The sequence below is a fragment of the Comamonas sp. C24C genome (assembly GCF_053345995.1).
Genome location: NZ_JBKFBC010000005.1, coordinates 172,174 through 229,188 on the forward strand (window position 1 = coordinate 172,174; position 57,015 = coordinate 229,188).

Genomic DNA, 57,015 nt, shown 5'->3' on the forward strand with positions numbered 1-57,015 from the left:
AGCTCATCACCGAGGACGCGCTGCGCATGGCAGCCAGGCTGCGCTATGAAAGCCTGGGCACGTTCGAGTTTCTGGTCGATCTGCAGTCCGAGTCCCTGCCCTATGTGTTCATCGAAGCCAACCCGCGTCTGCAGGTGGAGCACACGATTACCGAGGAGGTCTTTGGCGTCGATCTGGTGCAGGCCCAGATCCGCATTGCGGCGGGCGAGCATTTTGCCGACCTGGGCCTGAATGTGAATGCCCCGCCCCGGCCGCGCGGCTATGCCATGCAGTGGCGCATCAATGCCGAAACCCTGGATGCCCAGGGCAACTCCCGCCCCGGCGGCGGCCGCATTGCCGAGCTGCACTGGCCGCAAGGGCCGGGCATACGCCTGGACGGTCATGCGCAGCAGGGGGGCAGTCCGTCGCCGCACTACGACACCTTGCTGGCCAAGCTCGTCGTGCACAGTCACGCGCCGCGTTTCGAGGATGTGCTGCGCCGCTCCCGGCGCGCGCTGGCCGACTGCCGCATTGCGGGCCTTGCCACCAATCTGCCGCTGCTGCAGGCCCTGGCCCAGCGGCCCGAGATGCTGGAGCAGACCGTGCACACGCGCTGGCTCGAAGAGGTCTTGCCGCAGCTGGTGGAGGCCGCAGAAAAGATAGCTTCAAGCGCAAGTCATTCAAAGAATTCAGATACTTTTGATTCTGAAAACAATGTATACCAAGCGCAGCAAGCTCCTGAAAATGCAGTGCTGGCCCCCATGCCCGCAAGGGTCGTGCAGTGGTCTGTTGCGGTGGGCGAGACGGTGGCCAAGGGTGCCGAGCTGGGCATTCTCGAAGCCATGAAAATGCAGCATGTGTTGTTCGCGCAGGCTGCTGGCCGGGTTCAGGCGCTGCTCGCGGAGGCCGGCAGCTATGTGGCGCAGGACCAGGCCTTGCTGGTGCTCGCGCCCGTCCAGGGCGATGCGGCGCATGCCGAGGTGGTACCGCAGCGGCAGGACCCGGGCCACATCCGGGCCGATCTGCAGCGCGTCAAGGATCGCCATGCCTTCACGCTCGATGCAGCTCGGCCCGAGGCCATGGCCAGGCGCCACGGCCAGGGCAGCCGCAGCGCGCGCGAGAACATTGCCGATCTCTGTGATGAAGGCAGCTTTATCGAGTACGGGGCGCTGGCGATTGCCGCGCAGACCCGCAGGCGCAGCCTTGACGATCTGGTGGCCAACACGCCGGCCGACGGCATGGTGACGGGCATGGGCTCCATCAATGCCGCGCAGTTCGGTGCAGAGCGCTCGCGCGCCGTGGTCATGTCCTATGACGCCACGGTGCTGGCCGGCACCCAGGGCGCGCGCAATCACGCCAAGACCGACCGCATGCTGGGTATAGCTCTGCAGCAGAAGCTGCCCGTGGTGCTGTTTGCCGAAGGCGGCGGCGGCCGGCCTGGCGATACCGACACACCCGTGGTCGCGGGCCTGCATGTGCATACCTTCGCGGCCTATGCGGCGCTCTCGGGTCAGGTGCCCGTGGTGGGCATCACCCACGGCCGCTGCTTTGCAGGCAATGCCGCGCTGCTGGGTTGCAGCGACGTGATCATCGCCACGCGCAGCAGCAATATCGGCATGGGCGGACCGGCCATGATCGAGGGCGGCGGCCTGGGTGTCTTCCGGCCCGAGGAAGTCGGCCCCGCCAGCGCGCAGCATGCGAATGGCGTGATCGACATCCTGGTCGACGACGAGACCCAGGCCGTGGCCGCGGCCAGGCACTATCTGTCCTTCTTCCAGGGGCGCATCGACCAATGGTCCGAGCCCGACCAGCGCCTGCTGCGCCAGGTCGTTCCCGAGAACCGCCTGCGTGCCTACGACACCCGCGCCGCCATGGCCGGGCTGGTGGACGAGGGCAGTCTGCTGATGCTGAGAACCGGCTTCGGCGCCGGCATCCACACGGCGCTGGCGCGCATCGAGGGGCGGCCTGTGGGGCTGATGGCCAACAACCCGGGCCATCTGGGCGGCGCCATCGATGCCGATGCGGCGGACAAGGCGGCGCGCTTCATGCAACTGTGCAATGCCCACGGCATCGCCATCGTCAGCCTGGTCGACACGCCCGGCTTCATGGTGGGGCCGGAGATCGAGAAAACCGCCCAGGTGCGCCATGTCAGCCGGCTGTTCGTCATGGCGGCCAAGCTGCGTGTCCCGTACTTCAGCGTGGTGCTGCGCAAGGGCTACGGCCTGGGCGCCATGGGCATGACGGCGGGCAGCTTTCATGCGCCCATCTTCAATGTGGCCTGGCCCACGGGCGAGTTCGGCGCCATGGGTCTGGAAGGGGCAGTGCGGCTGGGCTTTCGCAAGGAGCTCGAAGCCCTGCCCGAGGGCGCGCAGCGCGAGGCGCTGTTTGAGAAGCTGCTGGCCCAGCAATACGCACATGGCGAGGCCATGCACATGGCGGCCACGCTGGAAGTCGATGCCGTCATCGACCCCGCGGAGACCCGCGCCTGGCTGGTGCGCGGCCTGGCCGGTGCGCGCCTGCGCGAGGGTGAAGGCCGCTTCGTGGACACATGGTAAACGCTGATGGAGATTTCGCATTTGCAGCGTTTAATCGGCCGGAATCTTCGATGTGCAAAGCGCTTGCAGCTCATGTTTTTGATATGAACTGCATACGCAAAACCATATTCCGGCTCATGCTAAGCTGAATGTCTTGCACCTGCGCCCCGGCGGCCCCGGGGTGTTTTTGACTGCTCAGCTTTTGCGATTGGAGATACCCCATGCCCGGACTTTTGCCCGACGTCGACCCCGATGGCCTGCTTGAATTTTCGGTGGTCTACACCGACCGAGCGCTCAACCACATGTCCAAGAAGTTCGTGGGTGTGATGCAGGACATCCTGGGCATGCTCAAGGATGTCTATCACGCCAACACGGCCGTTCTGATTCCGGGCAGCGGCACTTTCGGCATGGAGGCTGTGGCGCGCCAGTTCGCCAACCGCGAGCGGGTGCTGATCGTGCGCAACGGCTGGTTCAGCTACCGCTGGACGCAGATCTTCGATGCCGATGCGGGCCTGGGCGGCGGCTCCGTGGTCTGCAAGGCGCGCAAGCAGGGCGAGGGCAGCCAGGACCCCTGGGCGCCATGTCCGGCCGAGGATGTGGCCGAGACCATTCGCGTGGAGCGCCCCAAGGTGGTGTTTGCCCCGCATGTTGAAACGGCCAGCGGCATCATGCTGCCCGACGAATACCTGCGCACCGTCGCCGATGCCGCACACGAGGTCGGCGCGCTGTTCGTGCTGGATTGCGTGGCCTCGGGCGCCATGTGGGTCGATATGGAAAAAACCGGCGTGGATGTGCTGATCTCTGCGCCGCAAAAGGGCTGGAGCAGCTCGCCTTGCTGCGCCATGGTCATGCTCTCGGCTCGTGCCCGCGAAGCCATAGAGCACACGCAAAGCTCCAGCTTCTCCTGCGATCTGAAGAAGTGGATGCAGATTGCCGAGGGTTACGAAAAAGGCCAGCATGCCTATCACACCACCATGCCCACGGATGCGCTGCTGCGCCTGCGCGACGTGATGCTGGAGACGCGCGAGTACGGCTTTGCCAAGGTGCGCGAAGAACAGATGGAGCTGGGGCGCAAGGTGCGCGGGCTGCTGCAGTCGCGCGGCTTTCCCAGCGTGGCCGCCGAGGGCTACAAGGCTCCCGGCGTGGTCGTGAGCTACACCACGGACACGGAAATCCAGAGCGGTCGCGCCTTTCTCAAGGTCGGCCTGCAGACCGCTTCGGGCGTGCCGCTGCAATGCGATGAAGGCCCGGACTTCAAGACCTTCCGCATCGGCCTGTTCGGCCTGGACAAATGGCATGACTCGGATCGCTCCGTGGCGCATCTGTCCAAGGCGCTGGACGATATCGGCATTGCCCTGATCTGAGTCAATGCAGCCGGCAGCATGGCTGCCGTGACATTTTTCCGACCCGACTTCGTACTAAAGTCGGGTTTTGTTCATTCAGCGCATCCGATATGAAAAAAGCAATCACCGTGATCGGGCTTGTATGGGCCATGGGTGCTGGCGCAGCGGTTCATGCTGCGCCGGTCACCACCGCCAGCGGGCTGGTCTATGAAAGCCAGGTCGAAGGCACGGGCCCCAGCCCCAAGGCGACTGACACCGTCAAGGTGCACTATCGCGGCTACTTCCCCGATACCGGCAAGGAGTTCGACAGCTCTTACGCCCGCAAGCAACCCATCGAGTTCCCGCTCAATGGCGTGATCCCCTGCTGGACCGAGGGCGTGCAGAAGATGAAGGTCGGCGGCAAGGCCAAGTTCACCTGCCCGCCGGCCATTGCCTACGGCTCACGCGGCGCGGGCCGTGCCGTACCGCCCAATGCCACGCTGAACTTCGACGTGGAGCTGCTGGGCATCCAGGGCCGCTGATCAAGGCCTGTCTATCTCCAGCCGCTTGGCCAGGCGCTGCAGATTGGCGCGATCGAGCTGCAGCTCGCGCGCTGCAGCGGCCCAGCTGCCCCGGTGGCGGGCCAGGCTGGCGCTGACCAGCTGGCGCTCATAGGCGCTGACGGCGGCGCGCAGGCCGGCCTCGGGCGCCGCTGCCGGTGTGGCCGGGTCGCTGGCGGCTGCAGTCTGTTCGGTGGCAGCTGCCTCGGTCCGCTCCCAGAGATCGGCAACCCCCAGCGTCACGATGCGCAACCTGGCACCGGCGCGGCTGGCGCTGCCATCATGGCGGCTCAGGGCCCTGAGCACGGCACGGCTGATGCAGTGCTCAAGCTCGCGCACATTGCCGGGCCAGCCGCGATTGAGCAAGGCTGCCTGTGCGGCCGCATCCAGGCGCAGGCCGCCCAGCCTGAGCCTGGAGCGGTTCTCCTCGAGGAAATAGCCCGCCAGCTGCAGCACATCGCTGTCGCGCTCGCGCAGCGGCGGCACGTTGAGCGGATAGACGTTGAGGCGGTGATAGAAGTCCGCGCGCATGCGCCCGGCGCCGACTTCCGCAGCCAAGTCGCGGTTGGTTGCGGCGATCACGCGCACATCCACATGATGCTCCCGGTCCGAACCCAGGCGCTGCAGCTGGCCGCTTTGCAGCACGCGCAGCAGCTTGGCCTGCACGGGCAGCGAGAGTTCGCCGACCTCGTCCAGAAACAGCGTGCCCTGATGCGCCTGCTCGAACTTGCCGCTGCGCTCGCTCAGCGCTCCCGTGAAGGCACCGCGCACATGGCCGAACAGCTCGCTCTCGACCAGGTTGTCGGGCAGGGCCGCGCAGTTGATGCTGATCATGGGCTTGCCGGCCCGGCCCGACTGCGCATGCACGGCCTGGGCCACCAGTTCCTTGCCGGTGCCGGTTTCGCCGGTGATGAGTACGCACAGATCGCTGGCGGCGACCAGGGCAATGTCTTTCTGCAGCTGGCGCATGACGGGGCTTGCGCCCTGCAGTCCGCGCTCCGGCGGCGCGGCTGGACTAGTCGAGCCGGTGGCACCGCGCGCGAGTTGCGACAGCTGCTGCACGCGCTCGGCAGTGGCCACGGTGGCTGCAGCCAGATTGCTGAAGGCCTGCAGCATGGCCAGCGCCGCAGGGTCGGCAAAGCGGCCCGGCTCCATTGCGTCCAGCGTCAGCAGGCCCCAGGGCAGGCCGCCCAGCTGCAGCACGCAGCCCATGCAGTCATGCACATGCAGCTCGTTGATGGCCTGGCCCTTGTGCGCTACCAGCCCGTCATAGGGGTCGGGCAGGGGGCTGTCGGGCTCGAAGCGCATGGCCTGGCCGGCCGCCAGCAACTGGGCAAAGCGCGGGTGCTCGGCCAGGCGAAAGCGTCTGCCCAGCGTGTCCGGCATCAGGCCGTCGATCGCCATGGGGCGCAGCCATTCGCCTTCCAGCTTCAGCAGGGCGACGGCATCGGCGGGCAGCAGATTGCGCAGCGCGGCCAGCAGGCGGCGCAGGCGTTCGCGCTCGGGCAGGTCCTGGGCCAGATCGGCGATCAGCGGGCTGACAGCGTTGAGAATGTGGGAGGTTGTCATAACGACAGCGTTTGGTGTCAATAAGACATCAATTGAGCAATGTCATATTGACGCATATTTCCGCAAGCCATTGTTTTGCAGTGGTATTGAGGCTGGCACGCTGCTTGCACTCACTGGTACAAGCCTTGCAGCTGGCAAGGCAGCAACCAGGAGATTTGCATGCTTACCGAACGTCAACGCGAGATCGTCAAGGCCACCGTGCCGCTGCTGGAAACCGGCGGCGAGGCGCTGATCACGCATTTCTACCAGACCATGCTGGGCGAATACCCCGAGGTGCGCCCGCTGTTCAACCAGGCGCACCAGCAAAGCGGTGCCCAGCCGCGTGCTCTGGCGCACAGCGTGCTGATGTATGCCAAGAACATCGACCGCCTGGAAAACCTGGGCAATCTGCCCGCGCAAATCATCAACAAGCATGTGGCGCTGCAGGTGCAGGCCGAGCATTACCCCATCGTGGGTGCCTGCCTGCTGCGTGCCATTCGCGAAGTGCTGGGCGCCGAGATTGCCACGGACGAGGTGATCGCAGCCTGGGCGGCGGCCTATCAACAGCTGGCCGATATCCTGATCGCGGCCGAGCGCAGCGTGTACGAGCAGACGGCGGCAGCCGAAGGCGGCTGGCGCGGTGCGCGCGCCTTCAAGCTGGTGCGCAAAGAGGCCGAAAGCGCTGAGATCACGTCCTTCTATCTGGAACCCGTGGACGGCGGCGCGGTGATTGCCCACCAGCCCGGCCAGTACATCGGCCTGCGCGTGGTGGTCGACGGCCTGGAGCAGCGCCGCAACTATTCGCTGTCGGCACCTGCCAACGGCAGGAGCTATCGCATCAGCGTCAAGCGCGAGGCCGGCGGCAAGGTCTCCAACCATCTGCACGACCAGCTACAAGTGGGCGACACGCTGGAGCTGTTCCCGCCCGCTGGCCATTTCACCTTGCAGGCCGGCGCCAGGCCCCTGGTGCTGATCAGCGGCGGAGTAGGCATCACGCCCACGCTGCCCATGCTGCAGGCGGCGCTGCCCACGGGTCGCGAGATCACCTTCATCCACTGCGCGCGCGATCGCGGCGTGCATGCCTTTCGCGAGAAGATCGACGCGCTGGCCAGCCGCCACGAGCAGCTCACGCGCCGCTATTGCTACGACCAGGCGGACGCGGGCGACGAGGTCGATGCCCAGGGCCTGCTGAGCACCGAGCGACTGGCCCAGTGGCTGCCCGAGTCGCGCGATGCCGATGTCTACTTCCTGGGCCCGCGCGGCTTCATGCGCAGCGTCAAGCAGTCGCTGCGCGAGCTGGGCGTGCCCGACGCCCAGGTGCATTACGAGTTCTTCGGTCCGGCGGAAGCGCTGACTACCCCCTGAGCGGCTTTGCCGCTTCCCCCTCTCTCTACGCGCTGCGCGCTAGGGGAGGGGGACGACACCGTCGCTGCGGGGCGGCCCTTGCTCGGTGTCCCTCGCTTTGGGGCGCGCCGGTTTTGAGCGCTGTGACCTGCAAACAAATGGATGCTCATTAAAAAAGAGCTTCTTGCGCTTGATATACAAGAGTTTCAAGGTGTTTTTTCATTGAAAATCATATGTAGAAAGTGCAAGCAGCTCTTTTATTTGATAGCTGACTCGTGAACCGTGCGCGGCCCAGGCCGGAGGCAGCGAGCAAGGGCCGCCCCGCAGCGAGGCTGCCGTCCCCCTCGGGGGGAAGCCGCGTAGCGGCTCAGGGGGTTATCGGTAATACGCTTCGACCGTGCCCTTGAGCTTGATCAGCAGGGGCTTGCCCTTGCGGTCCAGGGTCTTGCCGGCGGGCACCTTGACCCAGCCTTCGCTGACGCAGTATTCCTCGACGTCAAAGCGATCCTTGCCGTTGAAGCGGATGCCGATGTCGTGCTCGAACACGGAGGCCACATGGTGGGGGCTGCGAGGGTCAACGGACAGACGGTCGGGCAGTTCGGGGCGGGTGGCTTCGGTCATGATTTCTCGAGAGTCAGGGAATACAGGAGCGCTATTTTCGGTGCAATTGCAAAAGCCTGCCGCCTGTCGCTGCAATGGCGCAGCGCAGGCCATGCGCGGCCATCGGGGCCGAAGGCATAGGCGTGGCGGCCCGACTCGCCTATGCTTGCGCCATGCTCACCGAAGAACAACGCCTGTCCCTGCAGCGCGCCAAGCGGCTGCCGCTGATTTTGCTGCTGCTGGTGACGGCCGGCTTCATCGCCACGGCGCTGGCGGGCTCGCGCTGGGGACTGGAGGGCCAGGCTGTGCCGCTGTGGCTGGTGTGCCTGCGGGCCATCTGCGAGGCCGCCATGGTGGGGGCACTGGCCGACTGGTTTGCGGTCTCTGCGCTGTTTCGCCATATTCCGCTGCCGCTGGTGGGGCGGCACACGGCCATCATCCCGCGCAACAAGGATCGCATAGGGAACAACCTGGCCACGTTCGTGCGCGACAAGTTTCTCGACGCACCCTCGCTGGTGGCGCTGATCGAGCGCAACAATCCGGCCCAGGCGCTGGCGGACTGGCTGACGGCTCCCGCCAACAGCCAGCTGCTGGGCAAGCAGGTGGCGCGGCTGGCACTGGCCGCGCTGGAGATGGTGCAGGACAAGCAGGTCGAGAAGTTTCTGACCCAGTCGCTCAAGGCCGTGATGCAGCATGTGGATCTGTCGCGTGCGGCGGCCTCGCTGCTGTCGGGGCTGACGGCGGGCGGGCGCCACCAGGAGGTGCTCGACGATGTGCTGGCGCGCATCAGCCGCGTGCTGCGCCAGGAGCAGACGCATGTGATGATCGCGCAGACCATCGTGGTCTGGCTCAAGCGCGAGCACCCGATCAAGGAAAAAATGCTGCCCACGGACTGGCTCAGCGACAAGGGCGCCAGCGTGATTGCCAGCGCTCTCGACAGCTTGCTGCAGGACGTGGCCCAGAACCCCGGCCACCGTTTGCGCCAGGCCTTCGACAACTCGATACAGCGCCTGATCGACGGTCTGCAGAACGACCCCGTCTACGCCGAGCGTGTGGAAAAGCTGCGCAACTATCTGCTGCATGACGAGAAGCTGGCCGTCTACCTGCGCGAGCTATGGGCCGGCTGGCGCGCCCGGCTGGAGCGCGATCTGGCCGACGAGAATTCGGCCATGGCGCGCCGCGCCGCCGTGATGGGGCGCTGGTTGGGCCAGGCGCTGGCGCATGACGAGGCACTGCGCAGTTCCATGAACGAGCGCCTCAAGCGCTGGGCGACGACGCTGGCGCCCGATGTCTCGCAGTTCATCGCCCGCCATATTGCCGACACGGTGCAGCGCTGGGATGCCGAGCAGCTGGCCACGCTGATCGAGGCGCATATCGGCAAGGACCTGCAGTACATACGCATCAACGGCACGCTGGTGGGCGGGGCCATCGGCTTGCTGCTGTTTCTGATCTCGCATGCCGCTGCCCTGTGGCGCAGCATGCTGGCCTGGCTGGGCTAAGGCCTTTTCACGGCCAGACCGCACATGCCGCTGCCGGGCGATGCCGGTTTGAGGTCATGCCAAAGTACTTAACAGTAAAAATTCTTTGGAAGGCCTGTTGGTTGCGGTTACAATGAGAATTATTCGCAACAAGAAGACCTTGCTGCAATCTTTGACTCAGCCAGGCATGCCCATCGAATGGCCGCATGCCGCCATGCCCCGCCGCATGGTTCAGCCAGGACGATCTCATGCGCAGATCGTGATTGCCTTCTTCATCACTCCAACAGCGCGAATGCTTCGCTGACCGGCACCTGCTTTCCGTGGCCCTGACCATGGGGCGCAGCCTTGCCTGGTCGATGTGCCTTTTTTTCCGAACTCATCATGCAAATTCATGCAGCCGCTGCTGCAGGCTTCGCCACGGCCTGCGCCTCTTCATCTTCCCGTCCTCTGATCACCGTCCGCCGGTCGCTGCGCCCCATGCTGGGCATGGCGCTGGCGGCTGCCGGCCTGCTGACCCACGGGCTGACCGCGGCGCAGGAAAAATCGCTGGAGACGGTGGTGGTGACGGCCTCGGGCTTCGAGCAGGAGATCAAGGATGCGCCGGCATCGATTTCCGTCATCACGCGCGAAGAACTGGAAAAAGGCAGCTACAACAATCTGCATGATGCGCTGCGCGATGTGCCCGGCGTGAATCTGGTGCCTTCGGACAACAATTCCAACGACATCAGCCTGCGTGGCATGGGCGTGAACTACACCCTGATCCTGGTGGACGGCAAGCGCACCAATACCCGCGAAACCCAGGCCAACGGCTCCACCGGCACCGACCAGAGCTGGGTGCCGCCGCTGGAGGCGATCGAGCGCATCGAGGTGGTGCGCGGCCCCATGTCCTCGCTCTACGGCTCGGACGCCATGGGCGGCGTGATCAACATCATCACGCGTAAGGTGGCCAAGGAGTGGATGGGCTCCATCCGCACCGAAGCCACGCTGCAGGAGCGCTCGTCCTCGGGCAATATCTACCAGAGCAATTTCTATCTGTCCGGCCCCATACAGACCGATCTGCTGGGTCTGAGCATCTATGGCAACTACAACAAGCGCGGCGAGGACAACATCCTCAACGGCTACAACGACTACGACAACCGCGCGCTCAACGTCAAGCTGGCGCTGACGCCCAACAAGGACCACGACATCATTGCCGAGCTGGGCACCGGCAAGCAGCACTACACCTCGACGCCGGGCAAGACGCTGGCGGCCACGGCTGCACTCAGCGACCGCAAGTTCGAGCGCGACAACTTCTCGCTGCAGCACAAGGGACGCTGGGGCTGGGCATCTTCGGACACCTATCTGCAGCAGGAGAAGACGCGCAATCTGTCGCGCGACATGACCATCAAGAACACGGTCTTCAACAGCAGCTGGGTGGCGCCGCTGGGGGCCAGCCATCTGATGACCACGGGCGTGAGCTACAACGAGCAGGACCTGACGGACACCACCACCAACACCTTGCCCAATGCCAGCCGCACCAGCATCAACCGCAGCCAGTGGGCCGTGTTTGCCGAGGACGAATGGCGTCTGCACAAGGACTTCGCACTGACCGGCGGCCTGCGCTACGACCATGACAGCCAGGCCGGCGGCCAGGTCAGCCCGCGCCTGTATGGCGTGTGGAATCTGGCCCCGCAGTGGACGGTCAAGGGCGGTGTCTCCACGGGCTTTCGTGCGCCGTCGCTGCGTCAGACCGTGGGTGACTGGGGCCAGAGCAGCCGTGGCGGCAACATCTACGGCAACCCCGATCTGAAGCCCGAAACCTCGCTGACCAAGGAAATCGGCGTGCTCTACGACAGCGGCGCAGGCACCACGGCAGGGCTGACGGTGTTCGACAACGAGTTCGAGGACAAGATCACCCGCGTGGCCTGCCCCAGCTGCGGCCCGCTCAACAGCTCGGGCCGCGTGCCCACCACGAACATCAATGTGGACAACGCCATCACGCGTGGCCTGGAGGCTTCGCTGGGCACCCAGCTGAGCAAGACGCTGCGCCTGAAGACCAACTACACCTTCACCAAGTCCGAGCAAAAGAGCGGCGAGTTTGCCGGCATGCCGCTGAACCAGCTGCCACGCCATCTGTTCAATGTCTCGCTGGACTGGAGCCCCACGGCCCAGCTCAACGGCTGGCTCAAGGCTTCCTACCGCGGCGAGGAAAGCGCGCCCACGGGCGGAGCGTCCTCGGGCAGCTTCACCCAGAAGAGCTACACCATGCTGGATCTGGGCGGCTCCTACAAGCTCAACAAGACCGTCACGCTGTACGCGGGCATCTACAACCTGCTGGACAAGCAGGTCATCTATGACGGCGTCAATTACGACACCGTGCTCGATGGCCGCCGCTACTGGCTGGGCATGAACGTCAAGTTCTGATCCTGGTCATCGCAGTCCGTTGCTGCAGTGCGCGGCAAGGGCTGCCGGTCTTTCTTCTGTTTCCGCTTTTCAAGGTACTTCATGCAACCACTGACCAGCCGTCGCGCCACCACCGTGGCCCTGCTGATGATGGCCGGCGCCGCCTGGGCGCAAACGCCGCAGGCCCTGTCGTCTGCGGCCCAGCCCGCCCGCATCCAGGTCGAGCATGCCCGCGGCGTGACCGAGCTGCCCAAGGCTCCCCGGCGCGTGGTGGTGTACGACCTGGCTTCGCTGGACACCATGCAGGCGCTCAAGCTGCCGGTGACGGGCGTGCCCAAGGTCCATTTCCCCGCCTATCTGGCCGGCTATGCCGATGCCCGTTACCAGGTGGCGGGCTCGCTGTTCGAGCCCGACTATGAGGCGCTGAGCCGCATCCGCCCCGATCTGATCGTGGTGGCCGGCCGCTCGGCCGGCAAATACGAAACGCTGAGCCGTATCGCGCCCACGCTGGACCTGAGCACCTCGGGCCAGGACTTGCTCGGCGATATGCAGCGCAATGTGACCGCACTGGCCAGCCTGTGGGGCAAGCAGGCGCAGGGCGCGCAGCTCATGCAGCAGGTGCGCAGCGACGTGGAAGCCACCCGCGCTGCCGCGGCCAAGGCCGCGCCAGGCCTGCTGGTGCTGGCCGTCAACCGGAATATGAGCGGGCAGACGCCGGGTTCGCGCTTCGGTCTGCTGCATGACGTGCTGGGCATCAAGCCAGCCCTGCCCGCAGATCCGGCGCAGGCGCGCGGCATTGCGCTGAAGATGGACGATATCCCCGAATGGCTGTTCGTGATCGACCGCAATGCGGGCACGGGCAGCACCAGGGACAAGGACGGCAAGCCGGTCGTGCCGTCGCGTGAGCTGTTCGACAACGACACCATCAGGAACACCCGTGCAGGCCGCAAGCAGCAACTGGTGTTCGTCGACCCGCAGCTCTGGTATTTGCTGGGCAGCAGCGGCCCTCAGGCCATGCGGTCCAATGCACAGCAGATTCGCGCCGCGCTCGAACGCCAGGCTTTCTAAGAGAGCATTAATTTAATAGCTGCTTTCGCCAATGAATAAAGGGTTTCAATGCATAAAAGCATTGAAACCCTTTGTTTTCATGCGCAGTAAGCTATCAAAAGTATCAGGCAGCGGGCTCCGAAGGCTCGGGCGGCAGCAGCTGCTTGCCAATCAGCTGCCAGGCCTTGGCGGCATCGGCCTGGCCGGCGAACAGATGGCAACTGGCGGCCGTCATGGCGATGCGGCCGTTCTCGGGCTCCAGGTCAAAGGCCAGCTCGCATTGCGCAGCGGCGTTGGCCCACATCAGCAATGCGTTGCGGTTTTCTTCCTTCTGCAAGGCATGGGCCTCGGCCATCCAGGCCTGTGCCAGACGAAAGGCGGCTTCCGGTTCGTTCATGTCGGCCTTGTGCGCCAGATAGAACTCCTTGCCGGCGGCCTGCCAGAATGCGCGGGCCTGCTCGAAGTCCTGCGTGGCAATCTTCTGGGCCTGCTGCACCAGCGCGTTGCCGGCCTGCAGGTGGGCCTGATAGGTGGATGCGTCTTGATCTTGGGACATGGCGCTTATTGTCCTCATTGCCTGGCCTCGCGGAGCGCGACCGCGCGCATCTCCCCTGGACGGCCCCGGGGCATTGCCGCCGCCTGCAGGCGGCTTGACGCTAGTAGCGGAAGTCCAGCTGATGCGGGCCCTTGCCGATCTCTGCCGTTTGGGTCTTGCTTATGCCCTCCCTGGTGGTGGCGGTGATCTTGTAGCTGCCGGCAGGCAGCTGTACCAGGCAGACCGGGCCGTTGGCCGTGAAGCGGCTGCTGTCCTTGCCGGAGCTGACCTCGACCGCCACATTGGCCAGATAGGCGCCGTCCTTTTGCGCAAACAGCAGCGACAGCGGGTAGTCCTTCATCGCGGCGCGCATGAGCGTGGACTCGTCCTCGCCTATGCCGCCGCAGCTGTAGCGCAGCGCGCCGGCCTGCTGCATATCGGGAATCCGGCCTTGAGCCAGAGCGGGCAGGCCGAGACCGGTGCTGGCGGCCAGAACCAGGCAGGCAGCGTTTCTCAAGCAATGCATGGTGTTTCCTTTCAGCGATACACGGCCGGCCATCTTGCGGCCAGACCGCGCAGCTTCATGTCATCCCTGCTCGGTGCTGCGTGTGGGTCTCATCGGCTTTTACGACCGGTTGCCGGATGAAACAGGCGCCCGTGCCTGTGCGTCCTGGCCCGCAGGCAAGCTCAGCCCGATGCGGGTGACGGAGCGGTCGGAGTGCGCAAACGCCTGTCCGCCATGCATGCGTGCGATCGCGGCCACGATGGACAGGCCCAGGCCGTGGTTGCGATCTGCCTGGCTGCGCGCTGCGTCCGAGCGATAGAAGCGGTCAAACAGTCTGGGCAGATGTTCTGCGGCAATGGCCTGGCCCTGGTTCTGCACCGCCAGCGTGACCTGGCCGGCCTGCGGCATGCTGATCTGAATCTCTATGCAGCTGCCCGGCGTGGCATAGCGCGTGGCATTGCCCAGCAGATTGGACAGCGCCCGGCGCAGCAATCGCGCATCGACCTGGGCCTGCGCATCGCCCTGCACCCGCACCTGCAGATCGGCCTCCTGCAGCGCGGCCTCGTGGTACTCCACCACTTCGTCCGCGAGGCTGGCCAGGCTGGCCACCTGGATGCGGTGCGCGCTCTCGCCGCGATCGGCATGAGAGAGAAACAGCATGTCCGCCACGATGCCGGCCATGCGCTGCAGATCCTCCAGATTGGAAGCCAGGATGTCGCGCAGCTCCCCCGCATCGCGGGGCTTGCGCAGGGCCAGCTCGCAGCTGCTGATGAGCGTGGTCAGCGGGGTGTTGAGCTCATGGGCCACATCGGCGTTGAAGGCCTCCATCTGGCGGTAGGCCACGGCCAGCCGCTCCAGCAGCGCGTTGAACTGGGCAATCAGCGGACGCAGCTCCTGGGGCTGGTTGCTGTCGTCGAGCCTGGTCTGCCAGTCACGGCTCAGATCCTTGGCGCCCAGTTGCCGGGTCTGCTCCACCAGCGAATGCAGAGGCGCCAGCCCGCGGCGCACCAGCCAGGCGCTGAACATCGACACCAGCAGCGCACCGCTGACGGCAGCCAGGCCCAGAATCCAGGCCAGCTGGCGCAGCAGGGCGTCGTCTGGGCGGCGGTCCAGCATCAGCAGTACTTGCACGACCTGCTGCGCCTGCTGATCCACATGGGCTGGCAGCATGACACTGAAGCTGCGCCGGGCGCTGTGAACATCGTCGAGGGGCTGGTGCAGTTTCTCGAACAGCAGCGTGCCGTCGGCATGGCTGACGCGGATCGACATATCCTCGTGGCCCGTGAGGAAGTCGGACAGCATGTGCTGCATGCTGGAGGCGGAGCGATTGGCACGCGCCTGTTGCAGAAGATGGGTGACGGTGACCTGCTTTTGCTCCAGGCTTTCCTGCTGGCGCTGGGCCAGTGCCAGCCAGCTGCCCCAGTACACGGCCACGCAGACCAGGCCCAGGCCCAGCATGGTCTGCAGGGCCAGCGAGCGTGACAGCCGCCGGCTCAGGTTCGGGATCCGGGCTGCGCGGGAAGGAGTGGAATCAGCGGTCATGGTGGCTGCTATGCTGGACGATTGATTGTTTGCGGAGGAAGAAACCATGAGTCCTGCCAATGCCATGCTGAACCACCATGCCTTCTTGCAGGAGATGTACGAGGACAGCTATTTCCCCGAGGAGCTGGTGCGCAAGGGCGAGGATATTCTGCGAGAGTTGTGTCTTCAGATCGATCAGCAAAAGCCGCAGAATCTGGAGCAACTGTATCGCTTGAGCCATGCGGCGACCGAGCGCTTCAACGATCTGCAGCAGGAGTTCGAAGAGCAGGGCAGCGAGATGGAGACGGCGGCACGTGAATGCATTGCGGCTGATTTCGAGGCCATTGCCAGGGCTTATGGATTTGCAGAGGCGGATGTGGAAGAGCTGATCGCCCCACGCGAATGGTAGGCACCGGGGCTCAGGCCTCGGGGCGCAGCTCCAGCACATAGCCCATGCCGCGCACCGTGTGCAGCAGGGGTAGTTCGAAGGGCGCGTCGAGCTTGAGGCGCAGGCGGCGCACGGCGACCTCGACGACATTGGTTTCGCTGTCGAAGTTCATGTCCCAGACCTGGGAAGCCAGTTCGGTGCGCGACAGCACTTCGCCCTGTCGCCGCAGCAGCAGACTCAGCAGATTGAATTCCTTGGCCGTCAGGTCCAGCCGCTGTCCCGCACGCGTAGCGCGGTGGCGCAGCAGATCCAGCTCCAGATCGGCCATGCGCAGCACCGTGGCCTCGGGCGTGGCCTGGGCCTGAAGGCCGCGGCGCAGCAACGCATGAATGCGGGCCACCAGTTCCGAAAATGCAAAAGGCTTGACCAGATAGTCGTCGGCGCCTGCCTGCAGGCCTCTTACTCGGTCTTCCACCTGGGCGCGGGCCGTGAGCATGAGCACCGGCGTCTGGCGCGACTGGCGCAGGGCGGCCAGCACGGCCAGACCGTCGATGCCGGGCAGCATGCCGTCCAGAATGATGAGATCGTAGGGCTGCTCGGTGGCCAGGTGCAGGCCGTCGATGCCGTTGTGCGCGGCATCGACCACAAAGCCTTCCTCGCCCAGGCCTTTTTGCAGGTACTCGGCGAGCTTGGTTTCGTCTTCGATGACTAGAAGCTTCATGCCGCAGATTGTCGAGCAAGTCGGCCGCTGGCGAAGATGACAAATTTGTCATCTTGAGGTCAGAACCCTGTGGGGGCCGCCACGCTAGATTTGCCCCGCCTGTACAGGACTGCCAACCCAGGGGCTGGCATGCAGGCGGAGCATCACCATGACATTCATCACCAAGGCGGCCGCTGCGTTGCTGGGCAGCGGCCTGGGCCTTTTCGTGCCCTGCAGCTGGGCGCAACAGCCTGCGCCCGTCACGGCAGCGGCTGCCGCCCCCATCAGCCTGCAGGCCGCGCTGGCACTGGCCATGGAGCGCAACCCTGGTCTGCGGGCGGCAGCCCAGGCCCTGGCGGCCAGCGAAGGGGCATTGATTCAGAGCCGTGCCCGACCCAATCCCGAGCTGGCCTATTCGCAGGAAGACACGCGCCGCGAAACCCGCTCCATGACGCTGCAGTGGAACCAGTCCATAGAGATCGGCGGCAAGCGCGAGGCGCGCATGAAGGCGGCCGAGCATGGCCGCGAGCTGGCCCGGGCCGAGCTGGAGGCTGCCCAGGCCGGCCTGCGTGCCGATGTGCGCACGGCTTTTGCCAATGTGCTGGCCGGCCAGCAACGCGTGCAGCTGCATCAGAAGACGCTGGAGATTGCCAGCAGCGCCCGCGATGCGGCGGCCAAGCGGGTGCAGGCGGGCAAGGTGGCGCCGCTGGAGGAAACCAAGGCCCGTGTGGCCGAGAGCAGTGCCGAGCTGGCGCTGGCCCAGGCGCGCTCCGGTCTGCGTGTGGCGCGTCAGCAACTGGCAGCGCTGTGGGGAGCGCAGCCTGCGGCATTTGGCAGCGCGGTGGGTGAGCTGGCGCAGCTGCCGGTACTGCCCGATGAAGGCCTGATGCTGCAAAGGCTGGAGCATTCGCCGCAGATGCTGCGTTCGCAGCAGGCCGTCTTTCAGGCCAGGTCCGTCGCCGAACTGGAGCGCGCCAAGCGCCTGCCCGATCCCAGCGTGAGTCTGGGCATGAAGCGTGCACAGGAAGTGGGCCGCAATCAGCTGGTGGTGGGTATCTCGGTGCCGCTGCCGATTCTGGACAGCAACCGCGGCAATCAGCTGCAGGCGCTGCGTCTGGCCGACAAGGCCGAGGACGAGCTGCTGGCCACCCGCCAGCAGATGCATGCGCTGCTGCAGCAGCAGCGCGAGCAGTTGCAGACCAGCCGGGCCCAGGCCGAGCAGCTCGCGCAGCAGGTGCTGCCGGCGGCCGAATCCGCTTACGAAGTCGCTGCCAAGGGCTTTGCCCTGGGCAAGTTCAGCTATCTGGAAGTGCTGGATGCCCAGCGCACGCTGGCCGAGGCACGCAGCCTCTATCTGGAGCAGCTGGTGGCTACCCACCAGGCAGCGGCCGACATCACCCGCCAGCTGGGCGATGTGCCCGGTCTTGAGTAAGAACACGCATCATGAATTCCATCTCCCCAAAGCCCCGCCGCACGGCGATTGCGATTGCCATCATTCTGGCGCTGGGCGCGGCAGCTGCCGCGGCCATCGTCTACGGCACCCGGCCGGCGGCCGTGGCCGTGGAAGGCCAAGGCCATGAACATGGCGCTGCAGAAAAAGGCCATTCCCATGAAGAAAAAGAGCATGACCATGGCAGCGAAGCCGGGCATGCCGAGCAGAGCCCGGACAAGGGCAAAGCCGCTGCCGAGGCCGAGCATGCCGATGAGGAGGAAGGCCTGCTCAAGCTCGATGCCGAGCGGGCCAGGGCAGCGGGCGTGAGCCTGGCCGAGGCCGGCCCGGCGTTGATTGCCGGCACGCTGCAACTGCCCGGCGAGATTCGCTTCAACGAGGACCGGACGGCCCATGTGGTGCCCCGTGTGGCGGGCGTGGCCGAGAGCGTGGCCGCCAATCTGGGGCAGGTGGTGAAAAAGGGCCAGTTGCTGGCCACCCTGACCAGCCCTGCCGTATCCGAGCAGCGCAGCGAGCTGATGGCGGCGCAAAAGCGCCTGGCGCTGGCACGCACCACCTATCAGCGCGAAAAGCAGCTGTGGCAGGAAAAGATCTCGGCCGAGCAGGACTATCTGCAGGCTCAGCAGGCGTTGCGCGAGGCCGAGATCGCATCCGCCAATGCGCAGCAGAAGCTGGCCGCGATCGGCGCCGGATCGGGCTCTGCCGGCGCTTTGAACCGCTTCGAGCTGCGCGCGCCCTTCGATGGTGTGGTGGTGGAAAAGCACCTTGCCGTGGGCGAAGCCGTGCAGGACAGTACGGCCGTGTTCACCATCTCCGATCTGCGTTCGGTCTGGGCCGAAATGAAGGTTGCGGCCAGCGATCTGCCCTTTGTGCGCGTGGGCGAAAAGGCCACGGTGCATGCAACGGCCTTCGAATCCAGGGCCACGGGAGTCGTGGCCTATGTGGGCGCGTTGATCGGGCAGGAAACCCGCACCGCCCCTGCGCGCATCACGCTGGACAACCCGGACGGCATCTGGCGCCCGGGCCTGTTTGTGAATGTGGATCTGACGGCCGCGGGCCAGCAGGCGGCGGTGGCGGTGGCCAATGCGGCCATCCAGAAGATCGACGGCGACAAGCCCGTGGTGTTTGTGCCGGTAGCCGGCGGCTTCAAGGCTCAGGCCGTGAAGCTGGGCAAGGCCGACGGCCAGAACACCGAAGTGCTGCAGGGCCTGAGCACAGGCCAGCGCTATGTGAAGGACGGGGCGTTCGTGCTCAAGTCCGAGCTGGGCAAGGCCACGGCCGAGCATGTGCATTAAATGGACCCCCCTGAGGCGCGGCGCGCCTTCCCCCAGGGGACGACACCCTCGCCTGGGCGGCCCCGCTGCGAGGTGGCTCTTGCTCGGTGTCTCTGGTTTGGATTGCGCCAGTGTGACAGGGCAGAAGAAGAGATTTGGAGTTTGAATGTTTGAGCGCATCATCCGCTTTGCCATTGCCCAGCGCTGGCTGGTCATGCTGGCCACGCTTGCCCTGGTGGGCCTGGGCATCTACAACTACCAGCGCCTGCCCATCGATGCCGTGCCCGACATCACCAATGTGCAGGTGCAGATCAATACCTCGGCGCCTGGCTATTCACCGCTGGAGACCGAGCAGCGCGTCACCTTCCCCATCGAGACCCTGATGGCCGGCCTGCCGGGGCTGGACCAGACGCGCTCGCTTTCGCGCTACGGCCTGTCCCAGGTGACCGTGGTGTTCAAGGACGGCACGGACATCTACTTCGCGCGCCAACTGGTGAACGAGCGCATGCAGCAGGCACGCGATGCGCTGCCAGCGGGCGTGGCGCCCGCGCTGGGTCCTATTTCCACGGGACTGGGCGAGATCTACCTGTGGACCGTGGAGGCCGATGACGGTGCCACCAAGCCCGACGGATCGCCCTATACGCCCATGGATTTGCGCGAGATCCAGGACTGGGTCATCAAGCCCCAGCTGCGCAATGTGGCGGGCGTGACCGAGATCAACTCCATTGGCGGCTTTGCCAAGGAATACCTGGTGGCACCACAGCCGCAAAAGCTCGCGGCCTATGGTTTCACGCTGGCCGATATCGTTGCAGCGCTGGAGCGCAACAACGCCAATGTGGGCGCCGGCTATATCGAGCGCCAGGGCGAGCAGTATCTGATCCGCGCCCCGGGGCAGGTGGGCGGCATTGCCGATATTCGCGAAGTCATCGTGGGCTCGGCGCAAGGCCAGCCCATACGCGTACGCGATCTGGCCGACGTGGGCCTGGGCCGCGAGCTGCGCACCGGTGCAGCCACGGACAACGGCCGCGAAGTGGTGCTGGGGACAGTGTTCATGCTGATTGGCGAGAACAGCCGTGCCGTGGCCCAGGCCGTGCACGAGCGCATGCAGGTGATCAACAAAAGCCTGCCGCCCGGCGTGAAGGCCGTGACGGTCTACGACCGCACGAATCTGGTGGACAAGGCAATTGCCACGGTCAAGAAGAACCTGATCGAAGGCGCGGCGCTGGTGGTGGCGATCCTGTTCCTGTTCCTGGGCAATCTGCGCGCCGCACTGATCACTGCGCTCATCATTCCGCTTTCCATGCTGTTCACCTTCACGGGCATGGTGCAGATGCGCGTCAGCGCCAATCTGATGAGTCTGGGGGCACTGGACTTCGGCATCATCATCGACGGCGCGGTGGTGATCGTGGAGAACTGCGTGCGCCGTCTGGCCCATGCCCAGGCGGCAGCAGGCCGGCCGCTGACCCGCAGCGAACGTTTCGAGGAGGTGTTTGCGGCAGCCCGCGAGGCCCGGCGCCCGCTGCTGTTCGGCCAGCTCATCATCATGGTGGTGTATCTGCCCATTTTTGCGCTCACCGGCGTGGAAGGAAAGATGTTCCACCCCATGGCGCTGACGGTGGTGATTGCGCTGCTGGGTGCCATGCTGCTGTCCATCACCTTCATTCCCGCCGCGATTGCGCTGTTCATGGGCGACAAGGTGGCCGAGAAGGAAAACCGCCTCATGGGCTGGGCACGCCGTGCCTATGCACCGGTGCTCGAAAAAGTCATGCATGCGCCAGCCGTGGTGCTGACGGCGGCAGGTGTCATCGTCGCGCTGAGCCTGCTGCTGGCCACACGCATGGGCAGCGAATTCGCGCCCAATCTCAACGAAGGCGACTTCGCGATCCAGGCGCTGCGCATACCGGGCACCAGTCTCACGCAGTCGGTGCAGATGCAGATGCAGCTCGAGAGCGAGCTCAAGAAGCAGTTCCCAGAAATCGAGCGCGTGTTTGCGCGTACCGGAACGGCCGAGATCGCATCGGACCCGATGCCGCCCAATATCTCGGACGGCTACATCATGCTCAAGCCGCGCGATCAGTGGCCCGATCCGGCGCGCTCGCGCGACGATCTGCTGAGCGCCGTGCAGGAGGCCGTGGAAGGGATTCCGGGCAGCAACTACGAGTTCTCGCAGCCGATCCAGCTGCGCTTCAACGAGCTGATTTCCGGCGTGCGCAGCGATGTGGCCGTCAAGATTTTCGGCGACGACATGGCCCAGCTGGAGAAGTCTGCGCAGGCCGTGGCCGCCATGCTGCAGAAGATCCCCGGTGCCTCCGAGGTCAAGGTCGAGCAGACCACGGGTCTGCCCATGCTCACGGTGCAGATCAATCGCGAGAAAGCTTCGCGCTACGGCCTGAACATGGGCGATGTGCAGGACGCCATCAGCACGGCTTTTGGCGGACGCGAGGCCGGCACGGTATTCGAGGGCGACAGACGTTTCGCCATCCAGGTGCGCCTGCCCGAGGCCATGCGCAGCGATGTGGACGGCATAGGTCGCCTGCCGATCGCGCTGCCGCGCGGCGGCGACGGGCGTCTGGGCTTTGTGCCCTTGTCATCCGTGGCGACGGTGGAGCTGGCGCCGGGGCCCAACCAGGTCAGCCGCGAGGACGGCAAGCGCCGCATCGTGGTCAGCGCCAATGTGCGCGGTCGCGATATCGGCTCCTTCGTGGCCCAGGCCCAGCAGGAGCTCGAAGGCATTGCGCTGCCGGCCGGCTACTGGACGCGCTGGGGCGGAACCTTCGAAAACCTCGAGTCCGCACGCAAGCGCCTGATGATCGTGGTGCCCGTGGCGCTGGCGCTGGTGTTCACGCTGCTGTTTGCCATGTTCGGCAACGTGCGAGACGGTCTCATCGTTTTCACCGGCATTCCGTTTGCCTTGACGGGCGGTATTGCTGCGCTGTGGCTGCGCGGCATTCCGCTGTCCATTTCGGCGGCCATCGGCTTTATCGCCCTATGCGGTGTGGCCGTGCTCAACGGCCTGGTCATGATCTCCTATATCCGCAGCTTGCGAGAGCAGGGCATGGATCTTGAACAGGCCGTGACCGAAGGGGCACTCACGCGCCTGCGCCCCGTGCTGATGACGGCCCTGGTGGCATCGCTGGGCTTTGTGCCCATGGCGATTGCCACGGGCACCGGGGCCGAGGTGCAGCGCCCGCTGGCCACGGTGGTGATCGGTGGCATTCTCTCGTCAACCGTGCTGACCTTGCTGGTGCTGCCGCTGCTGTATCGGCTGGGATACGGAAAGCGGCAATAGCCGCGCAAGCGCCAGCGTTCTGACTGGCGTTGCGATGCTTCTTGCAGAGGGCCGACGTGGGTGCGTCGGCCCTTTTTGCATGGCGCTTCGCGCTGAAGAGGGCTCGCGAGCTTCGAACGCAGCAGCGATGCGAGCAAACGGACTGAAACACGGGCGTCATCGGGATGACATGAGCTTTTCCTAGATTCTTGCCGGTCGAAACCTGTCGACATCAAAGCGAAAGACTCCATGCAAAACAAGCGTTTGATCAAGGCGCTGGCGCTCGCCTGCCTGACGGCTGCCACGCTGGCCGCCTGTGGTGGCAGCGATGACAGCCCGCCTGCTCCCACGAACCCGACCAATCCCACGACCCCCACGAACCCCACCGAGCCGGCCAAGCCGGAGATGCGCTGTGCTCCCTGAGCGCGGTGACAGACAAGGCTTCACCATGATTTCGCGACGCAATCTTCTGCAGGCCGGCAAGAACGCTGCCTTTTCCGCTGCCGCACTGGCCGCCTTTCCTCCCAGCATCCGCCGTGCGCTGGCCATTCCCGCCAACAATGTCACGGGCACGGTCATGGACGTGCAGCATGTGGTGATCCTGATGCAGGAAAACCGCTCCTTCGATCAGTACTTCGGCACGCTCAAGGGGGTGCGAGGCTTTGGCGACCGGATGACCATTCCCGTTCCCAACGGCCGCAAGGTCTGGCAGCAGGAGCGAGCCAACGGCACGGTGATCACGCCCTATCACCTGGACGGCACGGCCAACAATGCGCAGCGCGTTTCCGGAACCCCCCATTCCTGGCTGGACAGTCAGCAGGCCTGGGACAACGGCCGCATGTCGCGCTGGCCCGTGGCCAAGACGGATACGTCCATGGGCTATTTCAAGGAGCAGGAGCTGCCCTATCAGTTCGCGCTGGCCAATGCCTTCACGATCTGCGATGCCTACCACTGCGCCATGCACACCGGCACCGACGCCAACCGGTCATTCCACATGACGGGCACCAACGGTGCCGTGCCCCAGAACGTGGCTTTCGTGAATAACGAGTGGGATGCCATCAATGGCGTGTCCAGCGATGCCACCACCGGCTATACATGGAAGACCTATGCGGAGCGGCTGCAGGAAGCGGGAGTGAGCTGGATCAGCTACCAGAACATGCCTGACGAGTGGGGCGACAACATGTTGGGCGCGTTCCAGAGCTTTCGTCGCGCCAATCTGGCTTCGGGCTTTCCTGTCTCCAGTGGCGGCGCGCCCAATTCGCCGTATACCAACACCGGCCAGGCTTTGCCCTACCATGCCTATGACGCGACCAGCGACGACGCTGCCAACCCGCTGTACAAAGGCGTAGCCAACACCTTGCCCGGCAACCAGCCCGAGGAGTATCTGGACGCCTTCAAGCGCGATATCCGCGAAGGCAAGCTGCCCCAGGTGTCCTGGGTCAACGCGCCGTCCATCTATTGCGAGCACCCCGGCCCATCCAGCCCGGTGCAGGGCGCCTGGTTTCTGCAGGAGGTGCTGGACGCGCTGACGGCCAATCCCGAGGTCTGGAGCAAGACCGTGCTGCTGGTCAACTTCGATGAGAACGACGGCTACTTCGACCATATGCCTTCGCCCTCGGCACCATCCCAGAACGCCGACAAGACCTATGCAGGCAAGACCACGCTGCCGGAGGCCGATCTGCAGGCCGAATACTTCACGCATGGCGCACCGGCCGGCAGCCGCAGCCAGCCTGCCCCCGATGGCCGTGTCTACGGTCCCGGTCCACGTGTTCCGCTGTATGTGATCTCGCCCTGGAGCCGCGGCGGCTGGGTCAACTCCCAGGTGTTCGACCATACGTCGGTGCTGCGCTTCCTGGAGGCCCGCTTTGGCGTGAAGGAGCCCAATATCAGCCCGTTCCGCCGGGCGGTTTGCGGCGATCTGCTGAGCAGCTTCAATTTCAAGACGCCGAACAACGAGACCCTGCCCGTGCTGGCCGGCCGCTCCACGCGCGATGTTGCCGACAAGCTGCGTGCCGATCAGCAAAAGCTGCCCGCCGTGCCCGTGCCTCGCGATATGCAGCTGCCTTTGCAGGCCGCAGGCACACGTCCGTCGCGGGCCTTGCCCTACGAACTGCATACCAGTGCGCGCTGTCAGAGCAACGGCCCGGTGGAGCTGGTGTTTGCCAATACCGGCACGCAGGCAGCCGTCTTTCATGTCTATGACCGTTACAAGCTGGACCGCACGCCTCGCCGCTACATGGTGGAAGCGGGCAAGACGCTGTCCGATACCTGGGATGCCGTGCGCGACAACTTCGGCAAGTACGACCTCTGGGTGCTGGGCCCCAACGGATTCCATCGCCACTTCAAGGGCGACCTGAATCGCCTGGGCAGTGTGCAGGCAGCCCCCGAGGTGCGGGTCTGCTACGACATCACCAACGGCAATGTCTATGTGGATCTGATGAACAAGGGCGCGCAGGCTGCGGTGTTCACCATCACGCCCATAGCCTACCGCAGCGACGGCCCATGGACGGTCGAAGTTGGCGCCGCCGCCAGTGCCGAGAGGCACTGGGAGCTGAAGGCCAGCGGCCAGTGGTATGACTTCGCCGTGACCTGCGACAGCGATCCGGCGTACTACCGGCGCTTTGCGGGCCGCGTGGAAACCGGTCAGCACACGGTCAGCGACCCTGCCATGGGAGAGGCATAGCAGCCACGCCTTGGCCGTCCCGTCCGGCATGCTCCATTGGCCCTAATATGGCTGTCTTGTATGACGATGGATGCATGCCATGACTTTTTCCGTGCTGCACGACCTGGTTGAAGATCTGCGCCATGCCCGGCCTACGCTGTGGGCCGGGCGCAGCGATGCAGAACACTCCTCGCAGGTCATAGACGCGGCCCAGGTTCAGCAGGCCGTAGAGCGCTTCAAGCGTTTTGCACCCTTGCTGGCGCGGCTGTTTCCCGAGCTGCAGGTGGCTGGCGGGCGCATTGAGTCGGCGCTGCAGCCCGTGCCGCAGATGCAGCGGGCGCTGCAACTGCCCGAGCAGATGGGCCGACTCTGGCTCAAGGCCGATCACAGCCTGCCGGTGGCCGGCTCCATCAAGGCGCGCGGTGGCGTGCACGAGGTGCTGGAGTACGCGGAGCAGATTGCTTTGCAGCACGGCCTGCTGGCCGATGGCGACTATCTGCAGCTGGCCTCCGATGCCGCGCGTGCGGTGTTTGCCCGCTACCAGGTGGCGGTAGGCTCCACGGGCAACCTGGGCCTGTCGATCGGCGTCATGGCCTCGGCCCTGGGCTTCGAGGCGGTGGTCCATATGTCAGCTGATGCCAAGGAATGGAAAAAGCAGCGCCTGCGTGCGCGTGGCGTGCAGGTGGTGGAGCATGCTGGTGACTATGCCCAGGCCGTGGCTGCGGGCCGCGCGCTGGCCGACCGGGACCCTCACTGTCACTTTGTGGATGACGAGCATTCGCTCTCGCTGCTGCTGGGCTATGCGGCGGCGGCTCCATACCTGGTCGCGCAACTTGCAGAGAACGGGATTGCCGTGGATGAGACGCATCCTTTGTTTGTCTATATTCCCTGCGGCGTTGGGGGGGCGCCCGGCGGCGTGGCGCTGGGTCTGCAGCAGGCATTCGGGCCACATGTGCATTGTTTTTTTGCCGAACCCGTGCAGTCGCCCTGCTTCATGGTGGAGATGCTGGCCGGTGCCTCGGCCCTGCCGGGTCTGGAAGCCCATCCTTCGGTCTATGCGCTGGGCCTGAACAACCGGACCGAGGCCGACTGCCTGGCCGTGCCGCGGGCGTCGGAGCTGGCTGCCGACGTGGTGCGTGGTTTTCTCGGCGGCGTGTTCACGGTGGCGGACGAGACCCTGTTTCGCCATCTGTACCTGTTGCTGGACAGCGAGGGGTTGCAGATCGAGCCATCGGCTGCCGCGGGCTTTGGCGGTCCGCGTGCCCTGCTGGAAAGTGCTGCGGGTCAGGACTATCTGCAGCGCCAGAAGCTGCAGGCGCATATGGCGAACGCCACACATATCGTCTGGACGACAGGCGGCCTGTTTGTTCCGGGCGAGGAATACGCCCGGTTTCTGGCGCGCGGGCGCGATCTGGCGAACTGAGCGCCTTGCCCCGGTTTACCTGGGTTACTTGGGCCTTGGCGCCATGCCTGCTTCGCTCATCAGCACCAGCAGGCTGCGGTTGAAGTCCTCCACCACCAGCAGCCGGCCCGCATGGTCGATGGCCATGCCCGTGGGGCGCCCGCCAGGGCGCAGACCGGGCTTGGCATCCCAGTTGCTCAGCCATTGAATGGCCTGGCCCGAGGGCCGGCCCTTGCCGTCGCGTGCAAAGCCCACGAGGCGCTGGCCCTCGGCCCGCTGTCCATGCCAGGCCACCAGCAATTGCCCGCCAAATGCACTGCCGATCGGTGTCGCCAGCATTTGCAGGGGAGCCACATGGGCGGGCCAGAGCATGTGGGGCGCTTCGGTCTTGCTGCAGTCGAAGCGCTTTTCATAGCCTTGCGCGTTCTGGCGTGCGCCTATGCAGTAAGGCCAGCCATAGTCGGCACCTGCGCGCAGCAGGTTGAGTTCCTCGGGCGGCTGCTTGGGGTCGCGGTAGTCGATATTGTTCTCGCCCTGCCAGATCGTGCCCGCAGCCGGGCCATCGGGCATCACGGCCAGCGCCATGGAATTGCGCAGGCCGCTTGCAAAGGGCTTGAACTCCTTGACGCTCTGCGGGCCAGGCTGCAGCACCATGCGCCAGACGGCAGCGCGCGGCATGGCCGCGCTGCGCTCGGGGCAGGGAACGGGTTGTTTCTGGTCTTCACCGCGGCAGGCGTCGGTGGCCGAGCCCATGTTCACGTAGAGGCTGCCGTCCGGCGCAAACGCCAGTTCCTTGAGCAGATGGGCGCCGTCGGCCGGCAGGCCGCTGGCCAGCATCTCGGGTTGCGGCGTCTGGCCGAGAACGGGCACCGCAGCGCGCCATATTTTGTCGGCCTCGCCGATATAGACCTTGCCGTCCGGCCCGCGCACCATGCCCGAAGGATAGTTGAGCTTGCTCAGCAGCACCCGGGCTTCCACGGCTTTGGCCGTGGTGTTGGCGTTGGCGGCAGTGGCCGCGTCAGGAGGCAGTCGAAGCTCGATCAGCTGGCCCACATGGGGCATCCAGTTGCCCATGTCCAGCACCCAGATGCGGCCAGGCGCAATCTCCAGCACGCGGCGCGGAAAGCGCAGGCCGTGCGCTTCGTCGGCAATCAGCCCCACGCAGGTGCCGGCGGGGCTGGTGATGGCCAGGCGTGGATAGATGCCGCATTTGCCGGTGGAGGTGTAGCCACGCGCCTGTGCGGGCTGGGTCGCAGCCAGCGTCAGCAGTACCGGGGCCAGCAGCAGGCCCAGCGTCTTACCGATGGAAGAGATCATCGAACGGCTCCACAAATGCATTCAGCAGCCGTGATCTTGCCATGGCCGGACTTCAGAATCGCGGCAGGTCGGGATGGGCGATCTGGCCGCCGCGCACCAGCATCTTGCCGTACTCTGCGCAGCGGTTGAGCGTGGGGATCACCTTGCCGGGATTGAGCAGGGACTGCGGATCAAACGCTGCCTTGAGCGCGAACATCTGGGCGTTCTCGGCCGTGGTGAACTGGGTGCACATGCTGTTGAGCTTTTCCACTCCGACACCATGCTCGCCCGTCACCGTGCCGCCCATGGACACGCTGGTTTCCAGAATGTCGGCACCGAACAGCTCGCAGCGGTGCAGCTCGTCGGGGTTGTTGGCATCGAACAGGATCAAGGGATGCAGATTGCCGTCGCCCGCGTGGAACACATTGGCGCAGCGCAGCTGGTACTTCTTCTCCATCTCCTGAATCGCCAGCAAGATGTCGGCCAGGCGCTTGCGTGGAATGGTGGAGTCCATGCACATGTAATCGGGGCTGATGCGGCCGCTGGCGGGAAAGGCATTCTTGCGCCCGCTCCAGAAGCGCAGGCGCTCTTCCTCGCTCTCGCTCACGGTGATGGCCGTGGCTCCGGCGTGGCGCAGCACTTCGCTCATGCGGGCGACCTCCTCTTCCACCTCCTCGGGCGTGCCGTCGCTCTCGCACAGCAAGATGGCTTCCGCAGTAAGGTCATAGCCGGCACGCACAAAGTCCTCCACGGCGGCCGTCATGGGCTTGTCCATCATTTCCAGCCCGGCCGGAATGATGCCGGCCGCGATCACCGCGGCCACTGCGTCGCCGGCTTTGCGCACATCGTCGAAGCTGGCCATGATGCAGCGTGCCAGCTGGGGCTTGGGCACGAGCTTGACCGTGACCTCGGTCACCACGGCCAGCATGCCTTCGCTGCCTATCATGACGGCCAGCAAATCCAGTCCGGGGGTGTCGAGTGCATCCGAGCCGAATTCGACGGGCTCGCCTTCGATGCTGAAGCCCTTGACCTTGAGCACGTTGTGCACCGTTAGTCCGTATTTGAGGCAGTGCACGCCGCCCGAGTTCTCGGCCACATTGCCGCCGATGGTGCAGGCGATCTGGCTGCTGGGGTCGGGCGCATAGTACAGACCGTAGGGTGCAGCGGCTTCGCTGATGGCAAGGTTGCGAACGCCGCATTGAACCAGGGCCGTGCGGCTGTAGGCATCGACGCCGAGGATTTTGTTGAACTTGGCCAGCGACAGCGTCACGCCCATGGGGTGGGGCATGGCGCCGCCCGAAAGCCCGGTGCCCGCGCCGCGCGCAATGACGGGGGCCGCTATGGCATGGCAGGCCTTGAGCACGGCCTGCACCTGTGCATAAGTCTCGGGCAGGCAGACCAGCAGCGGGCGCTGGCGGTAGGCCGTCAGCCCGTCGCATTCATAGGGCGTGGTGTCTTCGCTCTGATAGAGCAGGGCATGCGCCGGCACATGGGGGCGCAGTGCCGCCAGCACCTCGGCCTGGCGCCTGGCGCGCTCGGACGGCTCGGGCAGGTGATGCGCTGCGTTGGCCGCCGTGCTGGAGGTGGCGACGAGATCGGTGAATGTGCTGGCGGACGTCATGCCTGCAAATGTAGGGGATGCGCCCGCGCCTTGGTGTGAGCTTTATTGCAAAGCTGCTTGAAATGCTTTGCGATGACAGTCAAGAAGGCTTTTAAAATGAGAGCATCAACCGCTTTGTGGGTAGGCGATTGAGTCGATTTATTCTCTGAAATGGCCGCCTGCGTCGATCATGGTCAACCCGACATAGCTGGAGCCGCTGCGTGGCGGCGTGAAGCGCAGGTGCATGGCGCCGTAGCGAACCTCCCCCATGGCGTCGAGTGCGGTAGTCAGGCTCGCACGCTGATTCGAGGGCGTGGCCTTGCGCAGCGCATCGAGCAGGGTGCGGGTGTTGAGAAAGACTTCCAGCCCCAGATAGGAGGCTGGCGGCATGCCTGGCTGGCCGACGAGTTGCTGGTAGTCCTTGATGGCCGGGATCGCGCCCTTCCAGGGGCTGGGAACCAAGGTGGTGAAGGCGATGCCGCGCGTATACGACCCCAGCCCTTGCACCACGGCGCGATTGGCCTGAGCCGCCAGGTTGTAGAACGGTGCGGTGACATGGGCCTGCCTGGCCATGGTGATCAGACCTATGGTGGCCGGAGCGCCCGCCAGCACGATGACGCCCTGGAGATCGGGCTGGGCGGCCAGCTGCCTGGCCAGCTCCGGGGAATTGGCGCCCGATGCTTCCACGGCCAGCGTGATGACGGGTTTGAGATCCTTGGCGGCAAAGGCGGTCAGGGCAATCTGCAGACTGTCTTTGCCGAAGCCGTCGTTCTGATGAACGATGGCGACTCGTCGCAGACCTATGGTCTGCATTTGCTGCAACATGGCTGCAATTTCGGCCTGGGTGCTGGCGCGCAGCGGGTAGACGAATCGGCTGGGCTGCTGGCGCATGCTGCCGGCCCCTGCAATCACCCCCAGCAGGGCGGTCTGGCCCTGCTGTATCTCGGGCTGCATGGCGGCGCAGCTGGCCGTTCCCCAGCAGTTGAGCAGGGCCACGGCCCCTTCCTGGATCAGCTGGCGTGCATTGCCGGCGGCGCGCTGCGGCTCGTAGCCATCGTCCAGTACCCTGAGCGTCAGAGGCTTGCCCCCCAGTCCGCCGAGCTTGTTGAACGCCTCCACCTGGGCCTGCATGATGCTCAGCCCTTCCTTGCCGGCCTCGGCCTGTGCACCGGACAGCGGCAGGCTGACACCGATGGTGACGGGGTTGTCCTGCGCATGCAGGGGCAGGGCGGCAATGCCGGCGGCCAGAAGCCAGGCGCAGCGCATTGGGGTTGGCATAGGTCTCCTCCTCGTTGTTGTGAGCCCATGGTGGGAGGGGGAGCGGGCCGGCGATAGAGGGCAACTGCGGCAATGTCTGCGCGCAGCGACGTTACACAGTTTTGACTCGCATGCGGGATGCAGGCTTGACCTGTATCAGCCCCTGGCCTTGCGTCGTCAGCTGCTTTCCAGTACCCACAGCCGCTTGCTGGCGCGGGTCATGGCGACGTAGAGCAGATTGCGCTGCGGGTCGTTCGCATCGGGGGAGAAATGCCTGGCATGGACGAAGGGCACGGCCACATATTCGTATTCATGGCCTTTGCTGCGCTCTACCGTGAGCAGTTGCAGGCTGGGTTTTTCCTGGCGCTGATGCTGTGCGATGCTCGACTGAACCATGAGGCTGAGACGGCCCAGGAATTCATCGACGGAAAGCCCGGCGCAGATCTGCGACAGCGCTTGCAGGCCGGTCAGGCATTGACGCAACTCGTCCTGGCTGATGGGAGCCTGGGCAAAGAACTGCTGCAGCAGCGGATGGCGGCACAGCTGCCCAGCATCGGCGCACTGCTCGGCGGGCAGGGCCAGCAAGCGGGCGGCGGCAGAGTCTGGTGCGATCTGGACGGCAAGGAAACGGCGCATGGCGCTCTGCCGTCCCATCAGTTCGGCAGCGATGCGCAGCGTGTCGGACTCCGGCGGGGCTTCGCCCAATGCGCTCATGTCAAACACGCCGTTGGCCAGCAGATCCCGGTCGGGTGGGCTGGCATGACGCACATAGCGCATCAGGCCTTCGGCGGCGCTGTTCAGAATGCCTTGCGAGAGCCGGGCGGCACCGCTGCAGCCGGGCATGGCCCACAGCATGGCCAGCATCAGGGCGATTTCACGGCGCTGGTAGAAGCGTTGCATGCCTTTGCAGGCATAGTGCACGCCTTCGTGGGCGAACAGCCATTCAAGCCGTATCGAATCTTCGGGCGAGCGCAGGATGACGCGCAGCACGGCGGGCGGGTCCTGCGGTTTGTGGGGCAGACGGGCCACGGCGGCATGGATGTCCAGCAACTGCCGGGCGCAGTCCTCATCATCTCCACGGCGATGTTCGAACCAGGCCGAGGCATTGCGGTAATGGGCTTCGAACTCCACGCCGAAGAGCCGGTTCAGTTCCTGGCAGATGAGGGGGCCGAAGCGATAGGTTGTGTTGAGCGCGGCTTGGCCGGTGCCTGCGGGCAGCTCTTGAAGGATGCGTTGGGCGCTGTCGCCAAAGATGGAGGAAGCGCTCGGCAGAATGTGCTGGTTGAAGTCGCCGACACCGATGAAGCGGCCGTTGCCGCGTGCCAGATGGCGCAGCACTAGCAGCGCGGCCTCGTCCAGGTCCTGCAGTTCGTCGAACAGCACGGCTTCGAAGCGGCCCTGCAGCAGCGGAAAGCCGGCATCGAAGTCCAGTGCGGCCAGCTGGCAGGCCAGTGCGTAGGTGCAGTCGCCGGGCGCATAGAACAGCGGCTCCTGGGTGGGGCCCGCGCGCAGCCGTTCATAGCTGCGCAGCAGCCGGTACATGCCGTAGTCCAGAGCGTTGTCGCGGCAATATGCCAGCGCTCCGAGGCCGCTGGCGTCAATGTCGAGTTCCAGCATGCGCTGCTTGGCCTGGGCCTCGAAGGCGAGGAAGGCGCTGATGTCCAGGGGGCGTTCGAAATAGTCGGACAGCTCGGGGATGTCGAGCTCGGCATGCCGCTCGGCCTCTTGCGACAACGCCTGATGCGCCTGCTGGATAAGCAGGTTCTTCTCCAGGGCAGAGGAGAGCATGGGCACGGGGTCGCCCAGCTCTTCGAGTATGCGTGCGCAAAACTGCTCCAGAGTGAGCAGGTGCAGGCCTTCGAGGCGTACGGCGGTGAGCCGGTCCAGGCGCGCCTGAATGGCCTTGATGCCGGCTTCGGAGTAGGCAAGCATCAGCACCTTGCGCGCGCCCTGGGTGCGGATCAGGTCGACGGCCTTGATGGCCAGCGTGGTCGTCTTGCCCGTGCCGGCCAGGGCGCGGATGAGCAGCGAGGACGCTTCGCTGTTGAGTGCCTGGTTCTGGTCAAGGCCGGGGTACAGCCTGGGCTGCAGGTTCATGCCGTGGGTGCTCCATCTTCGTTATCCATCGCGCGGCCTGTGCAACAGGCCGCGCCGCAGCGAGGCCGACAGGGTACCGCTCAGCCCATGGCCTTGCGTAGCCACTCTGCGAAGGCCGCGCATTCCCAGCGATCCATGATGCCGGTCTTCCAGCACAGATAGTGTGCGTGGGGGCTGGGAGCATCGACATCGAACAGGCGTACCAATGTGCCGTTTTCCAGCCAGGGGGCTCCGAGCTTGTGGCGTACCAGGGCGATCCCCATGCTGGCCGATGCCGCGTCGCACATCAGGCCGATGTCGTTGAACTGGGAGCCTTCGTTGGGTTCGGCCATGTCGAGGCCGGTCGCGGCGAACCAGGTGCGCCAGGGCTCCAGTGGGCTGCGCAGCAGCGGCATGCCTTCCAGGTCGTCCGGGCGCTCGAACGGTCCGTGCTCGCGGATGAAGCTGGGCGAGGCCAGCGGTGTGACGGTGTCGCGGGCCAGCTCGATATGCTCCACGTCGGCATAGTGGCCGGCGCCGAAGCGCACCATCAGGTCGGCGTCCTCACCGATCACATCCAGCAGCGGAATCGAAACCTGCAGCGCGATGTCGATTTCGGGATAGGCCTCGGTGAACTGGCGCAGGCGTGGAATCAGGATCACGCGCGCAAAAGTGGGGGTGACGGCCAGTTTCAGGCGTCTGCGTCCGGGGGAGGCCGATGCTCCGGGGAAGCGCTGCAAGGCGCCCAGGCCCTCGCGTACATGGGCCAGATAGGAGCTGCCGTCCGTGGTCAGCGAGAAATCGGTGCGGCCAAACAGGCGCGCGCCCAGAATCTGCTCCAGCTGCTTGACCCGGTGGCTGACGGCGCTGGGCGTGACGCACAGCTCCTCCGCCGTCAAGGTGACCGAACGCAGCCGCGCCAGCGCCTCGAAAGTGAGCAGGCACTGTATCGGCGGAATCCGCCTGGCCGTAATGCTGTTCAAGGAGCCGGGGCTGCGGGTCATATGGTCAATCCCAAGCCCAGGGATTTAGCGGAACACCACGGTCTTGTGACCGTTGAGAATGACGCGTCGCTCGCTATGCCATTTCACGGCACGGGCCAGCACCTGGCTCTCGGTGTCGCGGCCGCGGGCCGTCAGGTCTTCGACGGTGTCGGTGTGGTCGGCGCGCGCCACGTCCTGTTCGATGATCGGGCCTTCGTCGAGGTCGGCGGTCACATAGTGGGCGGTGGCACCGATCAGCTTTACGCCGCGGTCATGCGCCTGGTAGTAAGGCTTGGCACCCTTGAAGCTGGGCAGGAAGCTGTGGTGGATATTGATGGCGCGACCGGCCAGCTTTTTGCACAGATCGTTGGACAGCACCTGCATGTAGCGGGCCAGCACCACCAGCTCGGCGCCTTCTTCCTCGATGATCTCGTACTGGCGCTCTTCGGCCTGGGCCTTGGTCGCGGCAGTCACGGGAATGTGATGGAAGGGAATGTTGTAGCTGGCCGCCAGCTGATAGAACTCGCGGTGGTTGCTGATGATGGCCTTGATCTCGATGGGCAGCAGACCCGACTTCCAGCGGAACAGCAGGTCGTTGAGGCAGTGGCCTTCCTTGCTGACCATGATGACGGTCTTGATGCGCTCGGCTTTGGAGTGCAAACTCCACTGCATTTGATATTGATCAGCTAATTGAGCAACGGATGCCTTTAGAGAGGCGGCGTCTTTGCCATCGCAGGCAAACTGCACGCGCATGAAGAACAGGCCGGTTACCGGGTCGTTGTACTGCGCTGCTTCTTCAATATTGCCGCCTTGCTCAAGCAAGAATCCGGAAACGGCATGCACCAGGCCCAGTCGGTCTGGGCAGGATAAAGTCAAAATATAGGCTTGGGTCATAGCTGGGCAATTGTCGCAGCAAGGCGAGGACCCTGCGGACAAAGGAAATTCATGAAAAGCGAGGAGGGGCATTCTGCGCTCACACCCAGGGTGATTGTCGCCCTCTATCTGTGTGCGGGGATGCTGTGGTTGGGGGCACAGGCAGGTGTGCTCAACTATTTTGATGTATCGCTGAATCGACAGTCGCTGCGTTGGCAGATAGGCCTGTTCATTGTTTGGTTGCTGGCGACCGCGCTGGTCGCACTCTGGTTCATGCAGCGCAAGACGCGCGCCGACCAGCGTGGCCGGGAGACGGCACAGGAACTGGAGCTGGTGGTGCGCCACGCACCGGCCGGCATGGCCCGCGTGCATGTGGGCGGGGCCGAGATTGTCTGGGCCAATGCCAAGCTGGCGGGTTGGCTGGGCCGCAGCGTGGAGTCGCTGCGCGGCCAGGATTTTCGGGTGCTGGTGCCGGTCCATGACCGCGACGAGGTGGTTTTGCAGCTGCAGCGCCTGCTCGACGGCAGCACCGACTACTTCCAGGTGCTGCGCCAGTGCGTGCATGCTGAAACCGGCAAGGTCACGCCCGTGCTGTGCACCACCAGCCGCGTGGCAGCGTCGGGGGTGGGAGGGCCGGTAGCCCTGGTCTGCGTGCTGCAGGATCTGAGCGAGATGGTAAGCGCGCGCAATGCCATGGTGCGCAGCGAGACCATGCTGCGTCTGGCACTGGAAGGCAGCGGCAATGGCGTGTGGGAATGGGATGCGCTGGAGCGGCGACTGAACTTCTCCACGGGCATGAGTGCCTTGCTGCGCTACCAGGGGCAGGATCTGGCACGCGAATTCGATTTCGATCAGCGCCTGCATCCCGAAGATGCTGAAACGGCGCGTGCCCAGGCCGAGCAGGCGCTGGAGCAGGGCAGCATGCTGGTGCTGACGGCGCGCCTGCTGTGCTTCGACGGTCTGTACCGCTGGTTCCGCGCACGCGGTCAGGCATACAGGGATGCGAGCGGACGTCTGATACGTATCTCGGGCCTGCTTTCCGACCAGACCGCGAGTCGCGAAGCCGATGAGCGCAGCCGTCTGGCTTCCACCGTGGTGGACAACACCATCGAGGGCGTGGTGGTGACCGATGCAAACAGCCGCATTCTCTCGGTCAACCATGCTTTCACGCGGCTGCTGGGCTTCTCCGAGGCCGAAATGCTGGGCAAGACGCCGCGCATGTTCAAGTCTGGCCGGCATGACAAGGCCTTCTACGATGCCATGTGGGCCAGCATGCATGCCACCGGGCACTGGCAGGGTGAAATCTGGAACAGGCGCAAGAACGGAGAGATCTTTCCCGAACGCATGTCGCTGAGTGCGGTCAAGGACGCGAACGACAAGGTCACGCATTACGTCTGCATGTTCACCGACATCTCGGCCGAGAAGGCGCGCGAGCAGCAGTTGGAGTTCCTGGCCCATCGCGACACCTTGACCGGTCTGCCAAACCGCGCGCAGTTCACGCGCATGCTGGGCGAGACGGTGGCGCTGAGCCAGAGCAACAACCTCCGCATGGCCGTTCTGCTGTTCAATATCGACCGCTTCAAGGACGTGAACGACAGCTATGGCCACTCCATCGGCGACGAGGTGCTCAGGCATGTGGCAGTACAGATGCAGGGCGCTTTGCGCCATGGCGACATTATTGGCCGCCTGGCGGGCGATGAAATCTGCGTGGTGGCCCAATCCATATGCGGCCGTGACAGTGCGGTGGATGTGGCCGAGCGCCTGATGGCGGCTGCCGGCCAGCCCTGGACCACGCCTGACGGGCTGTCCGTGGTGGTGAGTGTCAGTGCCGGCATCTGTCTGTACCCAGAGCATGCGCTGACGGCCGGCGATCTGCTGCAGGGTGCCCATGCGGCAGTTTATGGAGCCAAGGCAAGGGGCTCCAATGCCTGGTGCTTCTTCCATGAAAACATGACCCAGGCCGCCCGCGAGCGCCTGGCCATGGAGGCGCGTCTGCGCCGTGCGCTGGACCTCGGTCATATGCGCTTGCATTACCAGCCGCAGATCGATCTGGCGACGGGACGCCTGATGGGGGCGGAAGCCCTGGTGCGCTGGCTGGACCCCGAAGACGGCCTGATCTCTCCGGCCCGCTTCATCACCGTGGCGGAAAACTCGGGCGTCATCGGTCCGCTGGGCCTGTGGGTGCTGGGCGAGGCCTGTCGTCAAGGCCAGCAATGGCGTGCCGCAGGCCTGCCCGATCTGACGATTGCGGTCAATGTCTCGCTGCATCAGTTTTTGCTGACCGATATTGCCGGTGCCACGGCCAAGGCTCTGGCCGAGTCGGGCTTTCCGGCCAGCCTGCTGGAGCTGGAAATCACCGAAAGCGCGCTGGCCGAAAAGCCCGAGGAGGCACTGGCCGTGCTCAACCGCCTGCGTGAGCTGGGCCTTCGCCTGGCCATTGATGACTTTGGCACCGGCTATTCGTCGCTGGCGCACCTCAAGCGCTTCCCGCTTGATCTGCTCAAGATCGATCAGGGCTTTATCCGCGACATTCCGCACAGCGCGGATGATATGACCATCAGCAGCTCGGTCATTGCCCTGGGCCACGCCATGGGCCTGAAGGTCCTGGCCGAAGGCGTGGAAACCCAGGAGCAGCTGAGCTTCCTGCAGCAAAAAGGCTGCGACTACTTTCAGGGCTATTTCTGCAGCCGGCCCTTGCCGGCCGAAGACTTCACGCGCCTGCTGGAACAGACCCGCGAGGGTCAGCCGCTGGTGGCTGTCGCGACTGCGGACTGAGGATCACCAGCCCGGCAGCAGCCGTCAAGGCTTGGGAGCGGGCCTGTTTTTCCATTGATCGCGCAGTTGCTGGCATTGATCCTCGGAGGCATTGCCTTCCAGTGTCAGCTGCTTGTCTGCTTTCATTGTGGTAGCAGTCTGCGCTTTGTCTGATTGGGCTATAGCCACTTTTTGCTTGAAGTCGGCAGGCAACCAGGTCGGCACGCCGATATCGCTGCGCACATGGCCACGGCCCGCTACCAGCAGCACGCTTTTGCCGGTCTGGCCCAGCTCGCGCACCGCGGTCTCCGTCACCCTGGCCATGGCCTCGTCGCGGGCCAGCTGAATGCGGGCCATGGGCGCGAATTGCGATTCGGGCAGCAGGCCGCAGTGTCCATCCTTGATGGCGTCGAGCTGCAGCTGCCAGCCTGCGGCCGGCAGGTGTGCGTCGTAGCGGGACTCGCCCATCGCCTGCTTCATCCGGGTGCGCGGCAGATTGCCGCCGAGCACGGGCACGCCGGCTTTCACGGCAGCCATCACCACCGGACCATAGTTCTGCCAAGGCCAGCCGCCCGGGCCGCCGCCCTGGGCCCATTGCAGCGCGGCCTTCACCTCCTCGTCGCTGGCCGATGCCGGCAGACTTCGGGTGCTGCCGCCTGCGGGCGCCATCTCGACCACCAGGGCCGCGAGCCTGCCTTGCGCTGCCAGGTGGCGCACGGTAGCGGCTTCCCACTGGTGATGGGCGATCTGGTCATGTTGCTCGCCGAGCAGGATGACCGGTGTTCCCGCCCACTGGCCCAGTGTCTGCTGCCACTCGGCATCGCTGGTTCGCTGGGCGCTTTGATGGGCGCAGCCGCCCAGCAGCAGGGCGCCGGCAAGAGCCGTCAGGGCCAAAGGATTGAGATGCTGGCGCGGCTGCGCCGCAGAAATGAAAGTCCACATATGAGCTGATTGCATTCGTCTAAGACGGGGCATGGCTTCGTAGCTGTAGATTTCGTACCGGCTTTGCCCACCGAGTTTTGCCGCGATACTGCGGGGCATTGCCCCTGTCGCGCGTCCATTGTCGTGCCTTGCCGGATTCCCGTGCACATGTCCGTATTGCCTCCCCCCGCGTTTCTGGCCCGTGTGGCCGCCACCCTGCTGCTGGCCTGGCTGGCCGCCCAGCTCTGTCTGATGCTGCATACGCCGCTGCCGTGGATGCTGGGGCCGCTGATTTCCATCTCCCTGCTATCGATTGGTGGAGCGCCGACCCAAAGCTGGGCCAGGTTGCGCGATCTTGGGCAGTGGACGATAGGCGGCGCACTGGGCCTGTATTTCACGCCTGCCGTGACCGAGCTGGTGGCCGGCCTGTGGTGGGCGATTGCTTTGGCCATTGCCTGGGCCTTGCTGCTGGGCTGGGGCTTCGGGCGCTGGTTGTATCGCGTGCAGGCTGCCTCCATGCTGGGGCAACGGGGCATGGACGAAGAGCGTTTGCGCGCCACGACCTATTTCTCGGGTGCGATAGGCGCGGCTTCGGAAATGACGCTGCTGGCCGAGCGCGAGCATGCACGTACCGATCTGGTCGCAGCGGCGCATAGCCTGCGGCTGGTGATCGTCACGGTAAGCATTCCTTTTGCCCTGCAATGGGCGGGGCTGCAGGGAGACCCCGGCCTGACGCTGCCCAGCGTGCGCAATGTGCAATGGCCGGGCTTTGCCTGGCTGGCGCTGGCCACTGGCGCGGGGGCACTGCTGATGCTCAAGCTCAGGCGCGCCAACCCCTGGTTTCTCGGCGCGCTGGCCGTATCCATGGGCTTGACCATGGCTGGCGTGGAGCTGTCCGCCGTGCCGCAGTGGCTGATGAATGCCGCCCAGTTGGTGATCGGCGTTAGCCTGGGGGTGCGTTTTCGCCGTGAATTCCTGCACACGGCTCCGCGCTGGCTGGGCATGGTGGCGCTGGGTACCGTGGGGCTGATGGCGGTTTGCGCGGGCTTTGCCTGGCTGCTGCACGGTGCCACAGGCCTGCCCTGGGTCACCTTGCTGCTGGGCACATCGCCGGGCGGCATTACCGAGATGGCCATCACCGCCAAGGTGCTGCAGCTGGGCGTGCCCGTGGTCACGGCCTTTCAGGTCTGCCGCCTGATTGCCGTGCTGCTGCTGGTGGCTCCGCTGTACCGGTGGTTGAGCAGTGCGCCACAGAAGACGCAGCCATAGCCCGCAGCATGCAAAAGCGCTGGAAGCTCTGTCTGATCGTCAGTGTCTGCGTGGGCCTGCTGCTGGCCGGACTTCTGATGTGGATGGCCTGGGACCACAACCCCCAATGCGAGATTCGCTGCGCAGAGCAGGGCATTGACTGGGGTCACTGGCTGGCACTGGGCGCGGCAGGGTGGCTGCTGGGTTTTTTCGGCTGCATGCTGCCTGCCAGCGCGATGATGCTGCTGTGCAGAAAGTCATAGCGGCTCGTGCTTTCCTGATAAGCACTAAGGCGTGTCTTCAAGCATCAAAAAAGCCACTCTTTCGAGTGGCTTTTTGCAAGGTGTTCAGTGAATGATGACCGGCTGCTGGGCCAAGCCCGTGTAGGTGTCGAGAATTTCCTCCACCTCCTCTTCGGTGGGGGCGTCTTGCTGCCAGGCGAGGATCTGTTTCTGGAACATTTCGGCCCAGGAGCCGTCCAGATACACCTCCTTGCCCGAGCGCTTGTCCACGATCTCGAAGCCGTGGCGCGGCAGTTGATGGGCTTGCTGGATCTCGGCCTTGGCTGTGCCTGCCGGAACGTCTGCCTCCATATCGGGACGCAGATGGAGCACCGCAAAGGATTCAGAGTCGTAAAGCATTTGCATGGTGTTCCTCCTTTCACTTCCGTTATGAGCATGCCTGCCATGGATATGGCGACAGGGTGCCGCATTTCAAGGTGGAAATGCCTGCTCTTGGCACTTGAGCACAGTATTCCATGGATTTGACATGGTTGTGGGCAACCGGTTTTCCCAAGCTGTAGTAGGCAAGTCCTTGAGCGCTGCGACAGCGTTCAGCCCGAGCCGGTGCAGGTTGCAGGCCTTGGCTGGAAGGTAAGTGAGCGCTTTTGATGCAGTAGCCCTGGGGTTTACGCCAGGAGGCGACACTCCGGGCTATTGCGGGGCGGGCTGATATTTTTTGAGCTGCAGATCGACAAAGTCATCCTGCCCCTGGCTGAGCTTGATGCGCACCGGCAGGTATTGCATGGCAGGAGCCAGCCAGACCGAGCCGCGCTGGTCGCTGCTGCTTTTGCCGGGAAGTTTGTCCAGGCGCAGTGCCATGACGCTGCCAAAGGGCAGCTCCAGCGCCTCGCTGGCACCCACGCGGAACTGCCAGCGGACCGCCGAGCGTGCGCTGCTGGTGGTCAGCTCTATCAGTGTGCCTGGTGGGTATTTTTCGGGACCGGCAGCCATCAGGGCCGAAAGCTGCAGAAAGACGCTGAGGCGGTCCTGCACGCCGTCGCCAATGGCAGCATCGGTCTGGCCGCCGCTGTAATGCGCCTTGCCGCTGGCCACGTCAAAGGCTGCCGACTGGGTTTTGCGCCCCTTGTCGCTGAAATTGAGTGGTTGCAGGCCCTTGGGCGTGATCAGCCCTTCGCTGGTCTGGGCGCGCTCGCCCAGCAGGAACATGCTGATCGACTGCCTAGCCTGGTAGTACTGACCGTCATGCTGCCACTGCAGCTGGGCGCCGGCCGAGTATTGAAAACCCTTGACCTGACCCGAGGCATTGAACTCCAGCGTGGCGGAGTTCGGCAGGGTGACAGGCAACATGGAGCCTGGCGGCAGCGGCGCGCTGCCTGCGGGCGTGACCGCAATGGGGCGGGCCGTGTCTGCGCCATGGGCCTCGGCTGGCTCGGTCGCGGGCTCTGGTGCCGGTTCTGCAGCAGCAGCGGGCTGCTCCGTATTGGCAGCTGCTTCTGTTTCAGGAGCTTCTTGCGCTTGTACCTCCTGGGCTGGGGGCGGATTTGGTGCAGATTCCTGTTCGTCCGGTATGGGCGTGGGCACGGGGGCCGGCGCTGGCGCCCGGGGTGCAACCCGGGGCTTGGGCGCCGGCGGCGCAGCCGGTTTGGGTGCCGCAGGCGGTGGCGGGGGAGGAGGCGCCTGCAGCATGCGCGTCTCCATCACGATCTGGTCGTCCGCCGCTTTGTCCTGCGGGCTCAGTTCGGGCAGGCCCCAGAGCAATAGCCCATGGGCTGCCAGCACCAAGCCGGTGATGGGCAGCAGTGTCTTGCGTGCCAGGCTTGCCTGAGGGGGGGGGGCCATGAACGTGGATCGGAGATTGCGGGTTTCAGTGGCTGGAATCGGCGCGCCAGCCCAGGTCGCTGGAGAGCTGGCGGGCAGCGGCCTGCAGCGGCGCGTCTATGGCTCCACCATAGTCGGGGTCGAAAGTCGCCAGCGAGCCCAGGGTCATCAGACCCAGCACGATATGGCCGGATGCATCGAAGACCGGCACGCAAAAGGCCACGATGCCGGGTAGCACGGTATCGACCACGCGGGCCGTGCCGCGCGCACGGACTTCGGCCAGCATTTCTGCCACGGCTTCCTCGGTCTGGGGCAGATCCTGGCGTCTGGCCTTGCGGGCGCGCTCGACTTCGGGCTCCAGCAGCGGCGCCGTCATTTCGCGCGGCAGCCAGGCACCAAAGCAGCGGCCCGTGGCCGAGGCCAGCATGGGCATGACGTCGCCCAGGCGCAGGTTGGCGGTGACGGATTGCGCCGACTCCTCCCAATGCACGATGGTCGGGCCATGGTTGCCCCAGACGGCGATGGCCAGCGTGTGGTTCAGGGTCTCGAGCAGTGCCGGAATGCGTTCGCGCGCCAGGCGTACCGGGTCGAGGCGGGCCAGCGATGCCAGGCCGATCTTCAGCGCCGCAGGGCCCAGGTCGTAGCGCGAATTGCGCTCGTCCTGCGCCACCAGACCGATGCGCTGAAAGCTCACCAGATAGCGGTGAGCCTTGGCGGCACTCATGCCGGCGGCAGCGGCAACATCCTTGAGCATCAGCGGTCCGCTGGCCTGTGCCAGCGCCTCAATGAGGGAGAAACCCACTTCGACCGACTGAATCCCTGCGCGTTCCTTTTCCATTGCAATAGAATCGTGTTTTGTTTAGTTAAATCAATTTAACCAATCGTAATTTTGGCTAGCGTTGTCAGGCATTGTGCCAGCACCGCTGCCGCGAGCAGAGGGACAGAGAATGAAACTGGCAACGTACAAGGATGGCTCGCGTGATGGGCAACTGGTCGTGGTCTCGCGTGACCTGAGCCAGGCCTGCTATGCCACCGGCATTGCCAACCGCATGCAACAGGTGCTGGACGACTGGAGCTATATGGCGCCCCAGTTGCAGGATCTGTCGCACGAGCTCAATCACGGCAAGGCCCGCCATGCCTTCCCCTTCGATCCCCGGCGCTGCATGGCCCCGCTGCCGCGAGCTTATCAGTGGGCCGATGGCTCGGCCTACATCAACCATGTGGAGCTGGTGCGCAAGGCGCGCAATGCCGAGGTGCCGGCCAACTTCTACACCGACCCGTTGATGTACCAGGGCGGCAGCGATGACTTCATCGGCCCCTGCGACGATGTGATCGTGCCCAGCACGGCCATGGGCATTGACTTCGAGGCCGAGATTGCCGTCGTCACCGGCGATGTGCCCATGGGCACGGACGCGAGAGATGCGCTGGACGGCATCCGTCTGGTCATGCTGGTCAACGACGTGAGTCTGCGCAATCTGATTCCCGGCGAACTGGCCAAGGGCTTCGGCTTCTTCCAGAGCAAGCCTGCCACGGCTTTCAGCCCCGTGGCCGTGACACTGGACGAGCTGGGCGATGCCTGGAAGAGCGGCCGTCTGCATCTGACGCTGCAGAGCACATGGAACGGCCGCAAGGTCGGCATGTGCGATGCGGGCGAGGAGATGACTTTTCACTTCGGTCAGCTGATCGCCCATATCGCCAAGACCCGCAATGTACGCGCCGGCTCCATCGTGGGCAGCGGCACGGTGAGCAACAAGGGCGTGGAAACCGGCAGCGGCAAGAACAAGCGCATGGAATGGCCCAAGGGCTATAGCTGCATCGCCGAAAAGCGCTGCATAGAAACCATTCAGGACGGTGCGCCCAAGACCGAGTTCATGCAGTTCGGCGACACCATCCGCATCGAGATGAAGGGCAAGGATGGCCAGAGCATCTTCGGCGCCATCGATCAGAACATTGCGCCCCCCGGAAGCAGCAGGGATGACGAGCCGCAGGGCCAGTCCCTGAATGCCTCCGAGGACTGACGCCGCGACGTAGCAGCCATGCCCATGCCAAGTCTGAATCTGCCTCGCCACAGGCCCTCCCTGAAGGCCGTGCCGGCCGCGTTGCTCGCACTGTGTGCGGGCCTGTCCATGGCTGCCGAGCCCGAAGCAGGCTGCCCGCCGCCCTTCAGTCCGCCCACACAGGCCGAAGTGCAGGCCATGGCTCCCCATATGCAGGACAGGGGTCTGCTCTGGCGCGTGCAGGATGGCGAGCGCACCAGCTGGCTGTACGGCACCTTGCATGTAGGCAAGCGGGAATGGATGTTGCCCGGTCGCACCATCGTGCGCTCCATGTATGGCGCCGACCTGCTGGCCCTGGAGCTGGATCTGCTGAATCCGCAGGTCATGCAGCAGTTGATCGAAGGTTTCAAGGCCCGTGCCGACGCCCCCGCACTGCCCGCAGACCTGGAGGCCCGGCTGGCGCTGCAGCGAAAGCGAGCCTGTGCCGAACACCTGAGCGCGGAGCGCCCGGATGCCCAGCTGCTGGGACTGGTCAGTCAACTGGGGCGCAAGCAGGGGCTGATGGCCGAGTTTGGCGCCGACCTTTTGCTGGCGGGCATGGCCCAGGCGCTGCACAAGCCCGTGCTGGGGCTGGAGTCGGTCCAGACCCAGCTCCAGGAGCTGCTTTCCGATGATCCCGTGGAGGTCCGGGAAAGCGTGCGTGACGGGCTTGAGCAGCTCGAAGATCCCAAGTCCCCGGAAACCCTGCAACGGCTGGCAAACATCTGGGCCAGCGGCAATGAGGAAACGCTGGAGAACTATGCCGATTGGTGTGACTGCATCAAGACCGAGCGTGACCGGCTCAAATACGCCCGCCTGATGGAGGGACGCAATCCTGGCATGGCGCAAGGCATTGCGAACCAGCTCAAGCAGGGCAAGACGGTGTTTGCTGCCGTCGGCGCGCTGCATATGGTCGGGCCCATGGGCCTGCCCGAGTTGCTGCGGCAAAAAGGCTATCAGGTCGAGCGTGTGAGATTCAAGCTGCCAGCCAAACAGGAATCGGAGTCAAAAGCACTTCAAACCGAATAGAGACAAGCGCAAGCTGCTATCAATTCTAAAAAAGCAGGCAGCTTGGCGGGGTCCAAAAATCATTCCACAACCCCCTACATCACCCTCAAGGAGACAAACGATGGATCGTCGTCAATTCCTGGCTGCCGTGGCAGCCAGCTCGGCTGCTGCCGCATCCCCCTTTGCCATGGCGCAGGATTGGCCCGCCAACCCCGTGCGCTGGGTCGTGCCCTACCCACCCGGAGGCGGCACCGATGTGCTGGCCCGCACCGTGGCCGAGTCCATGCGCAAGACGCTGAACCAGACCATCGTGGTGGACAACCGTCCCGGTGCCTCGACCAATATCGGCGGCCAGCTCGTTGCCTCGGCCAAGCCCGATGGCTACACCATCATGTCGGCCGACAACGCCATCCTGGCCTTCAACGAACACCTGTTCAGCAAGCTTCCCTTCAGCCCCGACAAGGATTTCACCTATGTGGGCGGCATCAGCCGCTTCCCCATGGCGCTGGTGGTCAACCCCGCATTCGAAGCCAAGGACTTCAAGGAATTCCTGGCCTATGCCAAGGCCAACCCCGGCAAGCTCAACTACGCCTCGCCCGGCAATGGCTCGCCCCACCATCTGGCCATGGAGCTGTTCAAGAACCGCACCGGCACCAGCCTGACCCATATTCCCTACAAGGGCGCCGCGCCCGCGCTGGCCGATGTGATGGGCGGTCAGGTGCCTTGCATGTTCCTGGATCTGGCATCGGGCCTGCCCGTGATTCAGTCCGGCAAGGTGCGAGCCCTGGCCATAGGTACGGCAAAGCGCGTGCCCAATCTTCCCAATGTGCCCACGCTGGCCGAGTTGGGTCTCAAGGATTCCGAGGTCTATGCCTTCCAGGGCATTCTGGGTCCCAAGGGATTGCCGCCAGCCATCGTGCAGCGTCTCAATGCAGACCTGCAAAAAGCGTTCAAGGACCCCGACGTGGTCAAGCGCATGGCCGACTTCGGCATGGAAGCCCTGCCTGGTACGCCCGAGCAGTTTCACCAACTGGCACGCACCGAAGCCAAGCGTTGGGGTGAGGTCATCAAGACGGCTGGCGTGAAGCTGGACTGATCGTCCCTTCCCTGAGCTTCGCGAGGTTCTGGGCATGGCTTAAGCCGTTGCCGCAGACCTCGTAGGCTCGCATCATCACGGCCCTGCCTCCTTGAGTTGCAGGGCCGTTTCAATAGGGCAGTATGCCCGGCAGCAGTGGACGGCTGAGGCGCTCGCGCCACCATTGCTGGGCCCGGCCGCGGGCATCGCTGCGCCAGGCCAGCCAGAAGGTTTCGGGCGGACGCGGCTCTTCCACCGCCAGTTCCACCAGCACCCCGGTCTCCAGTTCCACACGCACACAGGCGCGCGGCACAAAGCCGTGGCCCAGCCCGGCAGCCTGGCATTCGATCTTGGCCTGCATGCTCGGCACGGTGATGCGCCGCTGGCCGGTGAGCAGGCCCACGGTGCGGTCGGTCAGCGAACGCGCGCCGTCACCCACCACCACGGCGGTGTGTTCCAGCAGGTCGCTGCGCGCCAGTGGCCGGCCCAAGCGCGCCAGCGGATGGCTGGCTGTCACGCAGAACACGAAATCGAGCTGGCCCACGGCCACGGCCTTGTGACCGCCGCCGGCAGGGCCTTCGCCTGCAGCCACGATCAGGTCGGCCCGGCCTTCGCGCAGGGCTTCCCAGGTGCCGGTCAGCGTCTCGCTGCCGATGCGCAGACGCGTGCCGCTGTTCAGCGCCTCGAAGGCCTGAATGTCGGCGCCGAAGGCGCTGGTGGGGATCAACGAGTCATGCACCAGGCGCACCTCGGTCTCGAATCCCGTGGCGATCTGGCGCAGCCGAGATTCGAGCTGACGCGCGGCAGCCAGCAGCCAGCGCCCTTCCTTGAGCATTTCCTCGCCGGCTGGCGTGAGACTGACGCGCGGGCCATTGCGCACAAACAGGTTCAGGCCCAGTTGTTCCTCGAGCTTGGAGACGGCATAGGAGATGGTCGACGGTACTTTGTGCAGGCGCTCTGCCGCACCGGCGAACGAGCCGTGGCGCGCGATGGTGTCCACCAGTTCGATGGCTTCCAGAGAGAGTTTGAGCATATTTGAGGCGCCTAAAAAATAATCATCGAAATTATCGATGATTGAAGAGATTTTCTTTCAGCATAACCGCATATCAGGCCGCAGATACTTCATTCATCGCCACACGGAATGCAGCAGAACAAGGCAGGAAGGCCAGCAGCAGGAAGTGTGAACACCATCGATTGTTTAGGAGATAGAAATGCTTGAAGTTCGCCCATCCAACCACCGCGGTCGCGCCAACCATGGCTGGCTGCAATCGCGCCACACCTTCTCCTTCGGCCACTACCGCGACGCCAACCAGCAAGGCTTTTCGGATCTGCTGGTCATCAATGACGACCATGTGTCCCCCGGTCAGGGCTTCGGCACCCACGGCCACCGCGACATGGAAATCTTCTCCTATGTGCTGGACGGCGCCCTGGAGCACAAGGACTCCATGGGCACGGGCTCGGTGATCCGTCCTGGCGATGTGCAGATGATGAGCGCCGGCACCGGCGTGGAGCACAGCGAATTCAACCACTCGGCCCAGGACCCGGTGCACTTTCTGCAGATCTGGATCGTGCCCGCCGAACGCGGCGCCGCTCCGCGCTATCAGCAGGTCCATGTGGACGATGCCGACAAGCGCGGCCGCCTGCGCCTGATCATCGCCCCCGAAGGCGCAGACGGCACCCTGGCCGTGCGCCAGGACGCCCGGGTCTATGCCGGCCTGTTCGATGGCGCTGAATCCGCCGAACTCGATGTGGGCTCCGACCGCCATGTCTATGTGCATGTGGCCCGCGGCAGCCTCAGCGTGAACGGTGAGCGCCTGTCCGAAGGCGACGGCGCCCGCATCCGCAACGCCGGTGCCCTGCGTTTCGACCAGGGTGAACAGGCCGAAGTGCTGGTGTTCGACCTGCGGCCCAACGAGCTGCCCGCCATGCCCCGCTGATCCCGACGGTCCCCTTTCTCCCCCTTTTTATTTATCCCTTCTTTTGTTTCAGGAGCTTCCCATGTCCAACGCCAACATCGCCATCGCCCGTCCCGTCGCCGTCGCCGAGCCCGGTGCCAAGCTGCTCAACCCCCATGACCACACGCTGATCATGATCGACTTCCAGTCGCAGATGGCCTTTGCCACGCACTCCATCGATCCCGTGCAGCTGCGCTCCAACGCCGCACTGGTCGCTTCGGCTGCCGCCGGTTTCGGTGCCTCCACCATCCTGACCACCGTGGCCGAAAAAAGCTTCTCCGGCCCCATGTTCGAGGAAGTGACCGCGCCTTTCCCCGGCCAGGCCCTGCTGGACCGCACCTCGATGAATACCTGGGAAGACCAGGCCGTGATCAACAAGGTCAACGAGATCGGCAAGCCCCGCATCGTGCTGGCCGGCCTGTGGACCAGCGTGTGCATCGTGGGCCCGGCCCTGTCGGCCCTGGACCAGGGTTTTGAAGTCTTTGTGATTGCCGATGCCTGTGGCGACATCTCCACCGAAGCGCACAACCGCGCCATGGACCGCATGGTGCAGGCCGGCGCCCAGCCCATCACGTCGCTGCAATACCTTCTGGAAATGCAGCGCGACTGGGCCCGCACCGAAACCTATGACATGACTACGGGCATCGCCAAGAAGCTGGGCGGCGGCTACGGCATCGGCATCACCTACGCCAAGACCATGTTCGGCGCCCACGAAGGCTAAAAAAAGCGGCAGGGGCCTGCTGCGCGGCCGTATCCTGCGCCTGTGGCCCTTGCCGTACGGAAGTACGGCTGCGGTCCTCGGCCCCAGTCTTCTTTTTTGCGCTCTCGCCGGACTTTCCTCCCTTTTTTGCGTTGCTGACACCCCCCCTAGGCACACCATGACCCAGCCCACCACCCCCGACCTGATCCTGTTCAACGGCCGCTTTACCACCCTGGACCGCAGCAACCCCACGGCCACGGCAGTGGCCGTGAGCCAGGGCCGCTTCAGCGCCGTCGGCAGCGACTGCGAGGTCCTGCCCCTGGCCGGCCCGCAGACCAGGCGCATCGATCTGGGCGGGCGCAGTGCGCTGCCCGGGCTCATCGACAACCACCTGCACCTGATCCGCGGCGGTCTGAACTTCAACATGGAGCTGCGCTGGGACGGTGTGAAGAGCCTGGCCGATGCCATGGCCATGCTCAAGGCCCAGGTGGACGTGACGCCAGCGCCCCAGTGGGTGCGAGTGGTGGGCGGCTTCACCGAGCACCAGTTCGTGGAAAAGCGCCTGCCCACGCTGGCCGAGCTGAACGCCGTGGCACCCGACACCCCGGTCTTCATCCTGCACCTGTACGACCGTGCCCTGCTCAACGCCGCCGCCCTGCGCGCCGTGGGCTACACCAAGGACACGCCCGAGCCGCCCGGTGGCCAGATCCTGCGCGACAGCGCCGGCAACCCCACGGGCCTGCTGCTGGCCAAGCCCAATGCGTCCATCCTCTACGCCACGCTGGCCAAGGGCCCCAAGCTGCCGCGCGACTACCAGGTCAATTCCACGCGCCACTTCATGCGTGAGCTCAACCGCCTGGGCGTGACCGGCGCCATCGACGCGGGCGGCGGCATGCAGAACTACCCCGACGACTACGACGTGATCCAGGAGCTGGCCGATGCCGATCAGCTCACCATCCGCCTGGCCTACAACCTGTTCACGCAAAAACCCAAGGAAGAGAAGGACGACTTTCTGCGCTGGACCGCCACCTCGCAGTACAAGCAGGGCACAGACTACTTCCGCCACAACGGCGCGGGCGAGATGCTGGTGTTCTCGGCCGCCGACTTCGAGGACTTCCGCCGGCCCCAGCCCGAGCTGGCGCCCGGTATGGAAGGCGAGCTCGAAGAGGTGGTGCGCATCCTGGCCCAGAACCGCTGGCCCTGGCGCATGCACGCCACCTACGACGAGACCATCGATCGCGCGCTCAATGTGTTCGAGAAGGTCAATGAAGACATTCCCCTGGCCGGCCTGAACTGGTTCTTCGACCACGCCGAGACCATCTCCGAAAAGTCCATCGACCGCATCGCGGCCCTGGGCGGCGGCGTGGCCGTGCAGCACCGCATGGCCTACCAGGGCGAGTATTTCGTCGAGCAGTACGGCGCGGCCGCGGCGGAAGCAACGCCCCCTGTCAAGCGCATGCTGGAAAAGGGCGTGAACGTGTCCGCCGGCACCGACGCCACCCGCGTCGCCAGCTACAACCCTTGGGTGTCGCTGTCCTGGCTGATCACAGGCAAGACCGTGGGTGGTCTGCAGCTCACGCCCCAGCGCAACTGCCTGACCCGCGACCAGGCCCTGCGCATGTGGACCGAGAACGTGACCTGGTTTAGCAACGAACAGGGCAAGAAGGGCCGCATCCAGGTGGGCCAGCTGGCCGACCTTATCGTGCCCGACCGCGATTTCTTTGCCTGCCCCGAGTCCGACATCGCCGACACCTCGGCCCTGCTCACCGTGGTGGGCGGCAAGGTGGTCTACGGCGCTGGTGCCTTCGCCGACTTTGATGAATCGGCCCTGCCCCTGGCCATGCCCGACTGGTCGCCCGTGCGCACCTTCAAGGGCTATGGCGCCTGGGGTGTGCAGGAAGGCGCGCCGCTGCAGGCCGTGATGCGCAACGCGGCAGCGAACTGCGGCTGCGCCAACAGCTGCAACATGCACGGCCATTCCCACGCCACGGCCTGGAGCAGCAAGCTGCCCGTGGCCGATCTCAAGGGCTTCTGGGGCGCCCTGGGCTGCGCCTGCTGGGCGGTGTGACATGGGCAACGCGCTGCACGCCGCCGCCACCGCACCCTGGGTGCATTCGCTGGCCCTGCTGTGCCTGTGTGCCGCCTACCTGCAGGGCGGCGTGGACAAGGCCCGCGACTTCCGCGGCGCGGTCGCCGAGATGCGCCAGTTCGGCCTGGCGTCGGCCGCGCCCATCGCGGTGGCCACCATCGCGCTGCAGCTCGGTGCCTCGGCGCTGATCGTGTCGGGCTGGTACCGCTGGGCAGGCGCCTTGGCGCTGGCGGCCTTCACCGTCATCGCGGCCTTTCTGGCCGACCGTTTCTGGGCTGCGCCGCAGGCTGAACGCCAGCGCACAGCGAACGCATTTTTTGAACATTGGAGCCTGGTGGGCGGCATGCTGCTCGTCGCCTGGCACGACCTGGGAGGCCACCGTGCCGGATAACAAACCAACCACCGCAAACAACACCGCGGGCAGCTTCGCGCCGCTCGCCATCCCCGTCTTCGCCGTGCTGTGGGCCGCCACGGTGCTGGGCAATATCGGCAGCTTCATGCGCGATGTGGCCAGCGCCTGGATGGTGACCGAACTCTCGTCCAGCCCAACGGCCGTCGCGCTGATCCAGACGGCTGCTACGCTGCCCGTCTTCCTGCTGGCCATTCCCGCCGGTGTGCTGTCCGACATCCTGGACCGCCGCCGTTTTCTCATCGGTGTGCAGGTGCTGCTGGGCGCCGTCAGCGGCACGCTGCTGGTGCTGGCCCAGACCAACACTCTCACGGTGGAATACCTGGTGGCCCTGACCTTTGTGGGCGGCATTGGCGCCGCCCTCATGGGCCCGACCTGGCAGTCCATCGTGCCCGAGCTGGTGCCGCGCAGCGAGCTCAAGAGCGCCGTGGCGCTGAACTCCCTGGGCATCAACATCGCCCGTGCCATCGGTCCGGCCGCCGGCGGCCTGCTGCTGGCCAGCTTCGGCGCCGCTGCGGCTTACGGCCTCGACGTGCTCAGCTATGTGTTTGTGATCGCCGCCCTGATCTGGTGGAAGCGTCCCAAGGCCGAGGCCTCGGCGCTCAACGAGCAGTTCTTCGGCGCCTTCCGTGCCGGTGTGCGCTATGCCCGTGCCAGCCGCGAGCTGCATGTGGTGTTGCTGCGCGCCGCGGTCTTTTTCCTGTTCGCCAGTTCGGTCTGGGCCTTGCTTCCCCTGGTGGCGCGCCGCATGCTGGGTGGCACGGCCGGTTTCTACGGTGTGATGCTGGGCGCCGTAGGTGCAGGTGCCATCCTGGGCGCCGTGCTGCTGCCCAAGTTGCGCAAGCGTCTCGACACCGACGGTCTGGTGTTGCTTGCTTCTGTGGTGACGGCCTTGGTCATGGGCGTGCTGACCCTGGCGCCGCCTCAGTGGGCTGCCGTGGCGCTGATGCTGGTGCTGGGTCTGGGCTGGATTATTGCGCTGACCACGCTCAACGGCGTGGCCCAGGCGGTGTTGCCCAACTGGGTGCGCGGCCGGGGTCTCGCCATCTACCTTATGGTGTTCAACGGCGCCATGGCCCTGGGCAGCCTGGGCTGGGGCCTGATCGCCGGCCAGCTGGGCCTGCCGGTCACGCTGCTGATCGGAGCCGTGGGCCTGGTGCTGGTGTCCCTGGTCTTCCACCGCGTCAAGCTGCCCACCGGCGAAGCCGATCTGCAGCCGTCCAACCACTGGCCCGAGCCTTTGCTGGCCGAACCCCTGGCCCACGACCGTGGTCCGGTCATGATTCAGATCGAGTATCGGATTGCGCATCAAGACCAGGCCGCCTTTTTCCAAGCCATGCAGCAGGTAGCCCACGAGCGCCGTCGCGACGGTGCCTATGCCTGGGGCGTGGCCGAGCACACGGGTGAGCCGGGCCGGGTGATCGAGTGGTTCCTGGTCGAATCCTGGGCGGAGCATCTGCGCCAGCATGGTCGTGTGTCCAAGGCCGATGCCGATCTGCAGGCCGCCGCTTTGCGCTACCACCAGGGGCCGGACAAGCCCGTGGTCCACCACTTCCTGGCGCTTGATGCGCGCAGCGCCCAGCAGGGAACGGGTTCCCCAGCCCACTGAGCGGCGCTAGCATCGGCATTCATCGCTGACGGGGCAGGCGATGAATGCAAGGCCGGCGCGTTACTTACTTGACGGGCTTGGCGGCGCGCACGGCCACGACCTCGATTTCCACATACCAGGCCGGGTTGGCCAGGGCTGCAATCTGGAAGGCCGAGCGTGCAGGCAGGTTGGGCTGGGCGGCCGTGCCAAAGAACTGGGTGTAGCCACGCATGAAGCCGGCAAAGTCCATCTTGTTGCCCTTGGCGGGGTCGGCCACCAGGAAGACCTGCATTTTCACCACGTCGCTCATGGTGAGATTCATGCTCTTGAGCTGCTCTTCCAGGCCCTTGAGGATGGCGACGGTCTGACCCTCGGTATCGCCGCCGTAGGCCGCAGGATCAGTGGCGGGCTTGGATTTGTCCACCACGGGCGGCACCTTGCCGGAGAGATAGACGGTGCGGGCATCGGTGGGGATTTCCACGGCTGCGGCGATGGGGAAGGTCGAGCCCGGAGTCTTGTAGCGCAGCACATCGCCACCGCCGGAGGTGGTGGCTGCGCAGCCGGTGAGCAGGACTGCCGTGCCCAGCAGGGCGGTGGTGGCGGTCTTGAAGATAGATGGAACGTTCATGTGATCTCCTGAATGGATTTATGGGGTTACGCGAAAGGGTTTGACATCGGCGGCAGACAGCTTGTCCGGGTACTGATTGCCGAAGTTGCTGCGCACATAGTTCACGACGTCTGCAATCTGCTCATCGGACAGCTTGCTGGCAAAGGACGGCATGCCGTGCAGGCCGTTCATGACGACCGAGGCCGGGTAGGCTGCGGCTGCCAGCTTGGGGTTGGCGGCCAGCGCAGGGTAGAAGCCCGCACCCTTGGCGCCTTCGCCCTTGACCATGTGGCAGCCCTGGCAGATGGCCTGGTACAGGGTTTCTCCGCCGCTCTGGCTGAAGCGTGGGCGGACTGCCGAGAAGTTCTGCATCAGCGCCTGGGTGTCGGCGGGCGAGATGGACAGGACAGCCGCAGACTGCAGCGTTTGCAGGTTTTTCACATCCTGGGTTTTCGCTCCCTGTGACTGGGCCAGGACGGCGCCGGAGAGACCCAGGGCCAGGGCGCCAGCGGCGCAAAGACGGTGCAATGTGTGCATGGTGAAGTTCCTTGTGGCAGTCATGGACGATCAGAGGCTGGATGCCTTGGCGTGCAGACGCTGGATTGCATCCAGCGAGGACAGCACGGCACCTTCCTGCCAGGCGGGGATGTACGAGACATGCTCGCCCGCCAGCACCAGGCGCCCGTCGACCTGGGCCAGGTCCTTGTAGTGCTGTTCGCGCATTGCGTCGGTCCAGTTGCCGAAGCAGCCGTTGATCCAGGGCATGCGATGCCAGGCGACCGATACGCCGTTGAGGAACTCCTGCTTGTATTGCGGATGGATCTGCGCGCCGTACTCCAGCGCCAGGCGAACGCGCTCGGCCGGTTTGAGCGAGGAGAAGCGATAGCTGTTGGAGTTCTCGAAGGAATAGGCGCCCAACAGCACGGCGGGGCCGCGGCCCATGTAGCCGGTGGAGGGGTAGGAGATCTGCTGGATCGGCAGATCGGTGTAGCTGATGCCGCCATAGATGCGCTCGTCCTCTTCCCAGAAGCGGCGCTTGAACTCCAGGCCCACCTTCATGGAGCTGCCATAGGGCACGGCAGCAATCGCGTTCTGCATGGCGCTGCCAGCCTGCACCTCGATCTGGCTCAGGATGGACAGCGGAATCGTGCAGACGCACCAGTCGGCACGGGCCTGCAGCGTGGCACCGGGCTTGAGGGTATCCACATAGTCGATGGTCACGCCCTTGTCGTTCTGGGCGATCCTGGTGACCTTGGCGTTGTAGCGGATGGCCGAGCCCAGATCGCGCGCCATGGCCTGGGCCAGCATGTCCATGCCGCCTTCGGGCTGGAAGATGGCGCTGTGGAACTCGTAGATATTGCCTACGCCCATCTGGCGCCACAGATTCGATTCCAGCAACTCGTGCAGGCCCATGGGCGTCGAAGGTTTGGCCAGCGCCATCAGGCCGCCGCCGGGGTCGATGTCGTAGCCGCGGAAATCGCTGACTGCGTTGCTGGGGCGGTAGCGGTACTCCTTGTCCAGCACACCCCAGGCCTTTAGGCTCTCCAGCAGGCGCTCCTTGTCTTCCTGGTTGACGCTCTGGTCCAGGGCACCCTGGTTGGTGGCCTTGGCGAGCAGCTCGGCCACATGGCCATAGACATCGGTCTGCACATGGCGAAAGCGCTGGGGTTTGCCGGCCAGGGCCTTGCTGTTGTGCAGATAGGCGTTGTAGTTGACCTGGTTGAAGGCTTCGAGCTTGATGCCGAAGCGCTTGTAGTAGTCTAGCATCGCATGGTGGTGGTAGGGCACACGCCAGGGGCCGGGGTTGAAGTAGTTGCCCTTGGCAAAGCCCACTGTCTGGCGCGTGCCGTCCAGTTCGCTGAACTCGTCGCCGCCGCGCAGCGTCCAGCAGCGGCCTCCGGCGCGGCCCTGGTATTCAAGCAACTGCACCTTGTAGCCTGCAGCGCGCAGCTCATGGGCGGCCACCATGCCTGCCAGGCCTGCGCCCAGCACCAGAACCGATGCGCCCGGCTTGGCGTTGCCGAGCTTGACCGGACCGTTGTAATGCGATTCGGCTGCGTAACCCAGTGAACTCATGGCCTGGTACATGGCACTGCCGCCCGCGACCTTTCCGATCATCGAGAGCAGTTGTCTGCGGCTGACATGCTTGCTTGGCTCTGGCATCTGAAATTCCTTTGCTGTTGTGTATTCCGCTGTCCATCCGGGGTTGCGGGGTAAGGGTTTTCAGCAAGAGCTATGCCAGGGACGAACCGCAAAGCATTAGTTCAATGAAATCAGTGGCTTGTTATGTAATTCAGAACGGTTGGTTTCCTGCCCTTTCGACGCTTGTGGTGCATGCTCACTAATTTGAAGCATCAATGGCCAAATTGGTGCAGTGGAGTCACACAATGAGGCGAGAAAAGGCGTATCCGCTGTGACAGCGGATACGCCTTTGAGCGGGGAACTACGGTGCTGCCGGGCTCAGAGTTCGCCGGGAGGCACGCTGGCTTCGCTGACCATGACGCGATTGCGTCCGCCACGCTTGGCTGCATAAAGCATGGCATCGGCCTGCTGGAAGACGGCCTTGATATCGGGAGCGCTGTCGGGCCAGTGGGCCACGCCCAGCGAAATGGTGATGTGGCCCACCGGTGGCATCTCCATCTTCTCGACCAGCTGACGCAGTCGCTCGGCGGCATGGGCGGCCGCCTCCGGCGCCGTGCCGGGCAGCAGCAGCAGAAACTCCTCGCCACCCACACGGCAGGGCACGTCGTCCATACGAGAGACCTCGCGCATGGTGCGCGCGAGTTGCCTGAGTACCTCGTCGCCCGTATCGTGGCCGAAGCCGTCGTTGATGCGCTTGAAGTGATCGATGTCGATGGCAATCACCGAGAACGGCAGTGCCTGCGTCTGGAAGGCGGTGATGGCGGCTTCCAGATGGCGGCGGTTGCCCAGACCCGTCAGCGGATCGGTGTTCACGTCTTCGCGCAGCTTGGTGATGTTGCGTTGCAGCAGGTTCAGGCCCTTGAGCATGGCTTTCTTGAGTTCATAGGACTCGAAGTACCATGACTTGACGGCCTGAATGTTCTGCGCGGTTTCGGGCTTGTCCATATCGTGCGCGCCGTTGGCCAGCTGGCGCAGCGGGCTGGAAATGCGGCGTGCGCTCCACCAGATGACCACCAGCATCAGCAGGGCGATGGGCAGGGTCTTGTAGAGCACGGAGCGCATCATCTTGTTGAGCGGGGCCAGCGTTGCCGCCTTGGGGCGTTGGGCCACGATGCCCCAGCCCGAGGCGTGGATCACGGCATAGCCGGCCAGCATTTCCACGCCCTTGCTGTTGACGACAGGTGCCGTGCCCGACTCGCCGCGGATGACCGCGTTGATGACATCGTTGTTGATCACCTGATCGCCCACACGGTGGTTGTCGGGGTGATAGATGATGTGCTTGTTTCTGTCCACCACATAGACATAGGTGCCGTCCTGGTAGAAGTGCGAGCCCAGCAGGGTGTCGAGAATGCTGTCTTCCTTGAGGTAGATGCTGCCGCCCACCGCTCCCAGAAATTCGCCCTGAGGACCGAAAATGGGCTGCGAGACAAATACGATGTAGTTTCCGGCAGTGGACATATAGGGCTGGCTGATGACAGGGCCCCGGGTGCTCAAGGTCTGAGTCACCCCGGCACTTTGCAGCGTCTTGCCCTTGATCTGCAGAGTTTCTGGCGATGTCGCCAGCACATAGCCCGTGGGGTCGATGATGGTGACGGAGTTGAAGCTCTTGGTCTGAAGGCGCAGGCGCGTGGCCTCTTTGGCCAGATAGCCCACGTCATCCATGTGCGCCCCCATCAGACTGGCGCTGTATTCCAGTTGTTGCAGGGCAGACTGCAGAAAGTCGTCCGTGCTCTTGGCCAGCTTGGTCGCGTAGGCGTGGTGACCTTCCAGCGTGTTGTCTATCAGCTGCTGGCGTTGCACCAGATAGCCGGCGTAGAAGGTATTGAGAAACGGGATCAG

General features: G+C 64.7%; 46 protein-coding genes (1 of these 46 only partly in view). 25 read left to right on the top strand and 21 right to left on the bottom strand.

Annotation, left to right across the window (positions count from 1 at the left end; translation table 11 throughout):
- The 3 genes from ACLBXN_RS11470 to ACLBXN_RS11480 all read left to right on the top strand — a co-directional run.
- On the top strand, window positions 1-2,534 hold a 2,534-nt coding region (locus ACLBXN_RS11470), incomplete at its 5' end, for a carboxyl transferase domain-containing protein (RefSeq protein ID WP_447612203.1).
- Between the two features lie 200 nt (window positions 2,535-2,734).
- Window positions 2,735-3,877, top strand: a complete 1,143-nt coding sequence (locus ACLBXN_RS11475) for an aminotransferase class V-fold PLP-dependent enzyme (RefSeq protein ID WP_447612204.1) — start codon at window positions 2,735-2,737, stop codon at window positions 3,875-3,877.
- Between the two features lie 89 nt (window positions 3,878-3,966).
- A complete protein-coding gene (locus tag ACLBXN_RS11480) occupies window positions 3,967-4,377 on the top strand; it encodes an FKBP-type peptidyl-prolyl cis-trans isomerase (protein ID WP_043003966.1) in 411 nt (136 codons plus the stop codon).
- Here the strand turns inward: ACLBXN_RS11480 and norR are convergent, their stop codons facing one another.
- A complete protein-coding gene (gene norR, locus ACLBXN_RS11485; protein ID WP_447612205.1) occupies window positions 4,378-5,964 on the bottom strand; it encodes a nitric oxide reductase transcriptional regulator NorR in 1,587 nt (528 codons plus the stop codon). It abuts the gene before it with no gap.
- Between the two features lie 159 nt (window positions 5,965-6,123).
- Between norR and hmpA the strand changes: the two genes are divergently transcribed.
- Window positions 6,124-7,308 (top strand): NO-inducible flavohemoprotein, encoded by a 1,185-nt coding sequence (hmpA, locus tag ACLBXN_RS11490; RefSeq protein WP_447612206.1) that lies wholly within the window; start codon window positions 6,124-6,126, stop codon window positions 7,306-7,308.
- Between the two features lie 354 nt (window positions 7,309-7,662).
- Here the strand turns inward: hmpA and ACLBXN_RS11495 are convergent, their stop codons facing one another.
- Window positions 7,663-7,908: a DUF3297 family protein gene (locus ACLBXN_RS11495; protein ID WP_447612207.1), complete on the bottom strand. Its 246-nt coding sequence runs from the start codon at window positions 7,906-7,908 to the stop codon at window positions 7,663-7,665.
- 152 nt (window positions 7,909-8,060) lie between these two features.
- Here ACLBXN_RS11495 and ACLBXN_RS11500 point away from each other — a divergent pair, with 152 nt between their 5' ends.
- The 3 genes from ACLBXN_RS11500 to ACLBXN_RS11510 all read left to right on the top strand — a co-directional run bounded on the left by ACLBXN_RS11500 (window position 8,061) and on the right by ACLBXN_RS11510 (window position 12,815).
- A complete protein-coding gene (locus tag ACLBXN_RS11500; RefSeq protein WP_407714445.1) occupies window positions 8,061-9,386 on the top strand; it encodes a DUF445 domain-containing protein in 1,326 nt (441 codons plus the stop codon).
- Window positions 9,387-9,746: 360 nt separating this feature from the next.
- Complete coding sequence (locus tag ACLBXN_RS11505; protein ID WP_043003970.1) at window positions 9,747-11,768, top strand: ligand-gated channel protein; 2,022 nt, start codon at window positions 9,747-9,749, stop codon at window positions 11,766-11,768.
- Window positions 11,769-11,849: 81 nt separating this feature from the next.
- Window positions 11,850-12,815 (top strand): siderophore ABC transporter substrate-binding protein, encoded by a 966-nt coding sequence (locus ACLBXN_RS11510; RefSeq protein ID WP_447612208.1) that lies wholly within the window; start codon window positions 11,850-11,852, stop codon window positions 12,813-12,815.
- 103 nt (window positions 12,816-12,918) lie between these two features.
- Here the strand turns inward: ACLBXN_RS11510 and ACLBXN_RS11515 are convergent, their stop codons facing one another.
- From ACLBXN_RS11515 to ACLBXN_RS11525, 3 genes are all read right to left on the bottom strand, one after another.
- Window positions 12,919-13,350, bottom strand: a complete 432-nt coding sequence (locus ACLBXN_RS11515) for a hypothetical protein (protein ID WP_043003972.1) — start codon at window positions 13,348-13,350, stop codon at window positions 12,919-12,921.
- A 100-nt stretch (window positions 13,351-13,450) separates the two neighbouring features.
- Window positions 13,451-13,855 (bottom strand): hypothetical protein, encoded by a 405-nt coding sequence (locus ACLBXN_RS11520; RefSeq protein WP_447612209.1) that lies wholly within the window; start codon window positions 13,853-13,855, stop codon window positions 13,451-13,453.
- A 99-nt stretch (window positions 13,856-13,954) separates the two neighbouring features.
- Window positions 13,955-15,376, bottom strand: a complete 1,422-nt coding sequence (locus ACLBXN_RS11525) for a heavy metal sensor histidine kinase (protein WP_447612210.1) — start codon at window positions 15,374-15,376, stop codon at window positions 13,955-13,957.
- Between the two features lie 46 nt (window positions 15,377-15,422).
- Here ACLBXN_RS11525 and ACLBXN_RS11530 point away from each other — a divergent pair, with 46 nt between their 5' ends.
- Entirely contained in the window at window positions 15,423-15,764 is a 342-nt protein-coding gene (locus ACLBXN_RS11530; protein WP_447612211.1) for a DUF5713 family protein, read from the top strand.
- 10 nt (window positions 15,765-15,774) lie between these two features.
- On the opposite strand, the gene ACLBXN_RS11535 is transcribed toward ACLBXN_RS11530, so the two are convergent.
- On the bottom strand, window positions 15,775-16,464 hold the full coding sequence (locus ACLBXN_RS11535; protein ID WP_407714440.1) for a heavy metal response regulator transcription factor: 690 nt from the start codon (window positions 16,462-16,464) through the stop codon (window positions 15,775-15,777).
- Between the two features lie 148 nt (window positions 16,465-16,612).
- Between ACLBXN_RS11535 and ACLBXN_RS11540 the strand changes: the two genes are divergently transcribed.
- The 6 genes from ACLBXN_RS11540 to ACLBXN_RS11565 all read left to right on the top strand — a co-directional run bounded on the left by ACLBXN_RS11540 (window position 16,613) and on the right by ACLBXN_RS11565 (window position 26,520).
- Entirely contained in the window at window positions 16,613-17,875 is a 1,263-nt protein-coding gene (locus tag ACLBXN_RS11540) for a TolC family protein (protein ID WP_447612212.1), read from the top strand.
- Window positions 17,876-17,886: 11 nt separating this feature from the next.
- On the top strand, window positions 17,887-19,188 hold the full coding sequence (locus tag ACLBXN_RS11545) for an efflux RND transporter periplasmic adaptor subunit (protein ID WP_447612213.1): 1,302 nt from the start codon (window positions 17,887-17,889) through the stop codon (window positions 19,186-19,188).
- 145 nt (window positions 19,189-19,333) lie between these two features.
- Window positions 19,334-22,456, top strand: a complete 3,123-nt coding sequence (locus ACLBXN_RS11550) for an efflux RND transporter permease subunit (protein WP_447612214.1) — start codon at window positions 19,334-19,336, stop codon at window positions 22,454-22,456.
- Window positions 22,457-22,684: 228 nt separating this feature from the next.
- Window positions 22,685-22,858 carry a hypothetical protein gene (locus ACLBXN_RS11555; RefSeq protein ID WP_165570867.1) on the top strand — a complete coding sequence of 58 codons (174 nt, stop codon included), beginning with the start codon at window positions 22,685-22,687 and terminating at the stop codon, window positions 22,856-22,858.
- Window positions 22,859-22,883: 25 nt separating this feature from the next.
- Entirely contained in the window at window positions 22,884-25,118 is a 2,235-nt protein-coding gene (locus tag ACLBXN_RS11560; RefSeq protein WP_447612215.1) for a phosphocholine-specific phospholipase C, read from the top strand.
- Window positions 25,119-25,188: 70 nt separating this feature from the next.
- Window positions 25,189-26,520, top strand: coding sequence for a D-serine ammonia-lyase (locus tag ACLBXN_RS11565; RefSeq protein WP_447612216.1), 1,332 nt, complete (start codon window positions 25,189-25,191; stop codon window positions 26,518-26,520).
- A gap of 24 nt (window positions 26,521-26,544) precedes the next feature.
- On the opposite strand, the gene ACLBXN_RS11570 is transcribed toward ACLBXN_RS11565, so the two are convergent.
- The 6 genes from ACLBXN_RS11570 to purU form a co-directional block, all read right to left on the bottom strand.
- Complete coding sequence (locus tag ACLBXN_RS11570; protein WP_211457275.1) at window positions 26,545-27,816, bottom strand: PQQ-dependent sugar dehydrogenase; 1,272 nt, start codon at window positions 27,814-27,816, stop codon at window positions 26,545-26,547.
- Between the two features lie 52 nt (window positions 27,817-27,868).
- Entirely contained in the window at window positions 27,869-29,416 is a 1,548-nt protein-coding gene (locus ACLBXN_RS11575; protein WP_447612217.1) for an FAD-linked oxidase C-terminal domain-containing protein, read from the bottom strand.
- 138 nt (window positions 29,417-29,554) lie between these two features.
- The gene (locus ACLBXN_RS11580; protein ID WP_447612218.1) at window positions 29,555-30,673 is read right to left on the bottom strand and encodes an ABC transporter substrate-binding protein; all 1,119 of its coding nucleotides are present in this window, start codon (window positions 30,671-30,673) and stop codon (window positions 29,555-29,557) included.
- Between the two features lie 156 nt (window positions 30,674-30,829).
- Complete coding sequence (locus tag ACLBXN_RS11585) at window positions 30,830-32,749, bottom strand: UvrD-helicase domain-containing protein (protein ID WP_447612219.1); 1,920 nt, start codon at window positions 32,747-32,749, stop codon at window positions 30,830-30,832.
- Between the two features lie 80 nt (window positions 32,750-32,829).
- Window positions 32,830-33,732 carry a LysR substrate-binding domain-containing protein gene (locus ACLBXN_RS11590; protein WP_003050675.1) on the bottom strand — a complete coding sequence of 301 codons (903 nt, stop codon included), beginning with the start codon at window positions 33,730-33,732 and terminating at the stop codon, window positions 32,830-32,832.
- Window positions 33,733-33,756: 24 nt separating this feature from the next.
- On the bottom strand, window positions 33,757-34,605 hold the full coding sequence (purU, locus tag ACLBXN_RS11595; RefSeq protein ID WP_003050678.1) for a formyltetrahydrofolate deformylase: 849 nt from the start codon (window positions 34,603-34,605) through the stop codon (window positions 33,757-33,759).
- A 51-nt stretch (window positions 34,606-34,656) separates the two neighbouring features.
- Between purU and ACLBXN_RS11600 the strand changes: the two genes are divergently transcribed.
- Window positions 34,657-37,359 (top strand): EAL domain-containing protein, encoded by a 2,703-nt coding sequence (locus ACLBXN_RS11600; RefSeq protein WP_447612220.1) that lies wholly within the window; start codon window positions 34,657-34,659, stop codon window positions 37,357-37,359.
- A gap of 24 nt (window positions 37,360-37,383) precedes the next feature.
- Here the strand turns inward: ACLBXN_RS11600 and ACLBXN_RS11605 are convergent, their stop codons facing one another.
- Window positions 37,384-38,280, bottom strand: coding sequence for a ChaN family lipoprotein (locus ACLBXN_RS11605; RefSeq protein ID WP_447612221.1), 897 nt, complete (start codon window positions 38,278-38,280; stop codon window positions 37,384-37,386).
- A 147-nt stretch (window positions 38,281-38,427) separates the two neighbouring features.
- Here ACLBXN_RS11605 and ACLBXN_RS11610 point away from each other — a divergent pair, with 147 nt between their 5' ends.
- Together ACLBXN_RS11610 and ACLBXN_RS11615 are read left to right on the top strand one after the other, a co-directional pair.
- The gene (locus tag ACLBXN_RS11610; protein ID WP_447612222.1) at window positions 38,428-39,528 is read left to right on the top strand and encodes an AbrB family transcriptional regulator; all 1,101 of its coding nucleotides are present in this window, start codon (window positions 38,428-38,430) and stop codon (window positions 39,526-39,528) included.
- 8 nt (window positions 39,529-39,536) lie between these two features.
- Window positions 39,537-39,770, top strand: coding sequence for a hypothetical protein (locus ACLBXN_RS11615; protein WP_447612223.1), 234 nt, complete (start codon window positions 39,537-39,539; stop codon window positions 39,768-39,770).
- An 84-nt stretch (window positions 39,771-39,854) separates the two neighbouring features.
- Here the strand turns inward: ACLBXN_RS11615 and ACLBXN_RS11620 are convergent, their stop codons facing one another.
- The 3 genes from ACLBXN_RS11620 to ACLBXN_RS11630 form a co-directional block, all read right to left on the bottom strand.
- Window positions 39,855-40,154, bottom strand: a complete 300-nt coding sequence (locus ACLBXN_RS11620) for a BTH_I0359 family protein (protein WP_003050692.1) — start codon at window positions 40,152-40,154, stop codon at window positions 39,855-39,857.
- A gap of 285 nt (window positions 40,155-40,439) precedes the next feature.
- The gene (locus ACLBXN_RS11625; protein ID WP_447612224.1) at window positions 40,440-41,588 is read right to left on the bottom strand and encodes a DUF3108 domain-containing protein; all 1,149 of its coding nucleotides are present in this window, start codon (window positions 41,586-41,588) and stop codon (window positions 40,440-40,442) included.
- Window positions 41,589-41,613: 25 nt separating this feature from the next.
- Entirely contained in the window at window positions 41,614-42,405 is a 792-nt protein-coding gene (locus tag ACLBXN_RS11630; protein WP_343677307.1) for an IclR family transcriptional regulator, read from the bottom strand.
- 109 nt (window positions 42,406-42,514) lie between these two features.
- On the opposite strand from ACLBXN_RS11630, the gene ACLBXN_RS11635 reads away from it, so the two are divergent.
- The 3 genes from ACLBXN_RS11635 to ACLBXN_RS11645 all read left to right on the top strand — a co-directional run bounded on the left by ACLBXN_RS11635 (window position 42,515) and on the right by ACLBXN_RS11645 (window position 45,707).
- On the top strand, window positions 42,515-43,585 hold the full coding sequence (locus ACLBXN_RS11635; RefSeq protein ID WP_447612225.1) for a fumarylacetoacetate hydrolase family protein: 1,071 nt from the start codon (window positions 42,515-42,517) through the stop codon (window positions 43,583-43,585).
- A gap of 24 nt (window positions 43,586-43,609) precedes the next feature.
- The gene (locus ACLBXN_RS11640; protein WP_447612226.1) at window positions 43,610-44,632 is read left to right on the top strand and encodes a TraB/GumN family protein; all 1,023 of its coding nucleotides are present in this window, start codon (window positions 43,610-43,612) and stop codon (window positions 44,630-44,632) included.
- Between the two features lie 100 nt (window positions 44,633-44,732).
- Complete coding sequence (locus tag ACLBXN_RS11645) at window positions 44,733-45,707, top strand: Bug family tripartite tricarboxylate transporter substrate binding protein (RefSeq protein ID WP_043003993.1); 975 nt, start codon at window positions 44,733-44,735, stop codon at window positions 45,705-45,707.
- 109 nt (window positions 45,708-45,816) lie between these two features.
- On the opposite strand, the gene ACLBXN_RS11650 is transcribed toward ACLBXN_RS11645, so the two are convergent.
- Window positions 45,817-46,719: a LysR family transcriptional regulator gene (locus tag ACLBXN_RS11650; protein WP_343677305.1), complete on the bottom strand. Its 903-nt coding sequence runs from the start codon at window positions 46,717-46,719 to the stop codon at window positions 45,817-45,819.
- 178 nt (window positions 46,720-46,897) lie between these two features.
- On the opposite strand from ACLBXN_RS11650, the gene ACLBXN_RS11655 reads away from it, so the two are divergent.
- From ACLBXN_RS11655 to ACLBXN_RS11675, 5 genes are all read left to right on the top strand, one after another.
- On the top strand, window positions 46,898-47,623 hold the full coding sequence (locus tag ACLBXN_RS11655) for a pirin family protein (protein ID WP_447612227.1): 726 nt from the start codon (window positions 46,898-46,900) through the stop codon (window positions 47,621-47,623).
- A gap of 61 nt (window positions 47,624-47,684) precedes the next feature.
- Window positions 47,685-48,362, top strand: coding sequence for an isochorismatase family protein (locus ACLBXN_RS11660; RefSeq protein WP_447612228.1), 678 nt, complete (start codon window positions 47,685-47,687; stop codon window positions 48,360-48,362).
- Window positions 48,363-48,519: 157 nt separating this feature from the next.
- Window positions 48,520-50,409 carry an amidohydrolase gene (locus tag ACLBXN_RS11665; RefSeq protein WP_447612229.1) on the top strand — a complete coding sequence of 630 codons (1,890 nt, stop codon included), beginning with the start codon at window positions 48,520-48,522 and terminating at the stop codon, window positions 50,407-50,409.
- Window position 50,410: 1 nt separating this feature from the next.
- Window positions 50,411-50,821, top strand: a complete 411-nt coding sequence (locus ACLBXN_RS11670; RefSeq protein ID WP_447612230.1) for a DoxX family protein — start codon at window positions 50,411-50,413, stop codon at window positions 50,819-50,821.
- Complete coding sequence (locus tag ACLBXN_RS11675; RefSeq protein ID WP_447612231.1) at window positions 50,811-52,448, top strand: MFS transporter; 1,638 nt, start codon at window positions 50,811-50,813, stop codon at window positions 52,446-52,448. Before ACLBXN_RS11670 ends, ACLBXN_RS11675 begins: the two co-directional genes overlap by 11 nt.
- A gap of 64 nt (window positions 52,449-52,512) precedes the next feature.
- On the opposite strand, the gene ACLBXN_RS11680 is transcribed toward ACLBXN_RS11675, so the two are convergent.
- From ACLBXN_RS11680 to ACLBXN_RS11695, 4 genes are all read right to left on the bottom strand, one after another.
- Window positions 52,513-53,055 carry a RidA family protein gene (locus ACLBXN_RS11680; protein WP_447612232.1) on the bottom strand — a complete coding sequence of 181 codons (543 nt, stop codon included), beginning with the start codon at window positions 53,053-53,055 and terminating at the stop codon, window positions 52,513-52,515.
- 18 nt (window positions 53,056-53,073) lie between these two features.
- Complete coding sequence (locus ACLBXN_RS11685; protein ID WP_343677299.1) at window positions 53,074-53,571, bottom strand: c-type cytochrome; 498 nt, start codon at window positions 53,569-53,571, stop codon at window positions 53,074-53,076.
- Between the two features lie 30 nt (window positions 53,572-53,601).
- Window positions 53,602-55,197 (bottom strand): FAD-dependent oxidoreductase, encoded by a 1,596-nt coding sequence (locus tag ACLBXN_RS11690; RefSeq protein ID WP_447612233.1) that lies wholly within the window; start codon window positions 55,195-55,197, stop codon window positions 53,602-53,604.
- 297 nt (window positions 55,198-55,494) lie between these two features.
- Window positions 55,495-57,015, bottom strand: partial view of a sensor domain-containing diguanylate cyclase gene (locus ACLBXN_RS11695; RefSeq protein WP_447612234.1) — the 3' portion only. It continues 90 nt past the right edge of the window; 1,521 of the gene's 1,611 nt are visible here — the last part of the coding sequence; its start codon lies beyond the right edge, outside the window — the gene reads right to left on this strand; the stop codon is at window positions 55,495-55,497.

Bases quoted from the DNA above. Each gene is read 5' to 3' on its own strand.
- ACLBXN_RS11575 (WP_447612217.1), bottom strand. From the start codon at position 29,416: ATGACGTCCGCCAGCACATTCACCGATCTCGTCGCCACCTCCAGCACG.
- ACLBXN_RS11580 (WP_447612218.1), bottom strand. From the start codon at position 30,673: ATGCCAACCCCAATGCGCTGCGCCTGGCTTCTGGCCGCCGGCATTGCC.
- ACLBXN_RS11650 (WP_343677305.1), bottom strand. From the start codon at position 46,719: ATGCTCAAACTCTCTCTGGAAGCCATCGAACTGGTGGACACCATCGCG.
- ACLBXN_RS11570 (WP_211457275.1), bottom strand. From the start codon at position 27,816: ATGATCTCTTCCATCGGTAAGACGCTGGGCCTGCTGCTGGCCCCGGTA.
- ACLBXN_RS11610 (WP_447612222.1), top strand. From the start codon at position 38,428: ATGTCCGTATTGCCTCCCCCCGCGTTTCTGGCCCGTGTGGCCGCCACC.
- ACLBXN_RS11590 (WP_003050675.1), bottom strand. From the start codon at position 33,732: ATGACCCGCAGCCCCGGCTCCTTGAACAGCATTACGGCCAGGCGGATT.
- ACLBXN_RS11540 (WP_447612212.1), top strand. From the start codon at position 16,613: ATGACATTCATCACCAAGGCGGCCGCTGCGTTGCTGGGCAGCGGCCTG.
- ACLBXN_RS11645 (WP_043003993.1), top strand. From the start codon at position 44,733: ATGGATCGTCGTCAATTCCTGGCTGCCGTGGCAGCCAGCTCGGCTGCT.
- hmpA (WP_447612206.1), top strand. From the start codon at position 6,124: ATGCTTACCGAACGTCAACGCGAGATCGTCAAGGCCACCGTGCCGCTG.
- ACLBXN_RS11565 (WP_447612216.1), top strand. From the start codon at position 25,189: ATGCATGCCATGACTTTTTCCGTGCTGCACGACCTGGTTGAAGATCTG.
- ACLBXN_RS11525 (WP_447612210.1), bottom strand. From the start codon at position 15,376: ATGACCGCTGATTCCACTCCTTCCCGCGCAGCCCGGATCCCGAACCTG.
- ACLBXN_RS11615 (WP_447612223.1), top strand. From the start codon at position 39,537: ATGCAAAAGCGCTGGAAGCTCTGTCTGATCGTCAGTGTCTGCGTGGGC.
- ACLBXN_RS11600 (WP_447612220.1), top strand. From the start codon at position 34,657: ATGAAAAGCGAGGAGGGGCATTCTGCGCTCACACCCAGGGTGATTGTC.
- ACLBXN_RS11555 (WP_165570867.1), top strand. From the start codon at position 22,685: ATGCAAAACAAGCGTTTGATCAAGGCGCTGGCGCTCGCCTGCCTGACG.
- ACLBXN_RS11520 (WP_447612209.1), bottom strand. From the start codon at position 13,855: ATGCATTGCTTGAGAAACGCTGCCTGCCTGGTTCTGGCCGCCAGCACC.
- ACLBXN_RS11545 (WP_447612213.1), top strand. From the start codon at position 17,887: ATGAATTCCATCTCCCCAAAGCCCCGCCGCACGGCGATTGCGATTGCC.
- ACLBXN_RS11620 (WP_003050692.1), bottom strand. From the start codon at position 40,154: ATGCAAATGCTTTACGACTCTGAATCCTTTGCGGTGCTCCATCTGCGT.
- norR (WP_447612205.1), bottom strand. From the start codon at position 5,964: ATGACAACCTCCCACATTCTCAACGCTGTCAGCCCGCTGATCGCCGAT.
- ACLBXN_RS11660 (WP_447612228.1), top strand. From the start codon at position 47,685: ATGTCCAACGCCAACATCGCCATCGCCCGTCCCGTCGCCGTCGCCGAG.
- ACLBXN_RS11690 (WP_447612233.1), bottom strand. From the start codon at position 55,197: ATGCCAGAGCCAAGCAAGCATGTCAGCCGCAGACAACTGCTCTCGATG.
- ACLBXN_RS11640 (WP_447612226.1), top strand. From the start codon at position 43,610: ATGCCAAGTCTGAATCTGCCTCGCCACAGGCCCTCCCTGAAGGCCGTG.
- ACLBXN_RS11635 (WP_447612225.1), top strand. From the start codon at position 42,515: ATGAAACTGGCAACGTACAAGGATGGCTCGCGTGATGGGCAACTGGTC.
- ACLBXN_RS11530 (WP_447612211.1), top strand. From the start codon at position 15,423: ATGAGTCCTGCCAATGCCATGCTGAACCACCATGCCTTCTTGCAGGAG.
- ACLBXN_RS11685 (WP_343677299.1), bottom strand. From the start codon at position 53,571: ATGCACACATTGCACCGTCTTTGCGCCGCTGGCGCCCTGGCCCTGGGT.
- ACLBXN_RS11605 (WP_447612221.1), bottom strand. From the start codon at position 38,280: ATGTGGACTTTCATTTCTGCGGCGCAGCCGCGCCAGCATCTCAATCCT.
- ACLBXN_RS11550 (WP_447612214.1), top strand. From the start codon at position 19,334: ATGTTTGAGCGCATCATCCGCTTTGCCATTGCCCAGCGCTGGCTGGTC.
- ACLBXN_RS11585 (WP_447612219.1), bottom strand. From the start codon at position 32,749: ATGAACCTGCAGCCCAGGCTGTACCCCGGCCTTGACCAGAACCAGGCA.
- ACLBXN_RS11495 (WP_447612207.1), bottom strand. From the start codon at position 7,908: ATGACCGAAGCCACCCGCCCCGAACTGCCCGACCGTCTGTCCGTTGAC.
- ACLBXN_RS11665 (WP_447612229.1), top strand. From the start codon at position 48,520: ATGACCCAGCCCACCACCCCCGACCTGATCCTGTTCAACGGCCGCTTT.
- ACLBXN_RS11510 (WP_447612208.1), top strand. From the start codon at position 11,850: ATGCAACCACTGACCAGCCGTCGCGCCACCACCGTGGCCCTGCTGATG.
- ACLBXN_RS11500 (WP_407714445.1), top strand. From the start codon at position 8,061: ATGCTCACCGAAGAACAACGCCTGTCCCTGCAGCGCGCCAAGCGGCTG.
- ACLBXN_RS11535 (WP_407714440.1), bottom strand. From the start codon at position 16,464: ATGAAGCTTCTAGTCATCGAAGACGAAACCAAGCTCGCCGAGTACCTG.
- ACLBXN_RS11560 (WP_447612215.1), top strand. From the start codon at position 22,884: ATGATTTCGCGACGCAATCTTCTGCAGGCCGGCAAGAACGCTGCCTTT.
- ACLBXN_RS11505 (WP_043003970.1), top strand. From the start codon at position 9,747: ATGCAAATTCATGCAGCCGCTGCTGCAGGCTTCGCCACGGCCTGCGCC.
- ACLBXN_RS11625 (WP_447612224.1), bottom strand. From the start codon at position 41,588: ATGGCCCCCCCCCCTCAGGCAAGCCTGGCACGCAAGACACTGCTGCCC.
- purU (WP_003050678.1), bottom strand. From the start codon at position 34,605: ATGACCCAAGCCTATATTTTGACTTTATCCTGCCCAGACCGACTGGGC.
- ACLBXN_RS11515 (WP_043003972.1), bottom strand. From the start codon at position 13,350: ATGTCCCAAGATCAAGACGCATCCACCTATCAGGCCCACCTGCAGGCC.
- ACLBXN_RS11475 (WP_447612204.1), top strand. From the start codon at position 2,735: ATGCCCGGACTTTTGCCCGACGTCGACCCCGATGGCCTGCTTGAATTT.
- ACLBXN_RS11655 (WP_447612227.1), top strand. From the start codon at position 46,898: ATGCTTGAAGTTCGCCCATCCAACCACCGCGGTCGCGCCAACCATGGC.
- ACLBXN_RS11680 (WP_447612232.1), bottom strand. From the start codon at position 53,055: ATGAACGTTCCATCTATCTTCAAGACCGCCACCACCGCCCTGCTGGGC.
- ACLBXN_RS11480 (WP_043003966.1), top strand. From the start codon at position 3,967: ATGAAAAAAGCAATCACCGTGATCGGGCTTGTATGGGCCATGGGTGCT.
- ACLBXN_RS11630 (WP_343677307.1), bottom strand. From the start codon at position 42,405: ATGGAAAAGGAACGCGCAGGGATTCAGTCGGTCGAAGTGGGTTTCTCC.
- ACLBXN_RS11670 (WP_447612230.1), top strand. From the start codon at position 50,411: ATGGGCAACGCGCTGCACGCCGCCGCCACCGCACCCTGGGTGCATTCG.